This window comes from Gardnerella sp. DNF00550, from assembly GCF_049262685.1.
GTDB lineage: Bacteria > Actinomycetota > Actinomycetes > Actinomycetales > Bifidobacteriaceae > Bifidobacterium > Bifidobacterium leopoldii.
Genome location: NZ_CP058397.1, coordinates 230,687 through 288,357, shown reverse-complemented (window position 1 = coordinate 288,357; position 57,671 = coordinate 230,687). Strand labels below are relative to the sequence as shown.

Sequence of the window (57,671 nt, the reverse complement as noted above, 5' to 3'; positions counted from 1 at the left end):
AGGTCAGCACGTGTATTATGCAGGAGTAAAAAGCGATGAAGAAAGCGGAAAACTTCTTACTTCTTCAGGCAGAGTAGCTCTTGTACAAGTGCATGGAGACGACGTAAAAGACGCTCAAAACAACGTCTACAGCATATTAGATAAGCTTAATCTTCCGCACATGTTCTTTAGGCATGATATCGCAGAAAAAGCTTTAAAATAGTTTGTTAATTAAATATAGTTTTCATTAACAAACTGCAAATCAATAAGCCCCTCGCTATTTGAAAAATAATATTTATCAAATACAAACGAGGGGCATTTTAATTATCAAACTAACTTTTAGCGCGGTAATTTCATAAAATCAGTATTACGCAAATAATGCTTTCCAGCAGTAATATCGTATTGTATTAAGCGATAGTCGTGAAGAAGTTGACGTGACTTCTTATCCATCTTAGACAAAATCATCGGATTACCATCGTTATCCAAATAAATTGATTGTCCTTCAGGAATTCTATCCCAGCCTTGAATAGTATTTACAACAGGAGGCTCCATAGCACTCACATGCTCATGCAGACGAGTTAAGAAAGCAAGATACGGAGAAACTTTAGCGTTCATATGTAAAGCAGCCTGAGAAATAAAGAAGTTAGGCGAAGAATACTTATTAGTACGATCTACATCTTTACTTGTATTAGAATGCTCTACATTTTTGTTTGAAGATTTTTTCTCACTACGCTCTTTACGCTCCAAAGCAACTTTATTTGACCAAATAAAATAATCAGTCAAATGCAAAGACAATGAATTCTTTTCATCCGAACTTGCAGTACCGTAAATTCCTGGCAAATGGTCACCATAAAACATAACAGTAATAGGCTTATTCAGTTTATCCAAACTCTTCAAAAACGCTTGCGTTGCTTCATCAGTGTGCTGCACACCCTTAGCATACGTTTCAATAGAAGTTTTTTCATCATCACCAAGATCAGCGGCACTATCTTTAGAAGACGCTTCGAATTCATTATTCGCATACCAATCCCTATAAGGCATGTGGTTTTGCATAGTAACAATTTGTACGAACCTAGGTTGCTTATGTTCTTTAATCTTTTCTAACGCACTCTTATATGCTGATGCGTCAGAAACATACGGCGATTTATCTAGCACATCACGGTGAGCAATAACATCAGGTCCTTGCAATGCATAGAACTTACTAAATCCAAACTTTTTGTAATTAGTAGCGCGCAAATACATGCTCGGCTCATACGGGTGGAAAGCTATAGATTTAATAGAATTACGAGAATCATCCCAATATTGATTAATAGTTGGAGACCATTGAGCATTAGGAACCAACTGCTGATACGGACTAGTCATTGAAGGATCAAAATTAGCCATGCTCAAACCAGTTAAAGACATGTACTCTAGGTTTGCAGTACCGCCACCGTAACCAGAAGAAAGCATCAAACCACTATCCGTATGCTTCTTCAAATTGCTAATAAATGGTATTGGATTCTTGTTCAACCTCAAACCAGGAACACGAGTAGGATCAGAGAACGATTCAGACAAAATAAGAATAAAAGTATTATCGTTCATATTTGTTGTACGAGAACGATTTATACGTTTAGCTTCATCGTTATAACGCTTGTATACAGCCTTCATAGTTTCTTCACTGTAATCAGCCGGCCTATCCATAATTTTAGGATTTACATTACGCAAAAATGCCACAATAGCACCATTGCGTTGAGCATCATAAACAGAATCCCACATAGCAGGACTGTCACCAAGCATTTTAGAAAAAACATTAGCCGAAGAGTCAACTGTGCCAACGCCGCCAATATACCAGCTTAAATTCCCTATTAAAATCAACGCAATTGCAACACGAATGCCAGCAGAATAGCGCCAATCTTTAAATCGCACAATCTTTCCATGATTTGTATCAAATATGTGTAAGCAAACAGTTGTAACTAAAAGCAAAATAAAAACGCCTAAAGCAACACCAATGACCATAGGAGCATTATCTGGCAAAAATGAAGCGACATTACCAGTGTTACTTTTTAAAAAGTTTAAGTCCGCAGGAAGAATAGTTTCATAACGAACATTTACTTTCATATATTCAATAACAGCAATAAGCAATGAAACACTTAGAATTATCGCACTTGATATCCAAAATCGGTTACTAATCAAAAGGATTAAACCGTATATCATCGCAACGACGAGCGCACTAAGAACAATAACAAAATTAAGTTCTCTCCAAGTTTTAGTTATTAATCCCCAACGTCCACCAGACATTGCAGAAGTCATCTCAACTCTTCCAGCGCGCTGCACACCCATTTGCACAATAATTACCGACATGCCGTCAATAACAAAGAAAAGAAATGCATACAGCCAATACGGAACTTTCAAGCGCAAAAATGACTTCATACTATCCTCAATAAATCACACACGTACTAATTATTACTAATAATGTGCAAGTTTACTTATTGCTATCGTCATAACTTTTTAACAATGCATTGAAACAAGAAAAATAGCGATTTTAATACTTAGGACTGATTACAATATATGTTTCGATATTTATTATTTAAATAGAATAAATAATAAAAAATAAAACAAATATTGAGGAAAATTTCAGATACTAGCATTACATTACTAGGTTGGGCAATTACCGTGCGTATATGTCGCTTAGATTGGTAACTGGTACGCAAATTAGACTAGAAAGTATAGGAGTCAAACATGCTGCAATTGGCAAAAGTGAGTCTTTTGCAAGGATGGCTACCAATAAGCCTTTTTAGCGTAAATGGTATTTCTTTAGTCTTGTTGCTTTTTATGAAAACAAAACGCGGCAAGAAAATGTTCCACTTACTAATACAGCTTGCAATAGGTGTCATAACATTTTTTGTCGGTGGAATAATTGCTTGGCTTATTTCTGACGTGTTTCTTGTATTCGGAGTAAGTCTTGGATGGCTCGTTATTTTTTCTATTGCATGCGGCTTCGGGCTTATAGGTTTTGCAGCAACAGCACTTGTTTTCTTACACAAATGGAGGAAACTAGTTGCAGTAATAGCTATTATCTTGACGTTAGCAAGCACAGCTCTTCATGTAGACATGATTTATGGGGAATACACGACAATAGGTTCAATATTTGGAATGGGCGGTTTTCCAAAACTAGAAGTTAATAAGCAAAAATCCGCATCCTCTAGTATTAAGCAGTGGAGAGAGTTAGCAGCCCAACAAAAACTGCCAAAACTTCCTAAAAAAGGTATTGTTCGTTCAGTTTATATCCCTAACACTGCTTCACATTTCAATGCTAGAATAGCGAACGTATACTTGCCACCTGCTGCACTTGTTAAAAAACCACCAAAACTGCCAGTTATGGTCATGTTCGCAGGACAACCTGGTAGCCCTAATCACTTTTTTGCAGCAAGCGATATTGCAAATACTTTAGACAATTACGCGAAAGATCACTACGGTCTTGCACCTATTGTTGTAGCCCCTGACCAAAATGGTGAATCTTCGCATAATTCTCTGTGTGCGGATACACATGTGTTCGGCAAAGCAGAAACATATTTAATTAATGATGTTCCTAAATGGATACGCAAACATTTGCCAGTAAGCAAAGATCCTAAAATGTGGCTTATGGGCGGCTTCTCACAAGGAGGCACTTGCTCAACGCAACTAGTTCCATCTCACCCTGATATATTTGGAAACATTTTTTCTGCCGGAGGGGAACTAGAACCAACATATAAGAATCGCCAAGAAACAATTAATCATTATTTCAATGGAAACACATCAGAATATGAGCGACACGTACCTAGTGTGATAATGCGTAAAAATGCTCCTTTGAAACAAAATTATTACGCTATTGCGGGATCATGGGATACTAAATCTCAAGCAAATCAGGCAACCATCGCACTAAGCGCACATCGCGCTGGAATGAACGTTATAACCATGCTTTCTCAAGGCAATGGTCATGATTGGCACACAGTAAAAGCTGGATTAAAAATAGCAATTGATCAATTCTGCAAAAAAACAGGTATTTCAAGCACTGCGCCAAAACTTAATACCTACCCAAATGTACAAATTCTTGTCAACCAGCAAGTGAATCGAGACTAATATGATGCTGTCTTTCTTTCATAAACGCTGTAAGAAAAATGATTCTGATTCTAAACATTCAGCAATTCGACATACAAAAATATTGATGCACGATTTCATAGCTTGGATGCAACATAAAGTTTTTGCATTAACACTTACGTGCATTTTTATTGTTATAAATTGCATACATTGGGTTGTATTAACGCTTATGCATTTTTATACTTATGGCACAAGCGCTACTCTTGCACAATTGTTTATGCGGCATCATCGCTCAAAAGGTCCAAGCCTATTCTTCGGGCACGGAAACGTCACAGAGCTGCTGATAAAAGTATGTCATTCGCTTATTTTCGTAAATAATATGCCATCTCTTATGGTTAATTGTTTACTTGTTGCCGTACTTATTGGCGTTGCAGAAACTCGTATAAGTAGACTCAATATTATTTATATTGCAATATTTAGCACACTTGTTGGCATAATTGTAGGATTAACAATCATAGGTAATCTTTCAATCATTATTCGAAACATGCATTGGATTACCAAGATTCCTATTCGACTATCTCCATTCACACTGTTTATTGGCGCTTTTATGGCTTCTGCATCTTACGAATCTATTTTGTGGCGCAGAAGAACTTTAGTAATTGGATACGCTACTACTTCAGCAATGCTTCTTTATAGTGGAAATCCTGGCGATTATTGCACTATTATTGCAGCCCTTACAGGGCACATCATCGGCAATATTATGAGCAAAACAAAAGGCGTTAAACGAAGTGTAAACTGGTGGGAAGGTACAGATTACGAAATTCGCAGGCTTTTTGCAGTAGCTCAGAGCATTATTGCATTAGGTCCAGTGTTGGCATTATCTTCGCGCTCTCACGCAGGAATTCTTACTACTCTTGGTTTGTTTATGTCACCGCAACTAGGCTCTAAAACATGGCTTACGCGATGCATGACAAATTACAGCACAAATAATTGTTTTCTTCATTCAGGTCTACATCACGCTGCAATTGGCGGATTATGGATTCGCATTCTATTACCAAGCATCACACTGATGATTATTGCGTGGGGAATGTTACGAGGGCGTAGACTAGCTGCATTAACTTCTATATTTATAAACGCACTAACTGTGCTATATGCAGGAATGTATTTCACTGTTTTGCCTTTAATTGCCACAAAACAAAATATTTTGGAACATCAACATAATGCTGTTGCTGTTGCTTTTATGCTTACAGCTCTCCCACCATTATTGCTTACTATTTTGTTGATAATTAATTTAAAGCATTTTTCTGTTCATACGAGCAAACTACAGGCACGTTTGGGACTAATAGCGATTTTTATAGCATTGTACATAACTGGCGCTGGATATGTTGCTTTTGGTCTTATGATACCTGAAGAATTTACTCCATCTGCTGATGTTTACCACTTATTGCGAGATTTACCAGGGCGCTGGATGCCTATGGGATTTGGAAACAGATCTAACGCAATGCTTCGCACTGAAACACCTCTATCTTCTTTACTAGCACAAAGCGTGGGCGTGATATTCTGGGCAATATTGTTTATTGTCTGCTTTACGTGGTTCCGCAGCAGCATCTCTACAAGCGAAAACGATAGAAAAAAAGCAAGCTCATTAGTAGAACTTGGCGGAAACACAATGAGCTTTATGACGACTTGGGCAAATAACCATTATTGGTTCTCTCAAAGCGGGCAATCTGCAATCGCCTATAGACTAAATTACGGTATTGCACTCACTCTTACAGAGCCTTTTGGAGATGAAAAAGAATATTCGCAAGATATTCGAGGATTTATTAAATTATGCGAACAAAATTCGTGGTCTCCAGCATTCTATGCTGTGCACGATAAAACGCGTCAAGAACTAGAAAAACTTGGATTTACTTCTATTAAAGTCGGAACAGACATGCTAGTAGACCCTAATGCTTGGCAGACGCGAGGGAAAAAATGGCAAGATATTCGTACAGCTATAAACAAAGCAAAACGAGATGGAATTGCCGACGTACTTACAACTTATAACGAAGCCTCTTGGGACATACAGCAACAAATTGTAGAAATTTCAGAAGAATGGGCAGAGTTAAAAGCTCTTCCAGAAATGAAATTTACTCTCGGTGGACTTGACGAACTTCAGGATAACCGCGTCAAAATTTTATACGCTATTAATGAAGACGGCAGGGTACTTGGAGTAACTAGCTGGATGCCAACGTATAGGAATAATAGAATCATTGGTTGGACACTTGATTTTATGCGTCACCGCACAGATAGTCCTAATGGGATTATGGAATTATTAATTGCTAGAATGGCAGAACGTTTAAGAGATGAAGGATTAGAAAACCCAGACTGTTCTGTAGAATTTATGAGCCTTTCTGCAGCACCTCTAGCTGGCATAAACGAAGACACATTGAACGAAAATGGTCAAAAATCTTCTAACGTTATTAATCATGCGCTAGAAATGATGTCTGACATTTTGGAACCAGCTTATGGGTTCAAATCGCTATATTTCTTCAAGAAAAAATTCCAACCATCCGCAAGTTCCGTATATGTCTGCTACATGGATTCTGCAAAATTAGCTCAGATTTCACTAGCTGTGACTCACGCCTATTTACCGGAAGCTAATCCTAAACAAATACTAGAAATGGTAAAATCGTTGCGTCCAAAAAGTAGCGAAGCGAACAAATAATTTGTTAAGTTTTAGATAAACTTCGGCGAGTTCTCCCTAGTGTTGCGTAAAGTAACAAGTGCACGTCAGGGAGGTTCATCGTGTCAGAAGTAAAGCCAACCGTCGCTGTCGTAATGGGATCCTCAAGTGATTGGGAAACCATGCGTCATGCTTGTGAAATTCTAGATAAATTCCAAGTTCCGTATATGAAACGAGTTATTTCCGCACATCGTACACCAGAATTAATGGCAGATTTTGCGCATAATGCTCGCTCAAACGGTTTCAAAATTATTATTGCTGGAGCCGGCGGAGCTGCCCACTTGCCTGGCATGATTGCGGCACAAACCACGCTTCCTGTTATTGGAGTGCCAGTACGCTCGCATGCGCTATCAGGCTGGGATTCATTGCTTTCAATAGTACAAATGCCAGGAGGTATTCCTGTTGCAACTACTGCAGTTGGAAACTCTGGAGCAACAAATGCTGGATTGCTTGCTGTGAGCATTCTAAGCACAACTGATAATCGTCTTGCTAAAGAACTAGCAGAATATCGCAATGAACTAAAAGAAAAAGTCGAGGAATCAAATGCCAACCTTATCTGAAGTAACTAATGGCGCTGTTGAACGTTTAATGCCAGGATCCACTATTGGAATTATTGGTGGCGGCCAGTTAGGGCGCATGATGGCTATTGCAGCTCGCCATATGGGTTTTCGTATTGGTGTTCTTGATCCTACGCTTGACTGCCCTGTGTTCCAAGTAGCAGATTTGCAGGTTGAAGCTAATTACGACGATCCTGAAGGCTTGCGTGAGCTTGCTGAACGTTGCGATGTATTAACTTACGAATTTGAAAATGTTAACGCAGACGCACTTGATAAAGTTCGTCATTTAACCGCAATCCCACAAGGAACTGACCTGTTACGCGTAACTCAAGATCGCGTCAGTGAAAAAACGTTCATTAATAGTCATAAAATCGAAACAGCTCCGTGGCGTGAAGTAAATAATTTAGACGACTTAGATACTGCTATTGACGAAATAGGCTTGCCAGCAATTCTTAAAACTCGTCGCGGCGGCTACGACGGTCATGGCCAAGATGTTTTGCGTACAGAAGAAGACGTTGCTAACATTCACCATCGCTCGGATCGCGGAGGAAAATTCCCTCCTTCAATTCTCGAGGGTTTCGTTGATTTTGCTTTTGAAGCATCGATCCTGGTTTCTGGAAATGGTAAGGATTTCGTAACTTATCCTCTAGTAAAAAACGTGCATCACAATAGTATTTTGCACATGACTTTAGCTCCTGCAGTAGTTGATCCTGAAGTTGAAAAAACAGCTCACGAATTAGCTTTGCGCTTAGCTAAAGGATTCGAACTAGCAGGAACATTAGGAATTGAGCTTTTCATCACTAAAGATAATCGCGTAGTAGTAAACGAACTCGCTCCTCGCCCTCACAATTCCGGGCATTATACGATTGAAGCTTGCGATATGGATCAATTTGAAGCACATATTCGCGGTATTGTTGGTTGGCCTTTAAAGAAGCCTAAGCTACTTTCCCCTGCTGTTATGGTAAATGTTCTTGGACAACATGTGGCTCCTACGCGTTCGCTGATTTTGGAACATCCAGAATGGCATATACACGATTATGGAAAAGCTGAAGTTCGTAAGAATCGCAAAATGGGTCATATTACTGTGCTATGCGATAATCCTGTTGACGCCGCTGCCGCATTAGATGCAACAGGCTGCTGGGACGACGAACTAGACTAAAAACGACGAAAGGATGCGAAATGTCTAGTGAGCCTATGCGTAGACATACAAAACAAAAAGAAATAGTACTCTCCTACTTACGCGAGTCTCGTAATTTTGTTTCTGCACAAGATTTGCACAGAATACTCGCCAAAGACGGGGAGATTATTGGCTTAGCAACAGTGTATCGTCAACTTAATTCTTTAACTCAAAGCGGCGAAGTAGACACAGTGCGTTTTAACGGTCAGCAATTATTCCGCATTTGCGACGAGAATACGCACCACCATCATTTAGTTTGCGAACGTTGCGGAAAAACTGTTGATATTGAGCCGCCTGACGACGAAGGCTGGATTCATAAAGTAGCTGAATCTCACGGGTATACTGTGGTGGATCATACGCTAGAAGTATTCGGCTTATGCGAAAGCTGCCGCGAAGAAGATAAGTAACCTGCACGCGTCTTATTGACGCGTGCAGACCTCGCTTGCGTGCAAAGCACACCGTGCTTTGCACCCCGAGCAAGCTCGGCACTATGAAATCTTGAAATGCACTATGCGATTTCAAGATTTCATAGTGAACACGACTCACACAAAACTTACTCGTCCACACCTACGAATTCAGGAGAATTTCCTGCAAATATTACATACTAATCTGTTCTGCCTTCGTCTTTACTGACGAAGGCAGACCTCGCTTGCGTTGAAAGCACACCGTGCTTTCAACCTTGAGCAAGCTCGGCACTTTTAAAAAGCCCGAAATTCTTATAATTTCGGGCTTCGTAAAAGTGCCCCCGACGCGACTCGAACGCGCAACCAACGGATTAGAAGGCCGTTGCTCTATCCTTTGAGCTACAGAGGCAAACAAATGGTTATTATACCAAAAAACTACTATCAACGCGCCATAAAATTATAAATATCAAACGTTTATATAAAAATTGTTATTCAATAATCCACGCAAGTGACATCAACACTGCAAGGAAGAACACATTGACAATAGTATACGTGAGCAAATAACGCCCACGGTAATGCGAATACTGGTGTGTAATTCCCTTATAAGAAATAAGCGAAGCCATAGAAGCAATCAAAGTACCCATTCCACCAAGATTCGTGCCAATAATAAGAAGCTTCCACTGATCACAGAATCCAGAAAGCAGAATCGTCGTCGGCACGTTGCTAATAAATTGGCTTGAAGCAATAGAAACTTCCATCGGATGCGTACCAACCCACATTTGCGCAAGATCGCTAAATCCAGAAACTCGACGCATATTGCCAATAAAAACAAAGAACATAATAAACGTAAGTGGCAAAGCCCAATCTAAAACACGGAATACGTGGCGGTCGCAAACAAGGAAAGCTGCAACCATAATGAGCACCATAATCCAGTCAGGAATCCATCCACTAACACCACACAAACAAACAACAAACAGCAAACTATAAACAGTAACACGCCAGCGAGTAAAACTCATGCCGTAACCCATAACACGAATTTCATCAGGCTGCGGATGACCATGTGAAGGGGCCAACACGCTTTGCTCAATATCGTCACCATGCAAACCTGCAAACTGGTCAACTGTGCGCGACTTAAAGAATACGAATGCAAATACAATCATCAACAGTGCTGCTGTAATCGTATAAGGCGCCATAATCTTCAAAAAATCTTGCGTAGACATATGAGTCAACGCCTTTAAATACAGATTGTGAGCATTGCCAATAGGAGTGAGCATACTTCCAACATTGGCACCAATAGTCATAAGCGTAATTACAAGAATTGACTGCTTTTCAGCATTCGCCATTACGAGCACAGATAGTGCAAAAGGCACAAAAGTTACGAGAGCAACGTCGTTCGTAATCCACATTGCCGAAAAGAATGTTAACGACATAAGCACGAGCACCAAGCCGCGCTCAGTGCGCACATGCCTTAGCAAACGCGCACCAATAGATCGAAACACACCAATGCGCTGGAATCCGCACACAACCATCATAAGGCACACTAATTGCGAAATAGTGTTGAGATGAATATAACTCAAATATTGCGGATCTGGAGGTACCAAAAAACAGGAAATAACTGCCAAAATTGCGGCAACAATAAGAATGGTTTCACACTTGACCACATTCAACAGCCAGCGCTTCATCATTCCTCCGTAACGCAATAGACATAATGACTCTATTATACTAGAAACCCAGTCCCACAATCGGGTTAAATTCCCGACAAAATCGTTGCAATAACAATAAATTAGCAACTATTAATAGCGTGATTTAGCCTAAAGTAGCTAACATAAAATTCCGCCCTTTTTTATGACACGCGCATCGCAAAAATTGCGTTTAAAGACAAGATTGCGTATATCATATTAAAACAAAGAATTTGTTGTCTACACAAGAAGCGAATTATGGCAGAAATAAACAAAACAGAAGATCAAAAGCTTGAACAAAAACTTGCTCGTCAAATGCATCTTCGTGAAAACCACAAGCGCAATACTGCAGATTTAGTTGTTGAATGCTTGGTAAACGAAGGAGTTGAAGTAGTATTCGGTATTCCAGGTGAGGAAAATATTCCGCTTCTTGAAGCAATTGAGCGCGATGGACGAATTCGTTTTGTGCTTACTCGCCACGAGCAGGGCGCTGGTTTTATGGCAGCGACATACGCTCATATTACTGGAAAACCAGGCGTATGCTTGGCAACTCTAGGTCCTGGCGCATTGAATTTAACACTTCCTGTAGCTCAAGCAAACGCAAGCACCACACCGCTTGTAGCAATTTGCGCACAAGGTAACGTTTCTAGGCTTTATAAGGAATCTCACCAAATTATTGATTTGGTTGCACTCTTCCAGCCAATTACGCAATGGTCTTCTATGATGCTTGCTCCAGAATCTGCGCCAGAAATGGTTCGAAAAGCTTTCTCAATTGCCGGTCGCAACCGTCCGGGAGCCACATGCCTTGTTATTCCGGAAGATATCAGCGAAATGCCAGCACCTGACAACGCAAAGCCTCTTCCACTTCCACATCCGCTGCATATTATGCCAGCGCCAGACACTATTGAAGAAGCTGCGAAAATTATTAGTCAAGCAAAGCAACCTATTATTTTGGCTGGAAACGGCGTTGCGCGCTCTCACGCTGAGGATCAGCTTCTTGCGTTTGCTGAGCAGCTTAATGTGCCAGTTGCAACTACTTTCGAAGGTAAGGGCGTTTTCCCAGATAATCATCCGAATGCACTTGGCGTAGTCGGCTTCATGCATCGCGATTACGAGAACTTCGCGTTTGACACTGCTGATTTGATTATTGCTGTCGGCTTCTCAATTCAGCAGTTCGACCCGAAGAAAATCAACCCAAATATTGATAAAACTATTATTCACATCAATACTTTTGTGGAAGATACCGACGCACACTACCCTACTGCGCTGAATATTATGGCGAATATTGGCCAAACGCTTAAAACTCTTACAGAAGTATTAAAGACACGAAACATTACTTTTGACGTAAGTCACCCACGTATTCGACAACTACTTACGGAAGAATTACATTCTTGCGAAAACGACGAAAGCATGCCAATGAAACCACAGCGCGTAGTTTACGATATTCGCCGCGCTGTTCCTGAAGGCACGAAGGTTCTTGTAGATACAGGCGCTCTTAAAATGTGGATGGCACGATTGTACCCAACTATGCACCCGAATACTTGCATAATCGACAACAGTCTTTCAACTATGGCTTGGACGCTTCCAGGTGCTGTTGGAGCTTCGTTTATTCGCGATAATTCCGGCAAAATTAACACGAAACCGGTTTTGGCTGTGATGGGCGACGGAAGCTTTATGATGAACGTGCAGGAAATTGAAACTGCAGTGCGCGTTGGCAGCCGAATGGTAGTTCTTGTTTGGGAAGATAACGCGTACGGCTTAATCAAGTGGAAGATGGAGCTTCATGCAGGCGAGCACGAGTACGTTGATTTCCATAATCCGGACGTGCCAAAACTAGCTGAAAGCTTTGGCGCGCGCGGTCATGCTGTTAAAAAACCGGAGGATTTGTACAACATGCTTCGTGAAGCGCTGGATCAGGAAAGCGGCGTCGACGTGATTTCTTGCCCAGTTGACTACAGTGAGAATATGAAGCTTATTGAAAAGCTCGGCGATATTGACTTTAGTAACTGAGTTTCAATAAATTTTTGCAAACAAAAGGCTACGTAATCACGCTAGATTACGTAGCCTTTTGTTTGTTAGTACAGTTTTGTACAAAAGATTGCATGAAAGGCTACATGATTTGCGATTGTAAGTTTTTGCGAGCCGCTTCCATTGAAGTAATTTTTCCTAGAAGTTCAAGCTTTTCCTGACCATCCTTGAGTTTCGCCATACGCACTCTAGCAGCACCGATTCTACGCATATAGCCGATATCAAGAAGGCGAATAAGCAGCTCGTTTGCATACTTACTTTCTGCACTCGTAGCTTTCCGCAAAAGATCTGAAGGAGATCCGTTTGAAACTTGCTGATTCTGTCGATTGCCGGTATCTTCCAATGTATCTGCAGGAGAAGGAAGCGGCAACGGCATTACAGAAAGTTCTGTAATAACGGATTCAAGCAAAGGACCTGCAGCTTTTGTCATCATATGCAGCCACAATCCTTGCGAAACATTGCCAACCGGCAATCCACCTGCAGCTACAAATGCTTGAAACAGCGTACGAAATACTGGTGTAATAAAATTATTCAAAGTCAATTGCGCAAACAATTTCTCATCAAAAGCAAGCGGAACTTGCAAAAGTAACGCCATAAATTGTTGTTCGCACATAAATACAGCATCATCCACACGATAATAATGCTGATTTTTAGCAGAACTTTTAATAATTTCCATGCGCGAAGCTTTAAAACCTGCATTACGGTCGTCATTAATTTGCTGACCAAAAGTTGGAATAACGTTATGCTTTTGCGCATAAGCATCGTCGTCACGCACTTTCAAACGTCTACGTGCAGACTCAACTTCATTGCGCATAACAGCTAAATCAACGCCAATTGAACGCACGGCTTTGCGCATATACAAGTCAAGCAGCGAACGGTCTCGAATTTGCGCAATAAGAGGAGCGACAGCCTTTATAGCGCCCATTTGACCAGTAGTGTACGAAGTCTCAAAACGATTAATTACTGTGTCAATAACGAAATCGTATAGCGGACTTGCATGTGCAACAAGCGAACGCACAGCCTCATCACCGCGCTGAATACGCAAATCGCAAGGATCGAGATTATTGTCTGCTACAGCAACAAAAGTTTGCGTCAAAAACGCAGAATCCAAACCAAAAGCGTGTAGCGCAGCCTTTTGACCTGCAGCATCACCGTCGAAAGTAAAAACGATGCGCGAACTTACAGACTGTCCATCCACCTTCAGTGGGCCAACAAGCTGAATTGCCCCCAAAGAATCGTCTGCAATAAGGCGGCGCACAATTTTTGCATGCTCAACGCCAAACGCAGTTCCGCAAGTTGCAACAGCAGTATCAATACCAGCCAAATGACATGCCATTACATCTGTGTAGCCCTCTACAATTACAACTTGACGCTTTTTTACAATATTTGCCTTAGCTAAGTCAATTCCGTACAGAACTTGCGTTTTTCGATACAGTGCAGTATCGGGAGTGTTAATATATTTCGCGCTAATAGAATCGTCATCATAAAGCTTTCTTGCACCAAAGCCAAGAGTTCGACCAGTCGAGTCGCGAATAGGCCAAGTTAAGCGGCCACGGAAATAATCATATATTCCGCGCTGACCGAGTCTAGCGAGACCAGCGTCGAGAAGCTCTTGACGCGTAAAACCTTTATTCGCTAAGTATCTAACTAAATTATCCCAGCCTTTAGGCGCGTAACCGCAAGAAAAACGCGCACTTTGTTGCGGAGTAAAGTTTCGCCCTGCAAGTAATTCGCGCGCAGGAGCTGCCTCTTGAGTGCCGAGATTTGAAACGAAAAACTTTTGCGCTTCTTCATTTGCTTCTAAAAGCCTGGCTCGCTTAGAACCGCGCGATTGAGAATCACTATTTTGCTCCTGCTTATAATGCATCTCAATGTGGTAACGATCTGCTAAAAACTCGACCGCTTCACGAAAATCAATATTCTCTTTTTGCTCAACGTACTTAAATACGTCGCCGCCAGCGCCGCAACCAAAACAATGCCACACTCCCAAGCTTGGTCGCACACTAAAACTTGGCGTTTTTTCATCGTGGAATGGGCAAAGACCTACAAAAGTGCCAGTTCCGGAAGGCTTAAGCGTCACTGTTGCAGACACAATGTCATACAAATCTGCCGCAGCGCGCACGCGCTCAATGTCTTCTTTCACAATCATTCCAACCATGCTATCTAGCTTATCGCAAATCTGCGGCGAGTGGTATTGCGCATATAATTTTAGTGTTTCAGCCACTTTTCACCGTTTTTCCAAAGCATAATACAAAAATAGGCGATGCGAACACAGGATATACTGCGTTACGCACCGCCTTAAAATCAATTACTTGATTACAACAGATACAAATGCAATTTATAAATGCAATTTATAAGCATTAATACCTAAAAATAACTAGAGAAAAGATTAGCGAATAAACTATTTAGTGACGACTCTTGCAAAGAACAGCACCAATACCGGCAAGCATGGAAGCAGTGACAGCAGCCAAAACTACAGAAGAACCAGTATTAGGAAGTTTAGCAGTCTTATTGCTATCAATCTTATTGCTATCAATCTTATCGCTATCAGTCTTATTGTTATCAGCTTTACTATTATCGACACGATGCGGAATAGAAGTATCTACAGATTGAGTGTCAGCCGATTCAGAATTTTTTTGAGAATGTCCGAAGTAATCAATAGCAGCTACAAACCTATTGAGCGCGCCATCAAACTTTGGATGGTGCAAACTAAGATAATAAGATTCAGCTTCATCTGCCTTATTCTGAGCTGCGGCTTTTTCTTCTTCTGTAGAAGCGTTATCAACTTCATCTAAAGCTGCAACCCACTTAGCCTTAGCTTCGCAAATCTCATGATTTACTTCCAACAATGCTTTAGCTTCGGCGTACCCCTTAGCATTCGTATCGCCTGCGGAAACGATTTCATTTGCGCGAGACAATACTTCCAAAATCAAATTATCAACATCTTCTTCTTGACTATCATTGGAATAATCATCAGCCATCGCTGGAGTAGAAAAAGCTAATCCGGATAGCAAAGTTGCAGCAGCAGCGAATACTGCGATAGCTTTCTTGTTTAACATAATTTTCCTTTCTTCTTCCTTCTCACGTACAGCGTGCGAAGAATTTTGCACTAAAATATGTTAGTGTAACTTTGGGTCAAACATGTGACCTATATCACAAAATACCCCCCCCTAGAAAATGAATGAAGTAGAAGGAAAAATAGAACAAAGCTATATAATTTTCAGGCTAAATTAATGACAGCAAATTTGCGAGAATTCACCATATAACTGATGCAAAACCGTCGAAAACACATAATCACTTGGTGAAATAAACAAAACGAGACGAAACTGTCGAAAACACCAAATCAACGATAATATCGACAAAATACGCTACGAAATCAGCGGAAGACGCACAAATCGCAAATAGTTGCGCAAGCCGCATCTTCCGCAATCTTTCGTAATCTTTTGCTACTTTACAATTCCCGATCTTTAATGAAACCAGTAAAATCAAACGGCTTCTCAACTAGGTAGTAAACGTTTGAATCATCCGGAGCTGGAGCAAAAGGTATTGCTTTATGTTTAGAAGTTGGAACAAAAGGATTGTCTCTCATATCACCATCTTTTGAAGCAACTGTTATCTCTGATTTACTGTAATATTTAGGATCTCTGCGCAAAATAAACGGACGATCCATATCCGGTTTAGTCTTGCCTTTGCCTTTAAAGAATCCGCTTGCTTCTAGTTCGTCGAGCTTTGCACTAACCGGAACAAGCACAAAATACGCGCGCATCTTATACGTTATACCCTTATTTACTCCCGGCACATCAATAAAGTTATTGCTAGAATAATCTGGATAATTGCTATCTAAATCTTGGTAATCTTGGAATTGTCCGTTAACACACAACCCCGAATGCACATTGTATACCTTATTGCCACAATAAGGATCTCCACCATCGCGAAATATTTCAGTCATGCCAGAATCACCAAAAATCAATGTATTGTGCAAAGGAAGAGAATTCTTATCTTCATCACTATCATCAGTATCAATTGCATCACCCAATAATTGCTGTGTATACTGCCACATTCCGAAACTGTGTGCATAATCTTTATTATTTTCATCATCTACTAAATCATCCATAGCATGAGTGCCACGAAGAAGCACTCTAGTATTCTCGCCTATTTCTGTATCATAATTTGTAGGTTCAAACTCTAAGCAATCTCCAGATTTAGTGCACCATTTTCCAACAAATGGAACTAATGTAGAAACTACAGTTGCTTGATTACTTTCACCATATCCACGCTTGCTAGTAAACATTTTCTTAGTTTCAGAAGCATCAGCGCCATAGTAAAGCGTTATGTCGGTATCTCCCCTATGTGATTGCCCTAATCCAAGATTAGACCCAACAATTTTGCCTAAGTGTTTTCGGGATGAATATTTTGGTACAAGTCTAACTTTGAATCCTTCATCAGACATCATTTTGTACGCTTCGTCTTTATCTTTATCGAATAATTCAACAGGAACAGACCTGCCACTATCAGGATATTTATCTTCTTCTCCAATGCCTATGAAGATTCCTTTATTTCCATCTAAAGGCTCTCCTGGCATTGGGTTAGTTGCGGCGATTTTTCCAGGATGAAGTGAGGCTACTTTGTAAACTTTTACTGGAACTCCCATTGATTTTAATAGAGGCGCTGCTTCTTCAACAGTTTTTCCAATCACTCCCTTTTCCGGCATTCCAGGACCTTTGGATTCAACGACCGTTACAACGTGATTCCCGCGAATAACTTGCCCAGGTTTTACGTTTTGATATCGCGCAAAATTACCTGGTTTACTTCCTCCGAAATCTTTTACTAAGCGAGTTTCAACACCTTTTTCTTGCAGTTCACGTACAACATCTTGCGCAGATTGTGAAGTTTTTGCTTTAGGTACGACTATGCGTTCAGATGGCGCTGCTTTACGAAAATGCGGAAAAGTAAAGAAGAAGACTGCCGCCGCAATAATTGCAACCGCTGCTATAACGCATGCGCTTATAATAATTAGTTTGCGATTTTTTATAAGCGGAGTTGCATATTCAGGCTGAGCTATTTGAATTCCAGGCTGCATCACTTCCGTAGGCTGCTCTACTCCAGTAGGCTGCATCACTTCCGTAGGCTGAGATTGTTCAACGTTATTCCCGTATGAAACAGAAGCACCACAGTTACCACAGAATTTTTCTCCAGGAATAATATTATTCCCGCAATTTGCACAAAACATTCTCAACCTTCTTCGCACACTTTAGTCTTTACAACAAATCTACACTCACAGCTCACCCAGAACAAAGCACTTAGCAAAAGCACCTAGCACAAAGCCGCGTGAAGAGTTGTAGCAGAACCGTCTGTAAGACTTGCCACCTGGTCGATTGCAACACGAAGACGCTCATCATCGTTAGTGCACTCGTTCCAATCTCCCACGAATACTTCCTCCATTGCATCGTGCGAGCGCGGCGACTTGCTCATAAATACTTCTACTAAATCTGTCAAAATTTTCTGTTCGCGCTTATAAACTTCACGCTCGCGAGGAGCGATTATAAAGTGCACAGCTAAGCTTTTCAGCATCACAATTTCGTAGGAAGTATTTTCCGGAATCACAAGGTTTGCGCGGTAGCGAACAAGCGGACCGTTGCCATAACGCTCACGCGTAGCGTGCTCAACAGAGCTTGCAAAACGACCAATAAGAGCACTAGTAATATTTTTCAACTGCGCTAGCGCTCGACGAGAACCGTCGAAAGAATTAGGAAACATGTGAAGCGAGCGCAAACGTTTCAAAGCATCCAAAAGTTTATCTACATCCCAACGTTCACCATACCATGCATGGGTTTCTTCAATAACTTCATCTACAACTTTTGAATCCGCAACTAAAGCAGGGTTAAAAGCGCCAGTTACAATCGCATCCTCAATATCGTGCACACTGTAAGCAATGTCGTCTGAAAGATCCATTATTTGACATTCCATTGGTTTTGCTTCGCGTGGAGCACCAATTTTCAGCCATTCAAACACATCTCGATCATCCGGATACACACAGAATTTCAAATCACGCTCGCCTTTATCGTGCGCTTTTGCTTCTTCTAATCCCCACGGATACTTCACTGCAGCATCTAATGCTGCGCGCGTAAGATTTACTCCTGCACTTCTACCGTTTTCGCGAAAAACTTTCGGTTCTAAGCGCGTAAGTAAGCGAAGAGTTTGTGCGTTTCCTTCAAATCCACCAATATTTTTCGCTAATTCTGCGAGCGCGCGTTCTCCGTTATGGCCAAATGGTGGGTGCCCTAAGTCGTGCGATAAGCAAGCGCAATCAACAACATCCGGATCGCATCCAAGCATTGCTGCAATTTGCCTACCAATTTGCGCAACTTCCAAAGTATGTGTCAAGCGAGTTCGAGCAAAATCATCCGAACCCGCAACTAAAACCTGGCTTTTTGCACCCAATCGACGTAGCGCAGATGAGTGTATGATTCGCGCACGATCTCGTTCAAAAGGCGTTCTCACACGAGTGTGATGAGGCTCACTCGCCCAGCGCTCAGTATCATGCAAATCGTATTCGCCAACGATCTCATTATCCGATGCAATTACTTCGTTGCACATACAGCACCTCTTTTATTTGCAATTAAGGCTAATTTAACCTTCTAAAAAACCAAGCAGCAACAAGCTATATAAGACTTTTTGCGTCCAATTTTGCAATATCGCTAGAAGATAGCACTTCGTAAGCATTGCGGTAAAGCCGCGGCACGCGAGGTCCGATTCCAGTCATGATTTCGTAGCTGATTGTTCCTGCAGCTTCTGCCCAATCGTCGGCAGTAGGCTCAGCAAATTCCACACCTCTTCCAGGACCAAAAAGCGTTACAGTATCGCCTTCTCGGACGCCTAACTCTGCAGCATCGCCTTTTAAATCAACTATGAACTGATCCATGCAAACTCGCCCTGAAACATTCAAAATTCGCGCACCTTTATTGGTTTCTACTCTAACCGGTCCGCCCTGCTTATCAACATGACGCGCACCTTGCATATCAAATCCGGAAGCAGATCGCAAAATTCCGTCAGCGTAACCAAGCGGCACAATAGCAGTACTCGTATTATTTGGAGTTAAATACGTGCGCCCGTAGGAAATTCCATGCCCTTCTTCTACAGCTTTTACAGTGCCAAGTTGCGCTTGAAGCGTCATAGCTGGTTGCAATCCATAAGTTTGAGAATCCCCCATTGCAGGATCCGGCTCGTATCCATACAAACCAATTCCTGGTCTAACAAGCTCAAAACGAATTTCTGGACGATTAAGCGTTGCAGCAGTATTCGCTAAATGGCGGATTTTAGGTGCCACAGATGCTTCTTTCATGCGATTTGTAAACTCGTGGAATTGTTGGATTTGCCGGTCGGTTGCATCTACAAATTCTGGAACATCAGGAGAATCTGCCACAGCTAAGTGACTCCATTGGCCAATAACCTCAATTACGCCTTCACTAGAGTATTGTTGCAATTTTTCTAGAGCGGCACTAAAACCTTCTGGCGTAAAACCGTTTCGTCCAAAACCAGTATCGACTTTTACGTGCACGCGAGCAGGTTTACCTAACTTTCGTGCAGCAAAAGCTACAGCATCAAGAGAGTCAACAGAGCCTACTGAAATATCGATATCTGCTGTAATCAGATCTGCAAATCTCGTAGTTGGAGCGCTAGTAAGCCAAGTGAGAATATGGCAACGGCTAGAATCAATACCAGCTGCACGCAAACGCAACGCTTCGTACGGTTGAGCTGTGCCAAGCCAAGTAGCACCTCCAGCCAAAGCCGCGAGCGCACTAGGAACAAGCCCGTGACCGTATCCGTCTGCTTTTACGACTCCCATAACTTCCGGCGCATTCTGACTAGGCTGCAAATCTTGCGAAACGCGCTCAACCAAAGTACGCATATTGTCTCGAAGCGCCTTCAAATCGACAATTACTTGCCCAGGGTATACGCTTAACGTGCGAGCATAGTTTGCTTCTAACATTGCCGCATTACGTGCACTATTACTTGCCGCATTACTTAAATCTGTACTCATAACTCACCTAACTGATTTAGTATGCTTTAATGCTACATGCTCTTTTGCATACTCTCCATAAGCTTTTTAAGAACACATGCGCATTTCATATGACATGATTAAGTGTTTGCACCCATTGGTATGCAATACGTACTGCACTGTGCGCACGATCTGGAATAACGACCAATCCACAACGACTAAACCCTGCACGCGTAATTACTTTTTGCATAATCACGTTATCTGGATGCGTATCAATGCGTACATTATTATAGTTTTGCTGCACCCAATGCAAGCACGCTGTTGCCATTTTTGGTTTTATTCCCGAAGATGCTAAGCGGTGAATTGTTACATAAGGGGAAATATCATCAAGCCATGCACCGTCAATACTGGCATACACTTCATCAACACCTTCGCATAATGCGAATTGCGCTAAAATACGCTCGTTATGCGATTCTGGATCCTCGTCAACAATCAAATAGAAACGTTTTAAACGAATATCCTCAATAACACTTGAAACAAGTGGAAAACTATTCCCCCACTGATGAGGATTGCCTGTAACACGCATAAATTTGCGAGCATTTTCATAAATATGCTCAATATTTCGCAAGTCACCAAGAGTTGCTTTTCTCAATGTTATATCTTCCATGCCAACCTCTAAAAGAAACCAAATAAAATCACGCAAAATTAGCTAATTATTACTTACACAAGTTTGCGCTCAAAAGGATCCGAACTAATTCCCTTCGCTAGAATATCTTTACACCATTGACTAGCACCAAATAAACTGTGGTCTCTATAGTTGCCGCAAGATTCAATAGTTGTTGCAGGAACATCATCCCAGGTGGCATTAAACGCAATAAACTCAAGAGATTCCTTTAAAGCGCGCGCCACATCTTCTGTGCTGTGTTCGCCCCAAGTTAGCAGATGAAAACCAGTTCTGCAGCCAAAAGGCGAGCAATCAATATAGCCATCAATACGCTCACGAAGTAACACTGCAATCATATGCTCAATTGTGTGCAAAGCTGCAGTAGGAATCGCTTCCTCATTAGGCTGCGTTAAACGAATATCATAGTTGGAAATAACATCCCCATTAGGACCTTTTTGCGTATTGATATAGCGCACATAAGGTGCTTTTACTTTAGTATGATCTAGTTCAAAACTTTCTGGTCTAGGTCTAGACGCATCCTGCTTATTCATAAGTATTCCCTTCACTTAACTACACAATAAACAACGTACTCTTTAACGTAGTGAGTACTTCTATAGTAGACGGTAGTTGCCTAATTAGTTGAAAGATTTATTAGTAGAAAGATTTATTTACATGATTGCTGCGTTTACAAGAGCACGAGTGTAGTCATTTTGTGGATTATTGAGCACATCATTTACACTGCCACATTCCACAACTTTTCCTTCATTAAGAACAATAACTCGCGTTGCTAAATGCCGGATCATACCCAAATCATGACTTACAAATATGCATGACATGCTTTTACGCTCGGAGCGAATGGATGCAAAAGCGTCTAAAATGCGAGTTCTTTCCGCAACATCAATTGCACTCATAGGCTCGTCAGCAAGCAAAACTCGAGGATTATTGATTAATGCGCGAGCAATACAAACACATTGCGCTTGACCGCCAGAAAGCTCGTGAGGATGACGTTCCAAAAAATCTTCAGGTTTTAAGCCTACTAATTTCAGCATTTCACAAACACGCTGCTCAATAGTTGCATCGTCTAATTTAAGCGATTTTTGCCATATTCTAAGAGGCTCAGCAACACTTTTTTGAACTGTCCAGCGTGGATCCAATGCGGCAAACGGATGCTGAAATACAAGCGACGATTCGCGTCTCATAAGCGTACAAGCATTTTTATTTACTTCTAATAAATTGGCATTATTTACAATTTCACCGCAATAAGTAACGTTTCCTTCGCAAAGAGTTTCAAGCCCCAACATAGCGCGTATAAGAGTTGTTTTGCCGGAACCAGATCCGCCAATAATCGCCAAAGATTCGCCGATATTAAGATTTAAATCTACGCCTCTTAACACTTCAGCACGAGTTTTTGCGCGACCTAAAATAACGTGAATATTTTTTGCATTTATAAGCGAATTTTCTTCACTATTGCCAATACGGGAATTAAATTTCTTAGAATCAACGTTTGCAGAACCAGTATTTGCAAAATCAACATTTGCAGAACCCACTTTTACAGAATCTAAATTTTTAGAACCTAAATTTTGCGCTCTAAAAGTCAACTTTTTAGCAGCACTCACTAATTGTTTAGTAGAAGAAATACGCGGATTATCAAGCAAATTCTTAATATTTTCACTATCGACCACACGCCCAGAATCAAGCACATAGCAACGATTAGCAGCATGCGAAAGCACAGAAAAATCGTGCGTTACAAAAAGCATTGAAGCGCCCATATCATCTACAAGTGAAGCAAGCATTCGCACAACTTCACTTTGTGTAACCGAGTCAAGCGCGGTAGTAGGCTCATCAGCCAAAATCAAACGCGGAGAAGTAATCAAAGCTGTAGCAATACCAACTCGCTGCTGTTGACCTCCAGAAAGCTCAAACGTGCGTTTAGATGCGAGATTTTTCGACAACCCTACTTTTTCAAGCATCATGCATACTCGATTGTGAATATCGTCATCATCTAGATTGTAATGTATTCGCAAAGGCAAAGAAATTTGTTTTTCAACGCTTAACATTGGATTAAGCGCTCTATTAGCCTGCTGAAATACTACACCAACGTATTTTCCGCGAATAGAAGCTAAATTTTCATCTTTTGCTTTCACTGTTTGAAAATTGCCAAGCATACAAGAGCCTGAAATTTCAGCATTTGACGGCAATAATCCAGTTATAGCTCGAATTAGCATAGATTTGCCAGAGCCAGAGGAACCAACTAAGCCAACACGCTCACCGTCAGAAATCTCAATTGATACGTTGTCAAGAATTAGTTTTCCGCCAAGTTTTAGCGTGAGATTTTGAATATTTAAGCTCATTTTTCCCCTACTTTATTCGTACTTTTTGATGAAGGATCTAAAACTTTGCGCAATACGTCACCAAAAAGATTAAGAGCAACAACAACCACAGTCACAATCAAACCCGGCCAGACAACCGATAAAGGATTTACGTGAATTAACGAAACAGAAGTAGCCAACACGCGCCCCCAGCTAGGAACTCCAGAAGGAACACCAATACCCAAGTATGTTAAGCCACTTTCAGCCAAAATAACAGTTCCTGCAGAAAGAGAAAGCTCAACAAAAGCAACAGGAATAATATTTGGTAAAACATGATGAATAAGAACATATTTACGCGAGGAACCTTGCAAAACAGCTGAAGTCACATAATCAGATTGCAACGCAAGCTGCGCACTAGGTCGTACAATACGTGCTAAATTCAAGCCATAGCCAGTTCCACAAGCAATAACAATCACAACAACACTAGCTCCAAACGGAACTGCAAGTATAAGCGCAATTAAAACAGTTGGAATAGAAATCAATGCGTCAACAGACATAATGCTTATTGTGCGAACAATTTGTGAACTAGAAATCATAAAGCTCAAAACAATAAACCCAATACAAGTAGCAACTAGAACAGTAGAAAAAACGAGAATCAGCTCAATTCTTGAACCTGCCATAAGCCAACTAAGCATATCTGAACCAGTGCCGTCCGTGCCAAGCCAATGCGAAAAAGACGGCTTCTGCCATACTTTAAAACCATTAGTTTCTAAAAGTGAGTACGGAGTCCATAAAAGCGAAAGCAAAGCAACAAAAAACCATATTGCAAACGTTAAACACACAAATTTACCGAAAGTAGCATTCCATATGCGCTTAAACAAAGTAGATTTTACTTTGATACTTTTTTTAGACATATTGCACATAAAAACTCACCTTATTCGCATGTTAGATTCAACAATAGGAAATTAATTCAAACTATCTTTAGATAACCTAGGGTCAAGTAGTCGATGGGTAATGTCAACTACAAAGCCGATTAGTAAGAACAGCGCAGCAAGCATAAAAAGCTCACCTTGCACTGCAATTAGATCGCGCAAACCAACATCTCGAACCATTCCCGTACCAATACCAGGTAAGGAAAACAGGTTTTCAATAACCATCACGCCCATAACCATATGAGCGAAAGTTAAACCAATAACAGATACAAGTTGAGGAAGAGCAAGTCGCAAACCAACACGCCACACAACTTGTTTGCGAGTCATTCCGCAAGCCATAGCTTGAGAAGCTACTTCACTTTTAACAATATTTTCAACAGTTGCAGCAGTGTAACGCATAAAACTAGATCCAACAATAAGTCCTACTGTAAGAGCCGGAATAAGAAGAGACGCAAAAGCTTCAGGAAATTCGCTCCAGCCATCTGTAGGGAAACCTTGAGTTGGCAACAAACTGAACACACCAATACCGCGTCCTAATAGCAAAATAAGTAGCATGCAACCCCATAATGCTGGAACAGAGCCTGCTGTAATAGCCAAAAAGCGCATAATTGCCTGTGAAAGTTTGCCTTCATGAGTAATTTGCAAACATCCAAGTGAAATACCAACTACTAAAGCAATAAACAGACCCAAAAGAATCAGCGGAAAAGTAATAGAAGCACGCATCGCAATAGTTGAACTTACAGAACGACCAGTTAACATAGACACGCCAAAGTCACCGCGGAAAACACCACAAATCCAGTCAACATACTGCGTAAAAAGTGGTTTATTAATACCAAGTTCTGCTCTAAGCTCCTCTACTTTTCCGCTAGGAGCGTTTAAGCCGGCCATAACTTGCGCAACATCGCCCGGAAGTACACGTAACGATATGAAAATAACTACAGAAATACCAAGTAAAGCAAGAGTAAACAGCAATACTCTGTAGCAAATCATGCGAAACATAAAATGCCTCCTTTCTATGTTCTTCTAGTCGAAACGCACCACAAATACACAAATTCGGGCACTAGTGCAGTTTGCGCGCTGCGCGAGTGTCTCATTTTGCATATTTTGAGACGCTCGCGCGGATTACGCTCGCACACTACGCTCTATGCGCGAAGGCAGGTCGTCAGCGTACACAACCACAACCAAATTCCCAATGTGCCCACATGTGAGTCTTCCCTGCCTTCGTCAATCGAGACGGAGGCAGACCTCGCTTGCGCTGAAAGCACACTGTGCTTTCAACTTGAGCAAGCTCGGCGCTCCGAGTTGCCTTCGCGCGCTACGCTCTATGCGCGAAGGCAGGTCGTCGCGCACAGCTAACACAAAATCAGTTAAGCCGCAGGTTGTATAGCGGCAAAATCTCTTGATTCATGTCAAAAGGCATTCCTTCAAGATTCTTCATTTTCGCAGTTACAACGCGATAGTTAAACAGCCAATCAGCAGGAGCATCCTCGCTAATAATTCGCGCAGCTTTAGCAAGCAATTTATTTGACTCTTTAGGATCCGCACAAAGCATAGCTTTAGCATACAAATCCTGGACTTGCTTATTGTCGTAACCGTAGTAATACGTAGGATCCGCCCACTGCCCAAAATCGTGACTCTCATTGTGATCAACCATCGACAAATCATACTGCTTATTCTTATAAACATCTTGAAGCCAAGTAGTAAACTCAACAATATTAACTTTCAAATTGATTCCAATAGGCTTCAATTGCGAGCGCAGCTGATCGCCAATTTGCGTGCCGTAAATATTCGGATAAGTAAGCGTCAAATCCATAGGATGAGATTCGTCAAATCCGACTTCCTTCATTAGCTCCTTAGCGCGCTGCAAATCATGAGGATACAGCTTAGTTAAATCCTCATAACCAGGGTCAAGAGAAGGAATTGGACCACCAAGAGCTAAATCCGTGCCGCCACGAGATGCAATAATTTGCTTGTGATCAATCGCGTAACGAATAGCTTTGCGCACGCGCTTATCCTTAGTACGTTCGCCTTTCATATTCATAGCTAGAACAAATTTATCTGTGCCATTACCTGCACTGACATCGTAACGCTTGGAATCATCTTTAAAAGGCTTAGCAAGTTGACCAGAAATAGGAGCTAATGCTTGCACAGAACCGGAAGAAAGTGCGTCAACCGCTGCGTTATCGTCAACAAAATAGCGAACTACTATCTTATTAGTTTGCGCACGATGAATACCTTTATAACGCGGATTTGCTTTTAAAACAACACGATCATTTGGCACAAATTTGTCAATTAAATACGGTCCAGAACCAACTGCTTGAGTTTTTGCATCATACTTTGCGCTTTTATCAAAAACTAAACCTGAACGACTGCAAAGTGCCCACAAAAGCTTAGCATTTGGCTCTTTAAGAGTGATTTCAAACGTGTAATCATCTTTTGCTTTAGCAGACTCAACTTTTCCAACCATGTTAGAGCCGCGATATTTTTTAGCAATAAGCTCGCTAAACGACCATTCTGCATCATGCGCAGTAAGCTTATTGCCGTTAGAAAATACAGCACCCTTACGCATGTGGAATGTGTAACGCAAACCATCTTTACTTACTTCCCAGCTTTGAGCTAACGAAGGAACTACCTGATTAGTAGCATTGCGAGCAACTAAGCCTTCATACACGTTACCAATAAGCAACTGGTCGAGTGAGGAACCTGATTGATTACGGATATCAAGATTCGTAGGAGCTAACTTTAGACCTATAGATACAGTTTTGTTCGAAATTTCCGATACTGAATTTGATTTATTTGGTTTATTAGATGTAGTAAGAGTTGCAAAAATTGCACTAAACACTACTACCAAAACAATAGCTAAGCTAAATAGCCAGATCTTGCCCATTTTGCGTTTCGAGCCTGAATAAGCATATTTTTCAGCTTCATTCAGCGAAGAGTCAGTGCTCGCAGCGAAAGAAGTGCTTTTATTAGTCTCATTGTTAGTTTTACCGGAGAATTTTTCAGTCGCGCCGTTTTCTTCGTGCACGCTTTCCTCAGGTTTGCTGTTAGCCATACCATAAACCTTTCTTAATGGCATATAAACATTATTTATTTGTTATTATTTATTTCTTTATTTATTCTTTATTTATTCTTGTCTTATAGCTCGCCGCTTTATTGGAAATGCACATTTGCAAACATAACTATTTGCATACCACATAAACCCAAATACAAGTCGACTGCATTACTAATCGTAGTCGATTGACAAGCCAGTCTCATCTATGGCGCGTCCAAAAAATCAAATCATATTTTGTATATTTTTGTAATATTTTTATACCAATACATATGAGATATATCCTACGAATGTGGTTAAATTCCAACAGAACGTAAACTTGCAAACGTACGCAATAATCGACATAAGATTAAAGCGTAGAAGCGCGCAAATTCACGAAATATTAAGATGCATACACGTATCTCATATGTTAAAGCTCATATGTTAAAGCTAAAGCGAGGAATGATGGCTGAGAACTTGAATACTACGGTAACTGTGAACGAATCCTCGGATCCGCAAAACAAAAGCGGCGAAGACCGTACAGCATTGAACCGTCAACTGGCACAAATGCTTAAAGGCGGCGTGATTATGGATGTCACCACCCCAGAGCAGGCGCGAATTGCTGAGGATTCTGGCGCGTGCGCAGTTATGGCTTTGGAACGTATTCCTGCTGATATTCGCGCAGCCGGCGGCGTTTCTCGTATGAGCGACCCAGCAATGATTCACGGCATTCAAGAGGCTGTGTCTATTCCTGTTATGGCAAAATGCCGCATCGGTCACTTTGTTGAAGCACAAGTGCTTGAAGCTATCGAGATCGACTACATCGACGAAAGCGAAGTGCTTTCTCCAGCCGACGACGTGTATCACATCAATAAGCGCGATTTTGCTGTGCCTTTCGTTTGCGGCGCTAAGGATTTGGGCGAAGCTTTGCGCCGAATTAACGAAGGTGCTTCCATGATTCGCACTAAGGGCGAGCCTGGAACTGGAGACGTGATTCAGGCTGTGCGTCACATGCGCATGATGAATTCCGCAATTCGTAAGCTTACAAGCATGCGCGAGGATGAGCTTTTTGAAGAAGCCAAAAATTTGCGCGTGCCTTTCGAACTCGTAAAATACGTTGCACAAAACGGCAAGCTTCCTGTTGTTAACTTCGCAGCCGGCGGCGTTGCTACCCCAGCCGACGCTGCTTTAATGATGCAGCTTGGTGCCGAAGGCGTATTCGTTGGCTCCGGCATCTTTAAGTCTGGAGACCCAGCAAAGCGCGCTGCCGCAATCGTTAAGGCTGTAACTAATTACAAGGATGCCAAGATGATTGCTCAACTTTCCGAAAACTTGGGCGAAGCTATGGTTGGCATTAACGAGCAGGAAATCAAGCTTTTAATGGCTGAGCGAGGCGAGTGATTTTGTCAAACTCACCTACCAATACTGATAACTCCGCTCATACTGTAGCAGTTTTAGCTGTTCAAGGTGCTTTTCTTGAACATCGCTTAATGCTTGAAAAATTAGGCGCACACGTTATTGAACTTCGTCAAGCGCGCGATTTGGAGCAGTCTTTTGACCGCTTAGTACTTCCGGGCGGCGAAAGCACTGTGCAGGCTAAGCTTCTTCGTGAGCAAAATATGCTCGAACCTTTGCGCGAGCGCATTGCAGGAGGAATGCCTGTTCTTGGCACTTGCGCAGGTTTGATTTTGCTTGCGAAAAACGTAGAAGGTGACGAAGTAAACGGTTTTGGCACTTTAGACGTAACAGTTAAACGCAATGCTTACGGACGCCAGCTCGGAAGCTTCCATTGCGAGGCTGAGTTTGGTGAGCTAGGCAATGTGCCGATGACGTTTATTCGCGCGCCTTACATTGCAGAAGTAGGCTCTAATGCCAAAGCTCTTGCAACTGTAGATGGTCATGTTGTCGCCGCGTGCCAAGGAAAGCAAATCGGCACATCCTTCCACCCGGAGCTTGACGACGATATGCGAATCCATCAGCTTTTCCTGGATTTGTAATCGAATTTGCAAATAAAAACGTAAGTAAAGCGCCAGTTAAAGCGTAAATCTTAAATAAGTTACATACAAACCTTCGCAAGTAGCAATATTTGCGGAGGTTTTTGATTCTGAACATTGACACAGAACGAAAACTATCCTGCCTTCATATTTATCGACGAAGGCAGACCTCCCTCACATTTGGAGCACAACACAACCCAAAGCCCTCCAAGCACGAGCAAAATTACCCACGTTTGGAGCAAAAAACAACAAATAAACGATATTTACTATTAGCGCAAGTTTCGCTGATAAATCGAAGCCATACCTTTGAAAATAAGATCCGGATCGTAATAATCAATCGATTGCACGTCATTTTCAAAAAGCCTACCCAAGCCACCAGTAGCAACTACCTTAAATGGCTCGTCTATTTCAGTTTTAAATTGTGCAATTGTACGCTCAATTCCACCCAAGAAGCTGTAATATAATCCAGCTTGCATTGCGAGTTTAGTAGATTTTGCAAGAACAGACTGCGGTCTAGCTATTTCCACTTCTGGAAGCTGAGCCGTGTTATCCCAAAGTGCCGCAGCTGCAGTACGAATACCTGTGCAAATAAGTCCGCAAGTAATAGCACCACTTTTATCTATATAGTTGTAAGTTGTTGCCGTACCAAAATCAATAACTAGTACAGATCCTCCATACTCACTAAACGCACCAACGCAATCAGCTAAACAATCCGCGCCAAGAGTTCTTGGCTCATCAATACGAATATTCATACCGGTTTTAACACCAGGACCTACAATCATAGGATCAATATGAAGAAATTTGATAATACTAGCGCGGAATGAATGCATAACTTTCGGCACAACAGAAGCAACGATAACATCTTCAACATCGTTTATTGTAAATCCGCTTAAATGCAAAAATTGCGCAATCATAATGCCATACTCGTCTGATGTATGATTAGACTTTGTTGTCATACGATAAGTGCCAACAATTTGGTTATTTTCCAAAAAACCCAGCACAATATTCGTATTACCAATGTCTACTGCTAATAACATGTGTGCCTACTTCCTATATTGACATTTACGGATTAATTAAGTTAATCTGCAATCACGCGCGCACGTATTGTATGTGTATTTATACTATCCTATTGTATTTATACTACTTTTGCTAATGATCTTACTTTTACGCAAAATTAAGCTGCTTTTACGAAATCACTTAATTTTAATACGTTACGAAATTATCTAACTACAAATCCTTGATTGTAACCATATTCTTGAAGATCTTTTTCCCACAATAAAAGACCATCTTTTAAAGAAATACGTTTACCAGGATCATCTGGAAGCCACAATTTACTTCCATCATCTTGAGTAACACCAGCATCAATCATGGCTTGCACGTTTAATCTAGCTAAAGATTTAACACTCCAGTCATATGCTTGACCCATAGTTGCTCTAAAATCACTTCGCGAATACACTTCAAAAGGCAAATACCTGTATCCCGTATCCACGCGATTAGCGGCATCTGCAAATACACGATTAAACTTCTGGCCGCCAAAATAAGGTATATCAATGCCTCGTGAATCACGAATAGTAGCTCTATCTAAAAATGACTTATCTCTAAGCGTAACAACATCTGCAGGAAACGCTCCACCATTGACACGAGCACGAATTCCATGCATATCATGGCATACAAAATTCACAAATCGCATTGCTGCTTCAGGCTTACGACTCGATTTAAGCACAGATAACGAAGAACCGCCCATTTCTGCATTACGCTTTTCTCCGTGCATAGTTGGCACATTCGTCACCTTCCACAATCCTGCAGTTCCAGGCACATTTTCCAGAAGCAAAGACGGCATCCAGGCTCCTGAGAAAACAGAAGCAATCTTGCCAGCTCCAACACCGTTCTTCCAGCGTTGACTCCAAGTTGTAGTTCTAATGTCAATCAATCCTTCATCAATCATTGATTGCCAGAACTTTGTAAACTCTTCAGTACCCTTATCTTTGCTCAATCTAACAGTAACTGTTTTCCCATCATGAGAAGTCATAAACGGGTGTCCACCTGCAAGCCAAATCATAGCGTTATAAAAACTTGCGTCACCTGAGTCTGCTGCAATATACACACCGATATCTTTAAGCTTACGAGCAGCGTGACGGTAATCTTCCCAAGTGTGTATTTTTGTGGCATCTACACCAGCCTGCTTAAACACGTCATCATTATAAAACCAAGCCATTGGGCCAGAATCCATCGGCAAACCGTAAACACGTCCACCAAGTTGCACAGAAGACCATGTTCCAGGAGTATAGAATGTGCGAGTATTTTTCACACGATCAGTAATATCTAAAAGCTGTCCACTTACAGCATATTGCGGAAGAGCAAAATATTCTAATTGAACAATATCTGGCATACCATAGCCATCTTGAATAGCGCTATTAAGATTGCTATATCCGCTAGTATCTTTTACAGTTACATGAACATCTGGATTATGTAATTCAAATTCTTCAGCAAGTCGTTTCATGCTTGGTTCCCAAGACCAAACACTAATTTGAGTTCTAGAATCTTTAGTTCCGCATCCGCAAGAAAACAGCAAAGAAAAAACACAAAGTATCGACAGAAGCAAGCGTCCAAAATGATTGCGTTGTTGCAAAATTCTTGCAAATGCAGACATAAGATTTGCCATCCGTTACTTTATGTTACTCAACGTTGTTATGCGCTTACTCAACAGTTACAGACTTTGCAAGATTACGAGGCTTATCAACATCATAACCTTTTAACTTTGCCATATCCATTGCAAATAATTGCAATGCAACTACATCTACAAGAGGACTTAGCAAAGTCGCACATTTAGGACGCCAGAACACAATATCTGCATAGCGAGAAGCATCTGGATCACCCTCTTCTGCAACAGCTATAGTGAAAGCTCCGCGCGCTTTAACTTCTTCAATTCCAGAAATAACTTTCGCATGAAGCACATCACGACCGCGAGAAGATGGCACAATCACAACTACCGGCTCACCTTCATCTACAAGCGCAATAGGACCGTGCTTAAGCTCACCCGCGGCAAAACCTTCAGTAAACGTATACGCAATTTCCTTAAGCTTCAACGCACCTTCTAGCGCAACAGGATATCCAACATGTCGACCTAAGAAAAGGAAAGATTTAGCTTCCAGAGTATGCTCAGCAGCTTTCATAATTGATTCAGATTGTGTATCAAGTACATGCTGAATTTTATCCGGCATCTCTTTTAATTGCGCAACGATTTGCTGAATTTCGTCGCGATACATAGTGCCTTTTACTTGCGCCAAAAACAGACCAAGCATATAGGCTGCAACTATTTGCGCAACAAAAGCTTTAGTAGATGCAACTGCTATTTCTGGACCTGCATGCGTGTAAAGAACTGCATCAGATTCGCGCGGAATGCTAGAACCTTGCGTATTGCAAATTGCAAGAACTCGACTACCTTGCTCGCGCGCATGGCGCAAAGCCATAAGCGTGTCCATTGTTTCACCAGATTGCGAAATAGCAACAACCAGCGTGCGATGAGTCAAAATAGGATCACGATATCTAAACTCATGCGCTAATTCAACTTCTACAGGCACACGAACCCAATGCTCGATAGCATATTTTGCAACCAATCCGGCATAACTTGCAGTTCCGCAAGCAACAACAATAATTTTATCTATTGAACGCAAAACATCTTGGCTAATATGCACTTCATCTAGCACAATATTTCCTTGCGCATCAAAGCGACCTCGCAAAGTGTCAGCGACAGCATGTGGATCCTCATGAATTTCCTTATCCATAAAGGAATCCCAACCGCCTTTTTCTACTGCAGAAGCATCCCAATCAACCGTAAAACAAGTAGGATTTTCAACAATATTATTGTCAAAATCAGTTAGAAGCAAAGATGCCTTGCCGCTGCCATCTACATCTCCAATGCACACAGCTTGATCTTGACCAACTTCCAAGACTCGATCCGTATAAGCAACAAAAGCTGCAACGTCAGAGCCAAGGAAATATTCACCGTCTCCAAGACCTACGACCAAAGGCGAATCGTGACGAACAGCAGCCACAATACCAGGCTGACGAACGTCAACAGCAAGTAATGTGAAAGCTCCTTTTAACATTTTTGCAGTACGACGAAGAGCTGTGAATAAATCAGGCTTACCAGTTTCGTTTACAATATCATTCGCAATTTTGCCAAGTAATTTTGCAGCAACTTCAGTATCTGTTTGAGAAGAAAATTCGTATCCTTCTTCGTGAAGCTGCTCTTTTAATACAACAGCATTTTCAATAATGCCATTATGAATAAGCGCGATTTTGCCATCTGCACTAGTATGAGGATGCGCATTAATGTCACAAGGAGCACCGTTAGTAGCCCAACGAGTATGACCAATAGCTGCACTCGCCTCAGGCATAGGGTTTGCATCAATATCATTGCGAAGAACAGATAAACGACCAGCTTTCTTTCTCACAGTCGCACATTTCATCCCAGGAGCAACTAAAGCTACGCCCGAAGAGTCATATCCGCGATATTCTAGACGCTCTAACCCACCTAAACAAACTTCTAAAGGTTTTGCACAAACTTTTCCAAAACCTGCGTATCCTACAATGCCACACATAATCTTCTATTGTACGTTATGCGAGCGAGTGCACGCCAGAGAAGCACACAAAAACTATGCAAAACTACATAAATAAGATACGTTTCTTACGTAAATTACAATACGTGATTTAGGAAATCTTTAAAACGATCAGTTTGCGGATTAGTAATAATATCTGCACTACCCTGCTCAACTATGACACCGCCATCCATAAACACAACCTGATCTGCAACCTCACGCGCAAAACCAATTTCGTGAGTTACTACAATCATAGTCATGCCATCTTTAGCAAGATTTCGCATAACGGTTAACACTTCACCTACAAGCTCTGGATCTAGCGCAGATGTTGGCTCGTCAAATAGCATAATTTCCGGTTTCATAGCAAGAGCGCGAGCAATTGCAACGCGCTGCTGCTGACCGCCTGAAAGTTCTGCAGGATAATGGTTCATACGCTCATCCATGCCAACTCGCTTTAGTTCTTCAATAGCTAAATCGCGCGCTTCTTGAGCTTTCATATGCATAACATGAACAGGAGCTTCCATAACGTTCTCTAAAGCCGTCATATGAGGAAATAAATTAAAACGCTGAAATACCATGCCAAGCTTCGCACGCTGTTGAGCAATTTCTTTGTCGTTAAGAGCCTGCAGACATTTCTCACCTTTATGCATTACTTGCTTTACACCGATGCGCTCGCCATAAATACTTATACTTCCTGCAGTCAAAGTTTCTAGTTGATTAATTAAACGCAATAACGTCGATTTTCCAGAACCGGACGGACCCAAAATAACTGTTACGCTACCTGGATTCACTGTCATATTAATACCGTTAAGTACATGCAATTGACCGAAAGATTTCTGCACGTCGTTAATAGCAACCGCAGGAAGATTAGATTTTGCTTCTACCATTTATTCACATCCAATTTGTTTGTTTCATGCAAAATTTAAAGTTTACAAAGAAAAATATTTAAAATTTAAGCTATTATGCGTTTATTTAGGCATTAAATCCGAGCATAGCAGCATCATTTCGTCCTTTAACATTTTTCCGTTTAGCATCTAATGATTGATCGCCGCGCTGATCAGAATCAGTATTAAGTTGAGCATGCTTTACAATATCTCTTGCCTCAAAACCTTTAGCAAAATGCTTCTCGAGCATGTATTGCAAAACCATCAAAATGGAAGTAATAATCAAATACCAAATACTCGCAACAAGAAGAAGCGGAATTGGTTTATAGATACGGTTAGCAATAGCATTTGTAGCAAATTGCAATTCAAGAGTAAACGGAACTGCAAGAACTAACGAAGTCGTTTTTAGCATACCGATTGTTTCGTTACCAAGCGGAGGAACAATAATACGCATTGCTTGAGGAAGAATTATACGCCTCATAGTTAAAGCTCTACCCATTCCAAGAGCCTTAGCAGCTTCAACTTGTCCACTATCGACAGCTTCCAATCCTGCGCGAACAATTTCCGACAAATAAGCCGATTCATTCAAAGACAAACCAACTACAGCAGCAGTAAGAGAAGTCATAATTACATTAGAATCAATAGACCAAAATTCTACAGAAGTAAAAGGAATACCAATACTAATTCTCGGCACAAGAACCGCAAACATGCCCCAAAATACAAGCTGCGTATAAACAGGAGTACCACGGAAAAACCAAATAAAGAACCAACTTACGCCACGAAGCACAGGATTAACTGACTTACGCATCATCGCTAAGCCTACAGCAAACACGATTGAAATTACCATAGCAATTAGCGTAAGAAGCAACGTCCAGCCAATACCAGAAAGCACATTATCGCTTATTAGATATATTCCGACTACTTGCCATTCAAAACGAGGGTTAGTAATAATACTGTAAAGAAGCGAACATGCTATTACAGCTACAATGACTCCGGCAATAATAGGTCCTGGCTTTTTTACTGGCAAAATACGTTCAGAGTTAGCTACTCCGGACTTGCTCTTAGCAGAGTTACCAATTAAAGAATTCAAAATATACTCCAATAAGTACGTTTATACAAAAACAGCAAAGTAAAGAAACAATCTGAACCGAGAATTAAATCACGACTCAGATTAACAATATCATTTTAGATAATTATTCGATTATTTGATAGCTAAAGTTTTATAGCTAAAATTTCATAGTTTTGGATTAACTACAGACTTTTCAATAGCAACATCTTCAACGCCCCACTTCTTCAAGATATCCTTGTATACGCCGGACTTCATAAGCTTATCAATGCCAGCTTTTACAGCCTTCAGCATCGCTGCGTCACCCTTTTTAACAGCCGCTCCCATTGGTTCAGAATCCTTGCTGTTTTCCAAAATTTCAAGCTTTCCAGGATTCTTAATTGAAGCGTAACCTGCAACAGGAGTATCTGCATACATAACATCAGCGCGACCGGAAAGAAGTGCGGTAGTTGCGTCAGTTTGCTCCTTGAAGCTCATGATTTCAAGAGGCTTATTCCCTTTAGCTGCGCACTGTTTCTTTGCTTCCTCCATAATAGGTTCGCCAACAGTTCCAGTTTCCAAAGTTACTTTCTTGCCACAAAGGTTCTTTGGATCTACTTTAGTAGGATTTCCCTTACGCACTTCAAAAGACAAGCCTGCGTTGGCATAAGTAATAAAGTCTACAGACTTCATACGTTCAGCATTTACTGTAAAACCAGAAATACCGACATTATATTTGCTTCCTATTGCTGGAATGATTGAGTCAAACTGAGCATGCATAATTTTTGCTTTTAAGCCCATGACCTTTGCAAGAGCCTTCGAAAAATCAATTTCGTAACCTACAGGAGTTTTACCGTCTGCAGCAAAGAATTCTGCAGGGGCATAACTTACGTTTACACCAACAGTTAACTCTCCTGTTTTTGCAACTTCTGCTGGTACCAATGCTGCAACAGCATCATCTTTTTGCACATGACTTATATCATAGCTACGAGCAACATCAGGGTCTGCTTCTTTAGAATCAGCAGGTCCACATGCAGCAATACTGCCAATCATTACTAAAGATGCAACAATAGCAACAGGCTTCATAGATTTAAACATAGTTCTTCTCCTCATGTATGTACTAAGAATCTATAATTTGCATTAATGTGTATAACTATACACGATAACCCTACAAATTCAACAGCCTTTTATACGATTATTGAATATACGAAGATACTCATGCAGTACATCTGCACAATAATTATGCTTTTCATAAACAAAAACTGCATATTATTCGCAATAATGCATAATATGTGCGTGTCGTATTGTCGCACTTTCTATCCCATGCGAAGCGCACATGTGTTTCAAAAACGTATAAAAAGAAACATCAACTCTTAATCAATACTACGAGAACGCAGATTACGGTAACGCATTTCACGCAAAGCCTCTCGCTTATCTTGCTCCTCACGCAAAGCCTGACGCTTATCAAATTCCTTTTTACCGCGCGCTAAAGCAATTTCTACTTTTACGTAGCTTCCCTTAAAATACAAACGCAAAGGCACAACAGTGTAGCCTTTCGCCTCAGTTTGCCTAGAAAGCTTAGCAATCTCAGCAGCATGAAGCAGAAGCTTACGCTTGCGCTTAGGAGCATGATTATTCCATGTGCCGTTTAAATATTCAGGAATATTTGCTCCTTCAAGCCACATTTCACCACGACGATCAATATTCACAAATGATTCAGCTAAAGAAGCACGCCCTTCGCGAAGTGACTTAACTTCAGTACCAGTAAGAGCAAGACCTGCTTCATAACAATCTTCAATTACATAATCATGATGCACTTTACGGTTTTGTGCCACAGTAACAGTGCCATCTTGCGCAGGCTTATTTGCCATAATTCCCCTCCAGTACACATCACGCACAAAAGAAACTTGCCATAAGATACTACTATCTTATGGCAAGAACAATAAGTCGTAAATCTTACAACGTTTTCAATTTCAATAAATTGAAAACTATGAAGTGCTTATATTTAATAATGAATGTACTCATAATCGCCTGGATTATAAATAGTTTCATAAGCAGGGAATGTTGCAAAACCAGTTCCGCCTTCAGAAATAAGAACTGATCCATCAGCATTCACACGTTCCACAACCGCAACATGTCCATATTGCCAATCAGCATTCCAATTACCAACACGTTGGCCACGAGCAAACACCATAACAGCACCAACATGTGGAATTCTATTAACTAAATATCCAAGCCTACGAGCAGTATTCGCCCACTCAGCACCATTACCCATGTAGGAGCCAACAGGCAGACCAAGTTGCGAACGACGCAAATAAGCCCATAACGTGCATTGACGAGCAGGATAAGCAGAACCACCAACAGTGTTTCCAGTATTATGCCCGTAGCAGAACTTAGAACCTTCTGCGCAATTTCCAGGAACAGTATAATTCATACCATTAGCAGCGCCATTAGAAAGTTGCATCGGAGGAAGGTAAACATTCTTCCCAGAACTTCCATTCAATTGCTGACGATTACCAGCATTCGGATCGGCTTTAGCGAATGACTTATTAGCAAGAGCACGCGCTTGAGCATCGATGGCAGATTTCATTGCTATAATTTCTGCAGCCTCACGCGCAGACTGAGAAGTCAAACTACTCTTTTGACCTTCCAGCTGCTTACGAATCTCTTCACCATGATCTCGCAAACTTTGCAAGGACTTTTTGCGATCATTGGCAGCTTTCGCAGCGATTTGAGCACTTTGCGCTTGGGCATCCGCCTGCTGCTTTAACTTGGTTATTTCTGCTTCAATAGCAGCCAAACGCTGACGACGATTCATAGAAGTATTCAACTTAATAGCAGCATCATTAGCAGCATTTGCTTCACTTCTAGCAACAGCAGCCTCGGATTGTAACTTTCCAACAAACTGTTCTGTAGTAGTTGATTTAGTAACAATATCCATAACATTAGATGCCTGAGAACCATGGAAACTCTTACGAGCAAGCTGTGCTACAGCAGCCTTAGCATCATCAAAATCTTCACCAGTTTTTTTAATTTTCTCTTCCAAATCACGCTTATCTTTTTGTGCAGACTCTAGACGCTGCTGCGTTGATTCTACAAGACTGCGCGCCTGAGAAGCTTGCTCTTCTGCTTGTTGAGCAGCTCGTATTTGATTTGGAATTTTATGCTCATTTAAATCATTCAATTCAATGATCTTATTTGCAAGTTGTTTACTTACGCCAGCAAGTTGGCGCTTCAAATTCTCGTTTCGTTGTATTTTGCGCCTATATTCCTTCATGTTGACAGCACTTGCTGTAGACGCATTAAATAATGCACCAGCAACACCAGCAAATATCATTGAAATAGCAACTATTAAACTCACTACAGTATGAGTGCGTCGAATTGCATACATGCTATGTCGATCTTCGCTCATATCACTTCCCTTTCAACATCACTATTGCGAATTATACCGTAATGCAAGGAATCACGCGAGTTTCTACTTCAAATCTTCTAAAATAGTACTTTTACAATACTCATACGAAAATAACGCAAATAATTACACACCTATTATTTTGCATTTTAAGCTTTTAAGTATCGTCTCAAAGCAATAGCAGAAGCAACTATAGATAACACCACTGCACCAGCTACAAGTATTGGAACGCATAGCCACACAGTTGTTTGAGTAACAAATGGCATCCAACGCACATTCTGCGCAAGCCAATCAGTTACAAAAATTTTAACTACTAAACTTAGCGCAGCACCAGCAAGTAAAGAACCTACAAACGACGCGAACGCTCCTTCAAGAATAAACGGCATACGAATAGTCCAGTTAGAGGCACCAACTAAGCGCATAATTTCGGTTTCTTGACGACGGCTAGCAGCAGACATTCGAATCGTAGTGCCAGTAAGCATAATAGCCACAACAACCATAACCGCTGCAAGCACAATTGTCACAACAGTAGCGCGATTAAGCACACTGAAAACAGGATCAAAAATCTGACGCTGATCAACAACTTCTTCCACACCATCGCGTCCAGAAAGAACTTCTGAAACAACCTGATATTTCATAGGATTAGTAAGCTTCAAGCGCAACGAATCTTGCATGTCTGCCGCAGTTAAAGTACGTCCTTGATACATTCCGTTAGGATATTGCTTTAAGAATGTGTTTTTATAAAATTCGTTGCGGCTAACATAAGTGATATTTGAAACATCATCGCCTAATTCTTGGTGAATAATATGCTCCAATTTTACAATTTCGGCACTAGTAGGCGCTTTTCCAGAAGCACAAGAAGGAGATTGGCTAGTTCCATCCGGGCACAGCCAGGCAACCACTTCTACTTTGTCATACCAGTCACCTTTTGCCTTGGTAATCTGCGCTTGCATAAGCACTGAAACACCAATAAAAAGGAAAGAAATGAACGTTACAAGCATAACCGAAAGAATCATCGAAACATTACGACGCAAACTAATGCAAGTTTCGGAAAAAATAAATCGTAAACGCATTACTCTGCTCCTTCAGTTTTATTAATGTCATTATTGCTATCGTCAACACTAATGTTCTCATTATTAGTATTTTCAGCTGCAACAGGTGGCTTAGGCGGAGCTGGAGGCATAGGAGGAAGCTGAGATTTACGCTCAGATTCAGCATCGGATTGCAACTTACTTTCTGCTTCTGATTGCAACTCATCGCTGGTTTCGGATTGTGATTCTCCGCTCACTTCAGAGTTTTCAGTAGATTCAGTAGATTCAGTAGTTTCATTAGTTTCATTAGTTTCAGCAGTTTCGTGAGATTCGGCAGTTTCATAGGATCCTTTATTATCTTCCGAAATCTCAACTTCTGAATCATTCTCTTCAACATCTTCATTATCGTTTGCAGAAATCAATCCACGTCCCCAAGTCATTGTTGTTTCCAAAGACTGGAACACTTCGCCATAACGACCAGTCCTGCCAGAATGGACAGACTGAGCCAAACGTGCAATTCCTTCATTTTCTGAAGTGTCACTCTTCAACGATTGCGTTACCATGTCAACAACTTCACGCGCCTGAGCAGCACGTTGAGCTTTTTTAGAAAGCCTCTTATGACGTTCAGTATGCTCAGATTGAGCAATTGATTTTTGAGCATCACTATCTGATTGATCTTGAGAATTTTCAACAGTTTGTTGTGCTTTAGAATTATGCTCAACTTCACTATCCGGGAAATACAATGCAGAATCATATGATCCTTCACGCTCATCACGCACAATTTTGCCGGCATGAAGCTCCACAACGCGCTTACGCATTGAGTTCACAATTTCCTCATTATGCGTAGCCATAACAATCGTTGTGCCAGTTCGGTTAATAGCATCCAAAACTTCCATAATTCCAAGAGAAGTAGTTGGATCCAAATTACCAGTAGGCTCATCTGCAAGAATAATTTGAGGGTGATTGACATATGCGCGAGCAATTGCAACTCGCTGCGCCTCACCACCAGAAAGCTCATGTGGGTAATTATTTTCTTTACCAGTCAAACCAACCGTTTCAAGAACACGAGGAACAAGTGAACGAATCGTAGACCGACTCGTGCCAATCACTTCCAAAGCAAAAGCAACATTTTGGTAAACTGTTTTATTATTAAGCAGCTTATAATCCTGAAAAATAAAGCCAAGAGATCTACGATACTGCGGCACCTGTCGGTTAGAAAGTCTGCGCAAATCGTTACCGGCTACGTGAATTTCCCCACCATTTGCTTCTTCTTCGCGAAGCAGCAAACTAAGCAATGTAGTTTTACCAGAACCGGAAGCGCCAACAAGAAACACAAAATCTCCACGATCTACATGCAAAGACACATCGTCTAATGCAGGACGTGTACCTCGAGGATATATTTTTGACACATGATCTAATGAAATCAGCGACATTGTTTCAATTCCTTCCGAAGATTATGTGTAATTGTTGGTTTTTAGTTCTAGCTTTAGTTTTTTAAGATTCTGCTTCAGCTTCTTTTTGAGCTGCGACTCGCTGCTCGTGACGCCAACGAATGCCAGCTTCAATAAAACCGTCAATATCGCCGTCAAAAACAGCCTGAGTTTGCGAAGTTTCGTAGCCAGTGCGCAAATCCTTCACCATCTGATAAGGGTGAAGCACGTAAGAGCGCATTTGATCTCCCCAACTTGCCTTAATATCTCCAGCAAGTTCCTTCTTTTTTGCAGCTTCCTCAGCATGCTTAAGCACAAGCAAACGCGATTGCAAAACTGCCATTGCAGCGGCGCGGTTCTGAATCTGGCTTCGCTCATCTTGCATAGAAACAACCAAGCCGGTTGGCAAATGCGTAATACGAACAGCAGAATACGTAGTGTTCACGCCCTGACCTCCTGGCCCTGAAGCTTGGAAAGTATCCACGCGAATATCCGAATCCGGAATATCAATATGATCCGTAGCTTCAACAAGAGGAATTACTTCAACAGCAGAAAAACCAGTTTGGCGACGTCCTTGATTGTCGAATGGCGAAATACGAACCATTCTGTGAGTGCCACCTTCTACAGAAAGACGACCATACGCGTACGGGGCATCCACTTGGAAAGTGGCTGATTTAATACCAGCCTCTTCTGCATAAGACGTGTCCATCATCTTAGTTTTATAGCCGTTTCGCTCAGCCCAGCGCAAGTACATACGAAGAAGCATTTGAGCAAAATCGGCAGCATCCACACCGCCCGCACCAGAACGGATCGTAACAACCGCAGAACGAGCGTCATACTCGCCGTCAAGAAGAGTCTGAACTTCCATATCGTCCAACTCGTGAGCAATATTTCCAAGCTCTTCTTGAGCCTCATTCATTGAATCAGCATCGCCTTCTTCTTCACCAAGCTCAATTAAAGTCTTAGTATCTTCAATACGCTGTTCAACAGCTTGCAAACGCTTCAATTGAGACTGAGCTGCAGAAAGCTTACTCGTGACTTGCTGAGCATGCTCAGAATCGTCCCAAAGTCCAGGCTCTGCAGCCTGCTTTTCTAAATCAGCAATCGTAGCCTTCAACGAATCGACATCTAGTGCTTTAGAAATCAAAGAATACTTTGCTTCAACATCATTTAACGCTTGGGAAAAATCAAATTCCGCCATTTACTTAAAGTACCTCTTTACATACCTGTTTTACGCAATTACTACTCGCAAAATACTTACAAAATCAACTATTGATAAGTTTAGCGCACGGTCAAAATCTCAGGACCGTTTTCCGTAATTGCAATCGTATGCTCAGTGTGTGCACCGCGAGAACCATCAGCAGAGCGAAGAGTCCAACCATCCTTAGGATCCTGGTAAATTTCGTCAGTAGTCTTTAAGAACCATGGCTCAATTGCAATCACAAGACCTGGGCGAAGCTTGTAGCCATGGTGAGCAGTTCCATCGTTAGGAACATGCGGATCGCCGTGCATAATATGACCGACTCCGTGACCGCCAAACTCAAGATTTACGCTATAACCATACTCGTGAGCAACGCAACCAACAGCTGCAGAAATATCGCCAAGACGGTTGCCAGGCTGAGCCATATTAATACCAGCCTCAAGAGCTTCCTCAGTGCACTTAATTAAGCGTAAATCCTCAGGATCAGCATGCTTTCCAACCACAAAACTAATAGCGGAATCACCAACCCATCCATCGACGTTAATTGCCAAATCAAGGGTCAACAAATCGCCGTCTTTAAGGTTATAATCAAAAGGAACTCCGTGAAGGACAGCATCGTTTACAGAAGTGCAAATATAGTGCGCAAAAGGACCTGTACCAAAATCAGGAGCGTAATCAACATAGCAAGAAGACGCACCTTTGCGGCTCATAATTCGCTGACGAACGAAGTCATCAATCTCAAGAAGATTCGTGCCAACTTTGGTCATTGCTTTCAAGTCTTTAAGAATACTACCGACGAAGCGACCTGCAGGCTTCATCGCTTCAATTTCAGATGGAGTTTTAAGTTCAATCATGCTTCAAGACTAACGCGCAGGCACGAAAATAAAGCAAAATATAGCGAAAATACTAACTAATAGTGTCGCTTAATACTTGTAAGCTAATCACATGTCTAACAACAATGAAAACAATAGTAATAATAGTAATAATAAGGAATCGCAGAAGGAAATTTCTGCTGTAGATTTCGACCCTGCCTCCTTCTCGTCGGCTACTCGTCCACAAGACGATTTATTCCGTTACGTAAATGGTCCTTGGATTGACACTTACACTCTCCCAGAAGACAAACCAATGTATGGTGCTTTCCACAAGCTTGCAGAAGATGCAGAAAAGCAAATTCGAGATATTTTAGAAAACGAAAATTGCCCAGCCAAAAAGTCGCAAACCTTATACCGTAACTATTTGGATACCGCATCTATTGAAAAAGCTGGAATTACGCCAATTAAGGGCGATCTAGACGCTGTGGATTCAGCAGAAACTAAGGAAGATTTGGTTCGCACTATTGGCGCGCTTAATCCGTACGGCGGTCCAGATGCAATGTTTTATTTTGGAGTTTACGGAGATCCTAAAGATCCTAAGACGAATATTATGCATATTGAGCAATCGGGATTGGGCTTGCCAGACGAAGCATACTATCGCGAAGATAACTACGCTCCAATTCGCACTGAATATGTAAAAATGGTAGCTTCGTTGTTGAGATTGGCTGGTTACGGAGATACCGCCACTACTCAAGCTCAAGCCGAGCGTTTTTTGAATGTTGAAACTAAAATCGCGAAGCATCATTGGGATAACGTGGCAACTCGCGATTCTCAAAAAACTTATAATCCTTGCAATTATGCTGATTTGGCAAAAAATCTTGAAGCGCTGAATCTCGACGCTTTCTTAGATGCTGCACAAAAAGCGTACGAAACTTGCGAAGAAGCAGAACATCAACCAATCAATCTTCGTGAAGCTTTTAGCAAAGTAGTAGTTCACGAGCCAAGCTTTATAGAAGGATTGAATAAGATTTGGCAGGAAACTAACTTAGAAGATTTAAAGCTTTGGGCACGCGTGCACGTGATTTTGTGCTGGGCAATCTTACTGAGTGAAGACTTTGCCGAAGCTAGATTCGACTTCTACGGCAAGGTGCTTTCTGGAGCCACAAAGCAACGCGACCGCTGGAAGCGAGCAGTCGGAGTTGTTGACGATGCTTGTGGCGAGGAAGTTGGACGCGAATACGTGCGATTGCATTTCCCTGAGTCTTCTAAGGAATATATGCAAGGCTTAGTTGACAATCTTATTAACGCTTACCGCGAGTCGATTTCTCACAGCAGCTGGCTTGGCGAGGAAACTAAAGCGAAGGCTTTGGAAAAGATTAGTAAATTTGAGCCAAATATTGGTTACACAAACCATTGGGTTGACTACTCTGCGCTAAATATTAAGGAAGACGCTGATTTAGTTGAGAATATGCGCGAAGTTTATCGATTTGGCTTTGGTAAAAATACTGCAAAAGCCGGAAATCCTGTGGATCGCGAAGAGTGGCAGATGACTCCGCAAACTGTGAACGCTTACTACGATCCTCTGCTGAACGTAATCGTGTTCCCAGCTGCTATTTTGCAACCACCATTCTTTAACCCAAGCGCTCCAGACGCAGCAAATTATGGTGCTATTGGTGCCGTGATTGGTCATGAAATCGGTCACGGTTTTGACGATCAAGGTTGCGAATACGACGGCGACGGCGTACTTAACAATTGGTGGACTGAAGAAGACAAAACCAACTTCACTGAGCGCACTAAGAAGCTTATTGAGCAATACAATGCTTTCACACCAACGCAGCTTATTGTTAAGTACTCTCACTTGAAGAGCAAAGAAGAGCGCAATGCGATGCCTCACGTAAACGGTGCTTTAACAATCGGCGAAAATATTGGCGATTTAAGCGGCGTGACCATTGCGCTTAAAGCATACGCTTTCGCCTTGCAAAAGAGCAAGGGACAAGAAATCAACGGAAGTGATGATGCTATTCGCGAAACCTTGCTGAACGCTCCTGAAGTAGATGGTTTCACTGCTTTGCAGCGATTCTTCTTAAGCTACGCGTTAGTATGGCGTTCCAAGGCTCGTAATGAAATTGCGGAACAGCTGCTTCAAATCGACCCGCACTCCCCAGCCGAATGCCGCACTAACGGCATTGCTCGAAACGTTGACTTGTTCTACGATGCGTTCGATGTTCAAGAAGGCGACGAGATGTGGCTCGACCCAAGCGAGCGCGTGCACATTTGGTAAAGCATCTCAAATTGAGCACAGAAAATAGAAAATAAGAAATAGAAAAGCCTGCAAGCGTTCTTTACTAATCGTTTGCAGGCTTAATTTATATAACCTTATAAGTTTTTATTCTTCCGCAGAGGCAGAACCTGCAGAAACAGCTTCTTCTGCAGCAAAATCTTGCGAAATAGTCTCATTTGAAACAGCTTCTTCTGCTACAACAGCAGTATTATCAGCAGCTTCTTTTACAGCAGTATCAGTATTAGCAACAGCAGTATTAGCAACAGCAGTGTCTACAGAAGCAGCTTTTGTACGCGCATTTTTGCGTGACTTATAAAGTAAAATAGAAAATACAACTACAGCACAAAGAATAATTACCATTGCAATTACAGCAACCACCATTCCAGAAATACCAGTTTTTTCAGTATTTTTAGCGGAATCTTTACTATTTGCAATTTGAGAATTAACCTTATTGGCTAAATGCTTATTTTTCCCAAATGCTTTCTTTTTGTTAGATCTATCACCCTTATGTTTTTTCTTATTTTTATCGTCCTTCTTATCTTTTTTATCCTTGTCGTCCTTTTTATCCTTATCGGATTTAGCTGCCTTAGTATTATTCGCTACTGCAGCAGGACGCTGATAAACTTGAGGGCTTCCATAACCAATTTTGCCATCAGGATAGTCAATATCACCGTTATATTCCGACAAAGTTAAATCACCAACAATGCCGTACGGACCGCCTTGAGCTTCACCATAACCAAAGGAGATATTTCGTGGATTCAAAATTTGATACAAATGACCATTCTCGTCAGTAAAGGCACCACGAGTAGCGCGCAATGGTCCCTCTTCATTTTGAATCCATAAACGCATAGAACCAGCAAGATCTGTACCCCAGCTTAAGTTTTCACCCCAAGCTTTTCTACCATTAAAATCAGGTGCGCTTTTACCATCTGGAGCAAAATGACCAAATTTACCATGTTGAGCAGTCTCTTGTGCGCGACGATACGCATCCTCTTCATTTGCGGAATCGTATTGAATATTATTCACATAAGCTTGTTTAGTTAAACCGCAACGACTCACATAATCTTGCAAAGGAATTCCTTCAAAGTAAATACTACGATCGTCGTATAAACGCGAACGTGCATTACGAATTGAAGCCAGCACATAGCGCACTACATCAACAGATCGAACCCAGCCAACACTACGTGCAACGTTTTTTTGTTTAATAATCGGGTTTTTAATAGACAGGTTTGACGTAGACGAATTAGATGCTTCTTTGCTTAATTCTAACGAATTTATGCCCATCAAATTCATATTCATGGAGCTTTGTGCAGACAAGCACACAAAGGATACTACAGCAAGCAGACTTATCAGCGAACATACAATATGCTTCACTACAGCACTTTTAACTATCGTATTCTTCGAATTCATTGAACTATTCGATTTAAAACCAAATGATTTAAATAAATTAGATGAGCATGAATTTACATGCATAGCTAAATTGCGCACCAATCCCTGCTTATTATTTTTCATAGTAAAAAACTCTTCTTCTGTTCATTCAATGCAACAAATATAGGTTAATAGTATCTCTTAATAAGGAATTATTGCGAAAATGCTTGCAATCTTGCTGTTTTACAAGTGATTTTATTGTCAATATTTTTAATAAATTGTGGTTAAAACATAGCTTTTAACCACAATAAAAGAATTTTCTAGAACAATTCTCGCAAAACATTCATAGTTGTTATTACTGCGGCATTTCCTTGTGGCTGCGAAGCTCAGGGGCAATGATGGCTCTGATTTCGGGGCTGAAATGGCTGCAGTCCAAATCGTGAAAGGATGATGAATATGGTACAACAACAGTCAACTGTGACTATTAGCGGATTTGTAGGCGCAGAACCAATAAGTTTTGGACGCAACGAAAATTCTCCTGCTTGTTCTCTACGAATTGCAAGCACACAATCTTATTATCGAAATGATGAGCAGCAATGGCATGAGCGTCCAACCACATGGATGACTGTGAAGGCGTATCGAACTTTGGCTTCAAACGTTCTTAAAAGCGTGCATAAAGGTGATGCAATTGTTGTTTCTGGAAATTTGAGTACTGAAAGTTGGACAAAAGACGGCAATGATTATAATCGCATAATTTTAGAAGCGGCTACTATTGGTCACGATTTAAATCGTGGAACTACTCAATTTACAAAGCGAAACGCTGATTCCGCTAAAAATGATCATACGAAAGAAAGTAATCAAGCACAGCAGAACAATAGGGCACAACAAAATAACTCTAACGCAAACATTTTGAATGATGAATTTGGGGGTGAAACTGACATTTAAGAAAAATAAATCGCAATTCTAAAAATCCACTAAACTCACACCACAGTAAAAATTAATATGAACACAATAAAATAGCCGCCAAGAATCAACATTCCTGGCGGCAAATCTATTTATTCTCTATTTCGCAAATTAAGTATTTCCTAATTTACTGAAACTGAGATATCTACTACTACTTAATCACATGTATGTCATCAGAAGAAACCGATGGCTGACCATAAGGCAAATCACCACCATGATACATAATGCCATTAGGTTTCGTTGCAATAGTAATTCTCTTACCTTCGTATTGTTTGAAATTATTACTAGTTCCATCATTAGAGTCACTGATAAGCACAGCTACTTTATTAGCGAAAGTAATAGTTGGTCTTAAAGCGCAATCCATAAAACCATTAGCCACTGTAACTGAAGATGGATTATCTAGCAAAAGAACAGTAAAGCGTGCATTATCATCATAAGTGTCTGGGAAGCCAGTAGTATCATCCTTATCAGCGCCAGGTAAGTTCTTAGCTTCTTCCTTACTTAAGGTCTTTATTGTTCCAGTGTAGACTTGGTAACCCTTTTCAATCCAATTCTGAACATTCTTATTATGCTCACGCACTTTTTGTGAATTCTCTTCATTATTCACTAATGCGTCAACGCCTCTCATGTCTGAAATTGAAATAAACGACGGCATTACTACTCTTGATAATTCATCAGTTCCTTGAACAACACCATCGCTTCCTAACGGATGCTCAACAGTTTCAGAACTAGTTGTGAATTTATGATGTTTATTTAGGCGATATATTGTTTTTGTCCAAGGCATATCTCCATCACTTGTAGCATCGGAACCAAATGGAGCAAGTGTAACTATTCCATCATGATTCTTGTTAAAATACAAAGTTGCATATGAATCGCTACTAGTGGTCAAATCTTCAGATTTTATAAGCTTTTTACCATCGTAAGAAGCAACACGAACGCCATATGTAGCGTCTATCATTCTAGTAGTATCAGCGCTGCGCGAAGACGCAATCACTAAATCTGGGATAGAGTCTTTGTTTATATCCCATAGCGTGTAGTAATACTTCATGTCACTACTGTCGGAAGATTTGGTTTCGCTAAAATCTTTTAGAACTTTTTTATATTGTTTTCCAGCCTCACTAATTACGTTATTATGAGACCCATCAGCACTATTTACTCTTTTATTTAGATTCAAAAAACAAACTATTCCAGCAATTACCACAACTAATGCAACTACTGCCGAAATAATAATTGTTAATTTTGAATACTTACTTTTCTTATTCTTAAGCGCGTCTACAGGCTGCTCATAAACCTGAGTATACAGTTGCTGTTCTGATTGGTTATAAACTGCTTGCTGCGGATTATTTATTTGTTCTGCAGAAGTTTGCGAACCAATAGAAGAATCAATCCTCGCTCCACACTCATTACAAAATTGCTGATCATCACTAATTTGTGATCCACATTTTTCACAAAACATATGTGTAACTTCTTCCTATTACGTATATATAAAACAAGTGGGATGCAAACGCAGAGCCCACAAGTTATTAATATTTCTCACGATTCAAAATTACGCACCAAATTTTACTTATTCAAAAGTATTTTGACACGCTCTACAATGCGGCTTGCAGCTTCGTCAACTGGAACTGCTTCAACGTTTGAGCCGTTGCGATCGCGGATTTCAATCGTACCGTTGTTCACGGTATCGCGACCTGCTACAGCAATCAGCGGCACGCCAACAAGCTCAGCATCCTTAAACTTTACGCCTGGAGAAACCTTTGGACGGTCGTCAAAGATTACTTCGATTCCCTGCTTACTAAGCTCTTCAACAACCTTTTCAGCAGCGTCGAAAGCAATCTGATCCTTGCCAGTAGCAACGACGTGAACTTGAGCTGGAGCAATTGCCATAGGCCATGCGAGACCAGCGTCGTCGTGATGTGTTTCTGCCAAGCATGCGATCACGCGGCTAACGCCGATACCGTAGCAGCCCATCCAAACTGGCACAGCTTTACCATTTTCGTTAAGCACACTTAGGCCCAAAGCCTTAGAATACTTTAAGCCAAGCTGGAACACCTGACCGATTTCTACACCGCGTTCGAAGCTAAGCGGACCGGAACCATCTGGGCTCATATCGCCGTCACGAACCTGGGCTGCTTCAACAACGCCGTCAGCCTCAAAATCGCGACCGTAAACAGCGTTGTAAACGTGCTTTCCGTCTTCGTCAGCTCCTGTAATCCAGGCGCTTCCCTTCGCAACGTGAGCATCCATCAAGTAGCGAACAGGATTTTCAATACCACTACCCTCTTTGCGAGCTTGAGGACCTAATACGCTAAAACCAATGTAGCCCTTAACAAACTCAGGATGAGACTTCAAATCATCCTCAGTTGCTTCTTCGATTTCTGCAGGAGCAAACTGAGCTTCAAGACGCTTCATATCTACCTGGCGGTCACCTGGAATACCAATAGCAACAATTTCGCGCCATGGCTCCTCATGCTCGCCACCCTCAGCATCAGCCGGGTGCTTAACAGCAATAATCAGATTCTTCAAAGTGTCGTCTGCTTGCCATTCGCGGCCATCTTTACGCGGATGCAAATCGTTAGAAACCTTAACCAAAGCTTCAATCGTCTTAGCGTCTGGAGTTTCGAGCGCTTCTGCTGCAGGAGTTGCAGAATAATCAATCTCAGACATTTCTGGAGTGGTAAGAGCCTCAACATTCCAAGCTTTTCCGGAAGGAGCAAGAGCAAAAGTATCTTCACCAATTGACATTGGAGCCAAGAATTCCTCAGAATCAGAACCGCCCATTGGACCGGAAACAGCGTGAACAATCACGTATTTAATGCCCAAACGGTTGAAAATTCGAGCGTAAGCAGCGCGCTCTTCAACGTAAGCAGACTTCAAACCATCTTCGTCAATTGAGAACGAATAAGCATCCTGCATAATAAACTCGCGACCGCGGATAAGACCTGCGCGAGGACGGAATTCGTCGCGATACTTTGTTTGAATCTGATACAAAGTAACAGGCAAATCCTTGTACGAAGAATACATATCCTTAACAAGGAGCGTGAAAACTTCTTCGTGCGTTGGAGCAAGAAGATAGTCAGCTTCATGACGATCTTTAAGGCGGAAGATGTTGTCGCCGTATTCTTCCCAACGGTTTGTAGCCTCATAAGGCTCACGTGGAAGAAGTGCTGGGAAGTGGACTTCCTGCGCACCGATACCGTTGATTTCTTCGCGAATAATCGCTTGAACCTTGTTTAAAACCTTGAGTCCGAGCGGCAACCAAGTCCACACACCTGGGGCAGATTTGCGAATATAGCCTGCGCGCTGCATAAGTTTTGCGGAAGTCACGTCCGCGTCTGCAGGATCCTCGCGCAGCGTACGAAGGAACAGCTGAGACATACGAAGTACATTGGAATTCATGCGTTCCAATCTATTTGCGCATGAGGACATAAACACTTGTTTACACAGCTAAACAAACAAGCCAAAGCAGCGACAAAAACCCAGTTAAAACTCCGGCAAATGTTCCTGAAGCTTTGCAGTAATGCTTCTGCGAACGGTGAGTATTTATTGCCTAGAGAACACTAGCGTCCGTGCTGTTGCACACACCACGCCAAGCACACCTACCACACCACAAAACAACGGTGGGTGAATTTACTAGTGGGAGATAGGAATTGCTTGGTCGAGCAATATAAAAGCGGAACGATAGTAATATCTTGTTGACGAATACTATTTTTGCAGAAAAAGTAAGTAAAAAAAAAAACTAAACTTAACTACACAACCGCTAAGTCTAAATAAGGTATAAGAGCGGAGCGCTGCGAGACAAGTAATTCCTATATCACACAACCACGCAAGAAACCCGCCAGCCAAAAACCAGTCCAGCGACAAAATCCGGAGAAAAAGCCGCGCGCCAGTAAAAACGCGTATCGCACTAAAACTCGTCATCGAAGGAAAACTCTTCATTATCTGCGTAATTGACAGCGCCAAAAATGTCAAACTCTTGCTGATTTGCAGAATCGCCTTCAAACTTATCTGTCAAAAATACAGAAGCACCATCGCTAGCAAGCATCTCACTCGCACGTTTGGAAGCATCGCGCAAAGATCCATCTAGTAGAACGGCATCAACTGAAACGCTAAACGCGCGATCGTTAATACCTTCCAAATAAAGACCGCCCAGATTTTCCACACGAGAAAGCGCAACATATCCCATTCCAGGAGCGAAAGTTCTACGCAAATCCATTACCGCATTATCGAGCGTCATACCTTGCGACTTATGAATCGTAATTCCCCACGCGCAACGAAGAGGCACTTGATTTACGCTAGCAAGTACAGTCTCACCGTCCGTCATTTCCCACGCAGCTGGCTTAAGAGTGACAATATTTCCGTTTTCAAACTCAACAATCGGCCAGCCACCTTTAGGTTCAGGCACAAAACGCAACACACGTCCAACAGAGCCGTTTACATATTGCTTTTCTTGGTCATTACGCAATGCCATCACAGCAGCTCCGGCCTTCAAAACTAAACGCTCCGGAGCAAGCATATTCTTTTTTAAGCGCTCAACGAGATTTTTAGGTCCTGCTTCCGTTGCAACGAATTCGTGAGGCTCAGCATTAATTTCCGCAAGCTGCATATTATTTAAGCCATCTGCTTGCGCGTTCGTTGGGAAAAGATGTACTGCAACTTCGTCATCTTGCGGATACTCACCAAGACGGCTGGCCAACACTTGCTTATCGTCGTCACTTACTAGACCGCTACGAATATCTGTTAAAACATCAAGTAACTTACCGTCGTCTTGACGATGTTGCTCAGTTAAATAGCACACAACAGGTTTCAAAGCATCCCAGGCGAAAGATTCCGTAATATAGCCTTCCGGATTTTTTCCAGCTGCAGCATACTTTTCGCGCGACGAAATGAACTCCGGGCTCGGCTCGAACACGTCACGATTTCGCATAGAAGTGCTAACAGGAGGCAGCTGGAAGAAGTCGCCCGAAATAACTACTTGAAGCCCGCCGAAAGGAGCGGGATTTTTGCGCACTTTTCGGCATACTTCGTCAACCATGTCGAAAAGCCACGCGTGTATCATTGAAACTTCGTCCAGCACGAGTACGTCCGTGGCTTTTATGCGCTTTCCTCGCCTAGCTCTAATGGTTTTAAGAAGCGTATCCGTAAGTGCGTTTGCAACTCCAACTCCACTCCAAGAGTGAATGGTTTGACCGTTTAAATGAGTTGCTGCGATTCCGGTAGAAGCCGTTACAGCCACGCTTAAACCGTTCTTTCGCATTTCGCGAATAGCTTCGTTTAATACGTAGGTTTTACCTGCACCCGGAGCGCCGGTAATGAACGCGCTTGCACCAGCGTTGATTATGGTTAGAGCTTCGGATTGCTTCATCGGCAGTACCTTTTATTGTGTTTAATACGTTTAGTAGTCGCGCTTTTCTGCGGAATTTACGTCTTCTAGCGCCTCTCCGCGGCGTTCGTAGTCACGAAGCAAGCTCGTGCTTTCAATGTGCTGTGCGCCAGCTTTTGCTTGAGACTCACTTGGGCCTGGAGCTGGAACGAACATCATATCGCGGTAGTAACGAAGCTCGTCAATCGACTCAATAATATCCGCGAGCGCACGGTGACCGCCATGTTTTGCCGGCTTATTGCGGTAAACGTCCGGGTAAAGCCTGCGCGAAATTTCCTTCAACGTGCTTACGTCTATTACACGATAGTGCAGATTTGCCATTAAATCTGGCATGTAACGGTCGAGGAACTTTTTATCGGAACCGACGGAGTTTCCAGCAAGATGAGCTTTTCCGCGAGCCGGCAGGAAGCGCTTTACGTATTCAACTACCTGCTTTTGTGCTTCTTCCAAAGGCAAACCATTCTTATTCCACTCGTCAACAAGTCCGGAAGAAGTGTGCATATTGCGCACAAAATCGTTCATATGAGCCACAGCAGCTTCGCTTGGCTTAATCACTAAATCAATGCCGTCGTCCAAAACTTTCAGATTAAAGTCGGTTGGAACTACAGATACTTCGCATAATTCGTCGTGGAAAATATCGAGTCCCGTCATCTCGCAATCAATCCAAATTAAGCGCGACTCTTCCGGCGTAAACGTAAGATCTTCCTTAGCTTCAGCCATTTTCGTTCCTTTCCTAATATTTTTTCGAACCCATCAGCCTACATCTTCCCACCGACTACTAGACCCTAAAACTAATTAAACAAATCATCATGAGAACCAGTTCTAGTGAGTACAAGCTGCAATTCTTCTTTCTCAATCTTATAAATTAGAAGCCAATCCCCCTCAATATGAATTTCCCTATACCCTTTCCAATTACCAGTAAGAGAATGATCTTTATATCGAGTAGACAACAGTTGCTTATCTTGTTTCATTAGGGCATCGATTGCATGCTTGAATTTTATTGGATCTACATGCTTTTTCAATAAAGCTTTGAACTCTTTTTTGAATTGAGTTGTACGAAATACTGATTTAAGCATCTAATAAATCCTGCATAAGTTCATCTGTGTTATTAAATGATTTTCCCTCATGAGCTTCAGCTTGACGACGAGCTTCGTCAGAAAGATCAACTGATTCAGAGACTTTGCCAATATTAAAATTGCGAATTGCTTCATCCATACTTTTAAGAGTTCTAGAAGATATACTCTTTGGAATAGTAAGCTCACGAGGCTCTAATAAAATACAACCATTATCGCATTCTTTAACATTGTAATAAGGATATTTAGCCCCACGCAGAGTTACACGCTTTTTACTATCAAGACGCACGTCATAATCTTTTACTACTTCCACAAAATCACCTCATTTTTTAGTGGGATATCCCACTAACTATATAATAATTTTATCTGTCTTGTCAAAACAAAAAAACGACGAAAAGCAGGCAAGTTGTGAGTAACTTGCGTAACTTTTCGCCGTTTAATGCAAAAATAGTTGCGATTTACACGCGACTTACACGCGCAACTTACGTAATATGCACAACTTGCGCACCACGCGATTTAGTTGTGGAAACCGCTGTAGTTTGGTGCTTCTGCAGTCATCACAATATCGTGAGGATGCGATTCGCGAAGACCTGCATCCGTAATGCGAATAAAGCGGCCGCGCTCTTGCATTTCCTTAATATTGTGAGCACCAACGTAGAACATGGACTGATGCAAGCCGCCAAGCAATTGGTAAAGCACAGCGTTAAGTGGACCGCGATATGGAACTTCGCCCTCAACGCCTTCTGGAACCACCTTATCGGAGCTGGTAACGTCTGCCTGGAAGTAACGATCCTTCGAATAAGACTTCTTACCGCGAGGAGCCATTGCGCCAAGCGAACCCATGCCGCGGTAAAGCTTGTACTGCTTGCCGTGAAGAAGAACCTTCTCACCAGGAGCTTCCTCGCAGCCAGCCAAAGTACCGCCGAGCATAACGGTGTCAGCACCTGCAACCAAAGCCTTAGCAATATCGCCGGAATAGTGAATGCCGCCGTCTGCAATGCATGGAATACCAGCAGCCTTGCAAGCCTGAGCAGCGTCGTAAACTGCAGTAAGCTGAGGTACACCAACGCCTGCAACAACACGCGTAGTGCAAATAGAGCCTGGACCAACGCCAACCTTTACAGCATCAACGCCAGCATCAATCATAGCCTGTGCGCCTTGGCGAGTTGCAATATTTCCGCCAATAATTTGCACGCCGTCGAAAGCCTTATCTGCCTTAATGCGACGAATCATGTCGAGAGCCAAGCGAGCCTCGCCGTTTGCGGTATCGACCACAAGCACGTCAACTCCAGCTTCCATAAGAGCGCACGCACGCTGCCAAGCATCACCAAGGAAGCCAATGCCAGCAGCAACGCGCAAGCGACCTTGATCATCCTTAGTAGCATCCGGATACTGCTCAGTCTTCACAAAGTCTTTAACAGTAATCAAGCCTGTAAGCTTACCTTCAGCATCAACCAAAGGCAACTTTTCAATCTTGTTATCCGCAAGCAAGCGGTGAGCATCTTCCTTAGAAATATCGGAAGGACCAGTGACGAGATTTTCACGCGTCATCACGTCCTTAACTTTCAAGCGATCGTAATCTTCGGAAGCAATAAAACGCATATCGCGGTTGGTAATAATACCAACTAAATGATTTTCGCTATCCACTACCGGAAGACCAGAAATATGGAAACGCCCGCACAATTTATCTAAATCGGCGAGCGTAGCATCTGGGTGAACAGTAAGCGGGTCGGTAATCATACCGGATTCACTGCGCTTAACAATATCAACCTGCGCAGCTTGATCATCAATAGAAAGATTGCGGTGAAGTACTCCAATACCACCGTTACGCGCCATGGCAATAGCCATATCGGACTCGGTAACAGTATCCATAGCTGCCGAAATAGTCGGCACTTTCATGGTAATTTCGCGAGTCAGACGAGTGGAAGTATCCACTTCGGACGGAATAACATCAGTTTCGTTTGGAAGCAAAAGGACATCGTCATAAGCGAGACCGAGCTTCTCGAAAATTGGTGGAACAGGAGCATACACGGATTTCGTGTTAATATCAGTTGTAGCCATAGGGTTACTATACGTTTTTGCTATGACGTTTGCCGAAACTCCGAACGAAACGCTACGAATTGCGAAGTTCGGGCAGGCGACGACGCAAGTACGGCATCATTGTGAGCACAGTAAGCAACGCAGCAGCAAGGATCATTCCAACAAGCACATACACAGCTTTAAAGAACAAAATCATAATAGAGCCAAACGCAATTAGCGCAGCCCATCCCCATAAAATCAGCACAGCACCCTGCACAGAATGTCCGATTCTAAGCATGCGGTGATGCAAGTGCATGCGATCCGGATGCATTGGCGACTGCCCTTTAGCAACACGCCTAAAAATAGCCAAGCACATGTCAAGAACCGGCAAAAACAGCACAAGAATCGGCAACAAAATCGGCATAAATACAGGCAAATAAATACTCGTATGCACAGCCGACGGATCCAAATGACCGGTCATAATAATCGACGCGCAAGTAATTAAGTAGCCGATTAGCATGGAGCCAGAATCGCCCATAAAAAGTTTCGCAGGATGCCAATTGTGCATGATAAATCCAACGCACATACCTACCATTGCAACGTCAATAAGAGTTGCCATTGATGCGTAGGATGGCGACGT

General features: G+C 41.8%; 45 protein-coding genes and 1 tRNA gene (2 of these 46 running past the window's edge). 11 read left to right on the top strand and 35 right to left on the bottom strand.

Annotated features, from left to right (window positions below; genetic code table 11):
- Positions 1–202: the final stretch of a phosphoribosylamine--glycine ligase gene (gene purD, locus HXT29_RS00940; RefSeq protein ID WP_415696150.1), read on the top strand. It extends 1,070 nt beyond the left edge of the window; 202 of the gene's 1,272 nt are visible here — the last part of the coding sequence; its start codon lies beyond the left edge, outside the window; its stop codon occupies positions 200–202.
- Positions 203–318: 116 nt separating this feature from the next.
- On the opposite strand, the gene HXT29_RS00935 is transcribed toward purD, so the two are convergent.
- Positions 319–2,388: an LTA synthase family protein gene (locus HXT29_RS00935; RefSeq protein ID WP_004118929.1), complete on the bottom strand. Its 2,070-nt coding sequence runs from the start codon at positions 2,386–2,388 to the stop codon at positions 319–321.
- A gap of 309 nt (positions 2,389–2,697) precedes the next feature.
- On the opposite strand from HXT29_RS00935, the gene HXT29_RS00930 reads away from it, so the two are divergent.
- The 5 genes from HXT29_RS00930 (at position 2,698) to HXT29_RS00910 (ending at position 8,901) form a co-directional block, all read left to right on the top strand.
- Positions 2,698–4,077: an alpha/beta hydrolase gene (locus HXT29_RS00930; protein WP_004118926.1), complete on the top strand. Its 1,380-nt coding sequence runs from the start codon at positions 2,698–2,700 to the stop codon at positions 4,075–4,077.
- A 1-nt stretch (position 4,078) separates the two neighbouring features.
- Positions 4,079–6,742, top strand: coding sequence for a bifunctional lysylphosphatidylglycerol flippase/synthetase MprF (locus HXT29_RS00925; RefSeq protein WP_004105995.1), 2,664 nt, complete (start codon positions 4,079–4,081; stop codon positions 6,740–6,742).
- Between the two features lie 113 nt (positions 6,743–6,855).
- On the top strand, positions 6,856–7,320 hold the full coding sequence (gene purE / locus HXT29_RS00920; RefSeq protein WP_217430206.1) for a 5-(carboxyamino)imidazole ribonucleotide mutase: 465 nt from the start codon (positions 6,856–6,858) through the stop codon (positions 7,318–7,320).
- The gene (gene purK, locus HXT29_RS00915) at positions 7,304–8,476 is read left to right on the top strand and encodes a 5-(carboxyamino)imidazole ribonucleotide synthase (protein ID WP_004106000.1); all 1,173 of its coding nucleotides are present in this window, start codon (positions 7,304–7,306) and stop codon (positions 8,474–8,476) included. Before purE ends, purK begins: the two co-directional genes overlap by 17 nt.
- A 20-nt stretch (positions 8,477–8,496) precedes the next feature.
- Positions 8,497–8,901 carry a Fur family transcriptional regulator gene (locus tag HXT29_RS00910; protein WP_004106002.1) on the top strand — a complete coding sequence of 135 codons (405 nt, stop codon included), beginning with the start codon at positions 8,497–8,499 and terminating at the stop codon, positions 8,899–8,901.
- A 333-nt stretch (positions 8,902–9,234) separates the two neighbouring features.
- Here the strand turns inward: HXT29_RS00910 and HXT29_RS00905 are convergent.
- Positions 9,235–9,307 (bottom strand) — tRNA-Arg (locus HXT29_RS00905).
- A gap of 79 nt (positions 9,308–9,386) precedes the next feature.
- Entirely contained in the window at positions 9,387–10,580 is a 1,194-nt protein-coding gene (locus tag HXT29_RS00900; protein WP_032842435.1) for an SLC13 family permease, read from the bottom strand.
- Positions 10,581–10,892: 312 nt separating this feature from the next.
- Between HXT29_RS00900 and HXT29_RS00895 the strand changes: the two genes are divergently transcribed.
- Positions 10,893–12,587: an acetolactate synthase large subunit gene (locus HXT29_RS00895; RefSeq protein WP_032835521.1), complete on the top strand. Its 1,695-nt coding sequence runs from the start codon at positions 10,893–10,895 to the stop codon at positions 12,585–12,587.
- A 100-nt stretch (positions 12,588–12,687) separates the two neighbouring features.
- Here the strand turns inward: HXT29_RS00895 and dnaG are convergent, their stop codons facing one another.
- The 11 genes from dnaG to HXT29_RS00840 form a co-directional block, all read right to left on the bottom strand.
- The gene (gene dnaG / locus HXT29_RS00890; protein WP_407645738.1) at positions 12,688–14,829 is read right to left on the bottom strand and encodes a DNA primase; all 2,142 of its coding nucleotides are present in this window, start codon (positions 14,827–14,829) and stop codon (positions 12,688–12,690) included.
- Positions 14,830–15,010: 181 nt separating this feature from the next.
- Positions 15,011–15,664 carry a hypothetical protein gene (locus HXT29_RS00885; protein WP_032842434.1) on the bottom strand — a complete coding sequence of 218 codons (654 nt, stop codon included), beginning with the start codon at positions 15,662–15,664 and terminating at the stop codon, positions 15,011–15,013.
- Between the two features lie 392 nt (positions 15,665–16,056).
- Positions 16,057–17,835 carry a zinc-ribbon domain-containing protein gene (locus HXT29_RS00880; protein ID WP_422118388.1) on the bottom strand — a complete coding sequence of 593 codons (1,779 nt, stop codon included), beginning with the start codon at positions 17,833–17,835 and terminating at the stop codon, positions 16,057–16,059.
- A gap of 83 nt (positions 17,836–17,918) precedes the next feature.
- A complete protein-coding gene (locus HXT29_RS00875; RefSeq protein WP_004106024.1) occupies positions 17,919–19,202 on the bottom strand; it encodes a deoxyguanosinetriphosphate triphosphohydrolase in 1,284 nt (427 codons plus the stop codon).
- 64 nt (positions 19,203–19,266) lie between these two features.
- Complete coding sequence (gene alr, locus HXT29_RS00870; protein WP_064340221.1) at positions 19,267–20,646, bottom strand: alanine racemase; 1,380 nt, start codon at positions 20,644–20,646, stop codon at positions 19,267–19,269.
- Between the two features lie 85 nt (positions 20,647–20,731).
- Complete coding sequence (locus HXT29_RS00865; protein WP_032842431.1) at positions 20,732–21,271, bottom strand: histone acetyltransferase; 540 nt, start codon at positions 21,269–21,271, stop codon at positions 20,732–20,734.
- Positions 21,272–21,324: 53 nt separating this feature from the next.
- Complete coding sequence (locus HXT29_RS00860) at positions 21,325–21,819, bottom strand: S-ribosylhomocysteine lyase (RefSeq protein ID WP_004118906.1); 495 nt, start codon at positions 21,817–21,819, stop codon at positions 21,325–21,327.
- A gap of 117 nt (positions 21,820–21,936) precedes the next feature.
- Complete coding sequence (locus tag HXT29_RS00855) at positions 21,937–23,619, bottom strand: ABC transporter ATP-binding protein (protein WP_064340220.1); 1,683 nt, start codon at positions 23,617–23,619, stop codon at positions 21,937–21,939.
- Positions 23,616–24,500 carry an ABC transporter permease gene (locus tag HXT29_RS00850; RefSeq protein WP_004118899.1) on the bottom strand — a complete coding sequence of 295 codons (885 nt, stop codon included), beginning with the start codon at positions 24,498–24,500 and terminating at the stop codon, positions 23,616–23,618. Before HXT29_RS00850 ends, HXT29_RS00855 begins: the two co-directional genes overlap by 4 nt.
- A 42-nt stretch (positions 24,501–24,542) precedes the next feature.
- Positions 24,543–25,508 (bottom strand): ABC transporter permease, encoded by a 966-nt coding sequence (locus HXT29_RS00845; protein ID WP_064340219.1) that lies wholly within the window; start codon positions 25,506–25,508, stop codon positions 24,543–24,545.
- Positions 25,509–25,872: 364 nt separating this feature from the next.
- The gene (locus tag HXT29_RS00840) at positions 25,873–27,564 is read right to left on the bottom strand and encodes an ABC transporter substrate-binding protein (RefSeq protein WP_116442786.1); all 1,692 of its coding nucleotides are present in this window, start codon (positions 27,562–27,564) and stop codon (positions 25,873–25,875) included.
- A gap of 543 nt (positions 27,565–28,107) precedes the next feature.
- On the opposite strand from HXT29_RS00840, the gene pdxS reads away from it, so the two are divergent.
- Positions 28,108–28,941 carry a pyridoxal 5'-phosphate synthase lyase subunit PdxS gene (gene pdxS / locus HXT29_RS00835; protein WP_064340158.1) on the top strand — a complete coding sequence of 278 codons (834 nt, stop codon included), beginning with the start codon at positions 28,108–28,110 and terminating at the stop codon, positions 28,939–28,941.
- The gene (pdxT, locus tag HXT29_RS00830) at positions 28,938–29,537 is read left to right on the top strand and encodes a pyridoxal 5'-phosphate synthase glutaminase subunit PdxT (RefSeq protein WP_004118885.1); all 600 of its coding nucleotides are present in this window, start codon (positions 28,938–28,940) and stop codon (positions 29,535–29,537) included. Before pdxS ends, pdxT begins: the two co-directional genes overlap by 4 nt.
- A gap of 266 nt (positions 29,538–29,803) precedes the next feature.
- Here pdxT and HXT29_RS00825 read toward each other — a convergent pair whose 3' ends face one another.
- The 12 genes from HXT29_RS00825 to map all read right to left on the bottom strand — a co-directional run bounded on the left by HXT29_RS00825 (position 29,804) and on the right by map (position 43,989).
- Positions 29,804–30,571 carry a type III pantothenate kinase gene (locus tag HXT29_RS00825; protein WP_004107486.1) on the bottom strand — a complete coding sequence of 256 codons (768 nt, stop codon included), beginning with the start codon at positions 30,569–30,571 and terminating at the stop codon, positions 29,804–29,806.
- A 182-nt stretch (positions 30,572–30,753) separates the two neighbouring features.
- Entirely contained in the window at positions 30,754–32,184 is a 1,431-nt protein-coding gene (locus HXT29_RS00820) for an ABC transporter substrate-binding protein (protein WP_422118455.1), read from the bottom strand.
- A 46-nt stretch (positions 32,185–32,230) separates the two neighbouring features.
- The gene (gene glmS / locus HXT29_RS00815; protein ID WP_004118863.1) at positions 32,231–34,138 is read right to left on the bottom strand and encodes a glutamine--fructose-6-phosphate transaminase (isomerizing); all 1,908 of its coding nucleotides are present in this window, start codon (positions 34,136–34,138) and stop codon (positions 32,231–32,233) included.
- A 95-nt stretch (positions 34,139–34,233) separates the two neighbouring features.
- A complete protein-coding gene (locus HXT29_RS00810; protein WP_004118860.1) occupies positions 34,234–35,022 on the bottom strand; it encodes an amino acid ABC transporter ATP-binding protein in 789 nt (262 codons plus the stop codon).
- Between the two features lie 85 nt (positions 35,023–35,107).
- The gene (locus HXT29_RS00805; protein ID WP_112928750.1) at positions 35,108–36,109 is read right to left on the bottom strand and encodes an amino acid ABC transporter permease; all 1,002 of its coding nucleotides are present in this window, start codon (positions 36,107–36,109) and stop codon (positions 35,108–35,110) included.
- 144 nt (positions 36,110–36,253) lie between these two features.
- Complete coding sequence (locus tag HXT29_RS00800; protein WP_415696143.1) at positions 36,254–37,162, bottom strand: ABC transporter substrate-binding protein; 909 nt, start codon at positions 37,160–37,162, stop codon at positions 36,254–36,256.
- Between the two features lie 275 nt (positions 37,163–37,437).
- Positions 37,438–37,935, bottom strand: a complete 498-nt coding sequence (smpB, locus tag HXT29_RS00795) for an SsrA-binding protein SmpB (RefSeq protein ID WP_116442787.1) — start codon at positions 37,933–37,935, stop codon at positions 37,438–37,440.
- 134 nt (positions 37,936–38,069) lie between these two features.
- The gene (locus HXT29_RS00790) at positions 38,070–39,476 is read right to left on the bottom strand and encodes a CHAP domain-containing protein (protein ID WP_415696142.1); all 1,407 of its coding nucleotides are present in this window, start codon (positions 39,474–39,476) and stop codon (positions 38,070–38,072) included.
- A 146-nt stretch (positions 39,477–39,622) separates the two neighbouring features.
- Positions 39,623–40,546 carry a permease-like cell division protein FtsX gene (gene ftsX / locus HXT29_RS00785; protein WP_004107457.1) on the bottom strand — a complete coding sequence of 308 codons (924 nt, stop codon included), beginning with the start codon at positions 40,544–40,546 and terminating at the stop codon, positions 39,623–39,625.
- Positions 40,546–41,937 carry a cell division ATP-binding protein FtsE gene (gene ftsE, locus HXT29_RS00780; protein ID WP_422118387.1) on the bottom strand — a complete coding sequence of 464 codons (1,392 nt, stop codon included), beginning with the start codon at positions 41,935–41,937 and terminating at the stop codon, positions 40,546–40,548. The genes ftsX and ftsE overlap by 1 nt, the downstream gene beginning before the upstream one ends.
- A 61-nt stretch (positions 41,938–41,998) precedes the next feature.
- Entirely contained in the window at positions 41,999–43,135 is a 1,137-nt protein-coding gene (gene prfB / locus HXT29_RS00775) for a peptide chain release factor 2 (protein ID WP_004107453.1), read from the bottom strand.
- 80 nt (positions 43,136–43,215) lie between these two features.
- Complete coding sequence (map, locus tag HXT29_RS00770) at positions 43,216–43,989, bottom strand: type I methionyl aminopeptidase (protein ID WP_004107450.1); 774 nt, start codon at positions 43,987–43,989, stop codon at positions 43,216–43,218.
- A gap of 91 nt (positions 43,990–44,080) precedes the next feature.
- On the opposite strand from map, the gene HXT29_RS00765 reads away from it, so the two are divergent.
- Positions 44,081–46,228, top strand: a complete 2,148-nt coding sequence (locus tag HXT29_RS00765; RefSeq protein ID WP_101886099.1) for a M13 family metallopeptidase — start codon at positions 44,081–44,083, stop codon at positions 46,226–46,228.
- A gap of 105 nt (positions 46,229–46,333) precedes the next feature.
- Here the strand turns inward: HXT29_RS00765 and HXT29_RS00760 are convergent, their stop codons facing one another.
- The gene (locus HXT29_RS00760) at positions 46,334–47,740 is read right to left on the bottom strand and encodes a CAP domain-containing protein (RefSeq protein WP_422118386.1); all 1,407 of its coding nucleotides are present in this window, start codon (positions 47,738–47,740) and stop codon (positions 46,334–46,336) included.
- Between the two features lie 312 nt (positions 47,741–48,052).
- Between HXT29_RS00760 and HXT29_RS00755 the strand changes: the two genes are divergently transcribed.
- On the top strand, positions 48,053–48,541 hold the full coding sequence (locus HXT29_RS00755) for a single-stranded DNA-binding protein (RefSeq protein WP_004118831.1): 489 nt from the start codon (positions 48,053–48,055) through the stop codon (positions 48,539–48,541).
- A 169-nt stretch (positions 48,542–48,710) separates the two neighbouring features.
- Here HXT29_RS00755 and HXT29_RS00750 read toward each other — a convergent pair whose 3' ends face one another.
- From HXT29_RS00750 to HXT29_RS00715, 8 genes are all read right to left on the bottom strand, one after another.
- On the bottom strand, positions 48,711–50,015 hold the full coding sequence (locus HXT29_RS00750; protein WP_231880158.1) for a zinc ribbon domain-containing protein: 1,305 nt from the start codon (positions 50,013–50,015) through the stop codon (positions 48,711–48,713).
- 104 nt (positions 50,016–50,119) lie between these two features.
- Entirely contained in the window at positions 50,120–51,955 is a 1,836-nt protein-coding gene (locus HXT29_RS00745; RefSeq protein WP_422118385.1) for a proline--tRNA ligase, read from the bottom strand.
- Positions 51,956–52,463: 508 nt separating this feature from the next.
- Entirely contained in the window at positions 52,464–53,921 is a 1,458-nt protein-coding gene (locus HXT29_RS00740) for an ATP-dependent DNA helicase (protein WP_101886102.1), read from the bottom strand.
- Between the two features lie 30 nt (positions 53,922–53,951).
- Complete coding sequence (gene orn / locus HXT29_RS00735) at positions 53,952–54,659, bottom strand: oligoribonuclease (RefSeq protein ID WP_004118810.1); 708 nt, start codon at positions 54,657–54,659, stop codon at positions 53,952–53,954.
- A gap of 71 nt (positions 54,660–54,730) precedes the next feature.
- Entirely contained in the window at positions 54,731–55,015 is a 285-nt protein-coding gene (locus tag HXT29_RS00730) for a type II toxin-antitoxin system YafQ family toxin (RefSeq protein WP_004136925.1), read from the bottom strand.
- A complete protein-coding gene (locus HXT29_RS00725; protein ID WP_116442794.1) occupies positions 55,008–55,325 on the bottom strand; it encodes a hypothetical protein in 318 nt (105 codons plus the stop codon). Before HXT29_RS00725 ends, HXT29_RS00730 begins: the two co-directional genes overlap by 8 nt.
- Positions 55,326–55,528: 203 nt before the next feature.
- Positions 55,529–57,073: an IMP dehydrogenase gene (gene guaB / locus HXT29_RS00720; RefSeq protein ID WP_112928771.1), complete on the bottom strand. Its 1,545-nt coding sequence runs from the start codon at positions 57,071–57,073 to the stop codon at positions 55,529–55,531.
- Positions 57,074–57,125: 52 nt separating this feature from the next.
- Positions 57,126–57,671: the end of an MraY family glycosyltransferase gene (locus HXT29_RS00715; protein WP_415706011.1), read on the bottom strand. 558 nt of this gene lie beyond the right edge of the window; the window shows 546 of its 1,104 coding nt (coding positions 559–1,104); its start codon lies beyond the right edge, outside the window — the gene reads right to left on this strand; the stop codon is at positions 57,126–57,128.

Excerpts from the sequence above, each read along its gene's own strand:
- HXT29_RS00935 (WP_004118929.1), bottom strand. The coding sequence starts at position 2,388 with ATGAAGTCATTTTTGCGCTTGAAAGTTCCGTATTGGCTGTATGCATTT.
- HXT29_RS00930 (WP_004118926.1), top strand. The coding sequence starts at position 2,698 with ATGCTGCAATTGGCAAAAGTGAGTCTTTTGCAAGGATGGCTACCAATA.
- HXT29_RS00925 (WP_004105995.1), top strand. The coding sequence starts at position 4,079 with ATGATGCTGTCTTTCTTTCATAAACGCTGTAAGAAAAATGATTCTGAT.
- purE (WP_217430206.1), top strand. The coding sequence starts at position 6,856 with ATGGGATCCTCAAGTGATTGGGAAACCATGCGTCATGCTTGTGAAATT.
- purK (WP_004106000.1), top strand. The coding sequence starts at position 7,304 with ATGCCAACCTTATCTGAAGTAACTAATGGCGCTGTTGAACGTTTAATG.
- HXT29_RS00910 (WP_004106002.1), top strand. The coding sequence starts at position 8,497 with ATGTCTAGTGAGCCTATGCGTAGACATACAAAACAAAAAGAAATAGTA.
- HXT29_RS00900 (WP_032842435.1), bottom strand. The coding sequence starts at position 10,580 with ATGAAGCGCTGGCTGTTGAATGTGGTCAAGTGTGAAACCATTCTTATT.
- HXT29_RS00895 (WP_032835521.1), top strand. The coding sequence starts at position 10,893 with ATGCATCTTCGTGAAAACCACAAGCGCAATACTGCAGATTTAGTTGTT.
- HXT29_RS00885 (WP_032842434.1), bottom strand. The coding sequence starts at position 15,664 with ATGTTAAACAAGAAAGCTATCGCAGTATTCGCTGCTGCTGCAACTTTG.
- HXT29_RS00880 (WP_422118388.1), bottom strand. The coding sequence starts at position 17,835 with ATGTTTTGTGCAAATTGCGGGAATAATATTATTCCTGGAGAAAAATTC.
- HXT29_RS00875 (WP_004106024.1), bottom strand. The coding sequence starts at position 19,202 with ATGTGCAACGAAGTAATTGCATCGGATAATGAGATCGTTGGCGAATAC.
- alr (WP_064340221.1), bottom strand. The coding sequence starts at position 20,646 with ATGAGTACAGATTTAAGTAATGCGGCAAGTAATAGTGCACGTAATGCG.
- HXT29_RS00865 (WP_032842431.1), bottom strand. The coding sequence starts at position 21,271 with ATGGAAGATATAACATTGAGAAAAGCAACTCTTGGTGACTTGCGAAAT.
- HXT29_RS00860 (WP_004118906.1), bottom strand. The coding sequence starts at position 21,819 with ATGAATAAGCAGGATGCGTCTAGACCTAGACCAGAAAGTTTTGAACTA.
- HXT29_RS00855 (WP_064340220.1), bottom strand. The coding sequence starts at position 23,619 with ATGAGCTTAAATATTCAAAATCTCACGCTAAAACTTGGCGGAAAACTA.
- HXT29_RS00850 (WP_004118899.1), bottom strand. The coding sequence starts at position 24,500 with ATGTGCAATATGTCTAAAAAAAGTATCAAAGTAAAATCTACTTTGTTT.
- HXT29_RS00845 (WP_064340219.1), bottom strand. The coding sequence starts at position 25,508 with ATGTTTCGCATGATTTGCTACAGAGTATTGCTGTTTACTCTTGCTTTA.
- HXT29_RS00840 (WP_116442786.1), bottom strand. The coding sequence starts at position 27,564 with ATGGCTAACAGCAAACCTGAGGAAAGCGTGCACGAAGAAAACGGCGCG.
- pdxS (WP_064340158.1), top strand. The coding sequence starts at position 28,108 with ATGCTTAAAGGCGGCGTGATTATGGATGTCACCACCCCAGAGCAGGCG.
- HXT29_RS00825 (WP_004107486.1), bottom strand. The coding sequence starts at position 30,571 with ATGTTATTAGCAGTAGACATTGGTAATACGAATATTGTGCTGGGTTTT.
- HXT29_RS00820 (WP_422118455.1), bottom strand. The coding sequence starts at position 32,184 with ATGTCTGCATTTGCAAGAATTTTGCAACAACGCAATCATTTTGGACGC.
- glmS (WP_004118863.1), bottom strand. The coding sequence starts at position 34,138 with ATGTGTGGCATTGTAGGATACGCAGGTTTTGGAAAAGTTTGTGCAAAA.
- HXT29_RS00810 (WP_004118860.1), bottom strand. The coding sequence starts at position 35,022 with ATGGTAGAAGCAAAATCTAATCTTCCTGCGGTTGCTATTAACGACGTG.
- HXT29_RS00800 (WP_415696143.1), bottom strand. The coding sequence starts at position 37,162 with ATGTTTAAATCTATGAAGCCTGTTGCTATTGTTGCATCTTTAGTAATG.
- smpB (WP_116442787.1), bottom strand. The coding sequence starts at position 37,935 with ATGGCAAATAAGCCTGCGCAAGATGGCACTGTTACTGTGGCACAAAAC.
- HXT29_RS00790 (WP_415696142.1), bottom strand. The coding sequence starts at position 39,476 with ATGAGCGAAGATCGACATAGCATGTATGCAATTCGACGCACTCATACT.
- ftsX (WP_004107457.1), bottom strand. The coding sequence starts at position 40,546 with ATGCGTTTACGATTTATTTTTTCCGAAACTTGCATTAGTTTGCGTCGT.
- ftsE (WP_422118387.1), bottom strand. The coding sequence starts at position 41,937 with ATGTCGCTGATTTCATTAGATCATGTGTCAAAAATATATCCTCGAGGT.
- prfB (WP_004107453.1), bottom strand. The coding sequence starts at position 43,135 with ATGGCGGAATTTGATTTTTCCCAAGCGTTAAATGATGTTGAAGCAAAG.
- map (WP_004107450.1), bottom strand. The coding sequence starts at position 43,989 with ATGATTGAACTTAAAACTCCATCTGAAATTGAAGCGATGAAGCCTGCA.
- HXT29_RS00765 (WP_101886099.1), top strand. The coding sequence starts at position 44,081 with ATGTCTAACAACAATGAAAACAATAGTAATAATAGTAATAATAAGGAA.
- HXT29_RS00760 (WP_422118386.1), bottom strand. The coding sequence starts at position 47,740 with ATGAAAAATAATAAGCAGGGATTGGTGCGCAATTTAGCTATGCATGTA.
- HXT29_RS00755 (WP_004118831.1), top strand. The coding sequence starts at position 48,053 with ATGGTACAACAACAGTCAACTGTGACTATTAGCGGATTTGTAGGCGCA.
- HXT29_RS00750 (WP_231880158.1), bottom strand. The coding sequence starts at position 50,015 with ATGTTTTGTGAAAAATGTGGATCACAAATTAGTGATGATCAGCAATTT.
- HXT29_RS00745 (WP_422118385.1), bottom strand. The coding sequence starts at position 51,955 with ATGAATTCCAATGTACTTCGTATGTCTCAGCTGTTCCTTCGTACGCTG.
- HXT29_RS00740 (WP_101886102.1), bottom strand. The coding sequence starts at position 53,921 with ATGAAGCAATCCGAAGCTCTAACCATAATCAACGCTGGTGCAAGCGCG.
- orn (WP_004118810.1), bottom strand. The coding sequence starts at position 54,659 with ATGGCTGAAGCTAAGGAAGATCTTACGTTTACGCCGGAAGAGTCGCGC.
- HXT29_RS00730 (WP_004136925.1), bottom strand. The coding sequence starts at position 55,015 with ATGCTTAAATCAGTATTTCGTACAACTCAATTCAAAAAAGAGTTCAAA.
- guaB (WP_112928771.1), bottom strand. The coding sequence starts at position 57,073 with ATGGCTACAACTGATATTAACACGAAATCCGTGTATGCTCCTGTTCCA.